Source organism: Brevibacillus sp. MS2.2, assembly GCF_013284345.1.
Taxonomy (GTDB): domain Bacteria; phylum Bacillota; class Bacilli; order Brevibacillales; family Brevibacillaceae; genus Brevibacillus; species Brevibacillus brevis_C.
Genome location: NZ_JABSUZ010000024.1, coordinates 1 through 57,671 on the forward strand (window position 1 = coordinate 1; position 57,671 = coordinate 57,671).

A 57,671-nucleotide genomic window follows, 5' to 3' on the forward strand; every position below is an offset into this window, starting at 1 on the left:
CGTAGCTTTCCTCGCGAAACAGAACGGTCACCGAATTTGACTCCGCCATTACTTGCTGCCATTTCTCTATCTTGTCACGACTGCCTCGCCAGTCAAACACTTGCTGGTGTCCAACAGACAAATCACGGATCGTCAGCTGAGGCTTTCGATTTCCGTTCCATTCGTTTACAGACAATTCTCCCAATACGTGAAAACGTGCCTTGGGCGTTACTCTCTTTGTTACATGTGCCCAGTTGAAGCCAATTGCATCCAAAGAGGTACCCGCTTTGTTCAAGGTACACTTCAAATGATTGTCATCGCGCCCAATAGTACGCATCCCTTGCGTTTCTACTTCTTCTAACAAAACGAGCGGTGTTGGATTCCCCATTCCATATGGGGCGAGCTTTTCGAGTTGCTCCGCCGCGGTCAAGCTGATCTCTTCCATGCTCATCGCAACGTCCACTTTGGTCATCGGCGTGAAGTCTTCCGCGGACAACCACTCTCCAGCGAGCTCGTTTAACTTTTGGCGTAAGAAGTCGAGATTTTCTACAGGCAAGGTCATCCCCGCTGCCATTGTATGACCGCCATAGTGCGGTAGCCACTCCTTGCAAGCAGTCAGACCTTCATACATATCAAAACCTGCAATGCTTCGTGCCGAGCCTTTTGCTGTTCCTTTTTCCGGATCAATGCCAAGCACAATCGTTGGACGGTAAAAAAGCTCGACCAATCGGGAAGCTACGATCCCTACCACACCCACGTTCCAGCCTTCTTTAGCTAGAACGAGAACATTGTTCTGGTCAGGCGGATACAGCTCATTCACCATCTGTACAGCTTCCTCAGTCATCGCTGCGACAATTTCCTGACGTTCGCGGTTTAAGTCGTCCAGCGCCTGGGCACATTTCTCTGCTTCGTCCATATCCGAAGTCGTCAGCAATTTCACAGCAGATTCAGCCGTCTCCAGCCTTCCACTCGCATTCAGACGCGGTCCTAGCGCAAAGCCTACATGTCCCGCAGACAGCTCGGTATCGGCCAACCCACAAACTCGGATTAAGGCTTGCAGACCAAGATTCCTTGTATGATTTAAGCGCTTTAATCCTGCTCGAGCAAGAATGCGATTTTCATCTACCAACGGCACCAAATCCGCTATCGTCCCCAATGCAGCCAAATCAGCTAAATGCAATGGCGGTTCTTTCAGCAAGGCATGCCCCACTTTAAAGGCGACCCCCACTCCCGCCAACATATCAAACGGGTACGAACAGCCGGGCTTCTTGGGGTTAATCACAGCAAATGCCTCCGGGATGATTGCCGGAGGTTCGTGATGGTCGGTTACAATGACGTCAAGACCCAACTGATTCGCGTACGCTACCTGCTCCACTGCACTGATCCCTGTATCGACAGTGATGATCAGCTTATAGCCGCTATGATGCAGATGCGCCAATGCGTCTTTATGTAACCCATACCCTTCTGTAAAACGGTTGGGAATATAGTAGTCAAAAACAGCGCCGAGTTGGCGCAGTAGATGTACCATTAGCGATGTGGAGCTAACCCCATCGGCGTCGTAATCGCCGTATATGCAAATCGGTTCTTGCCTTTGAATGGCTTGTTGAATGCGATGCACGCTTTGTTCCATTCCATCCAGCAAGAAAGGGTCATGAAACAATTCTGGGCCGGCTTGTAAAAAGTCACGAGCCTTTTGTGATGTGTCAATGCCACGTATCACCAGTAGCTTGGATACGAGCGGAGTAAGCTGGCAATCTGCGGCAATACTAGCAGCAAGCTGCTCATCATAGGTGGCCAGTTTCCAGCGTGTTTTCGCTTTCAGCATGGGCTTTCCTCCAATCCTCATTCATTATAGAGGATGGAGCCCAAGCCTGACAATAGTGAGGCTTTCTCCGGTAAAAAAAGGAGAAAACCGCGGGAATATCCCCGCGGCTTTCGGATTAGCTTTCGTTTGGAGCAGTTGAAAAGCGCTTCTTGTTCATTTCTCTCTTTTTCAAAGAAACCCAGATTTGCGCAGCGATAAAGATCGAAGAGTAGGAACCACTGAGCAATCCGAAAATCAGTACGAGGGAGAAGTTGCGAATCCCTTCGCTTCCCAAGAACACAATCGCAACGGCTGTCGCCAAAACGGTTACCACGGTAAAGACAGAGCGGCGCATGGTCTGCCACAAGCTCACGTTTACCAGGTGTTCCAGGTCTTCAATTGTCTTGGTCTTCATCACGCGTTCATTTTCACGGATACGGTCAAAAATAACAATCGTATCGTTCAACGAATAACCAACGATCGTCAAAATCGCTGCGATAAAGGTCAAGTCAACCTCGAGTCGAAACACGGAAAACAACGCGATCGGGATAAATACGTCATGCAAGAGAGCAATCGCACACGCGACCCCGATCAAGAACTGGAAGCGGAACGCTACGTAGATGGCAATCCCAAGTGCAGCGAACAAAATTGCCAGACCCGCATTGCGTACCAATTCTTGTGCAATAATCGGATCAACTGTAGACTCTTGCTTGGTTACCTGATCACCATACTTGGCTATCAATGCCTGTTCAATCTCCGTCAGCTTTTCTGGCGGAATGGTTTCTTCAAAGCGTGTATAAGCCTGTTTTTCCCCATAGGCTGTCACATTCGTAAAATGCGTCTCCGGTAGCTTTTCCCGGACGATTGCATCAATATCAGTAGTCGAGAAGTCTTTCCCGATATACATATCCAGACGTGTACCTGCCTTAAAATCAACCCCGAGATTCAACCCAAAAGTGAACATGGACAGCAGGCCCAATGCAAGAATAATCCATGAAATCACAAAAAACTTCTTACGGTTTTTTACAATGTTGTACTTATCAGCGTACTCTAGTGCTCTATAACTCACCAATTTCACTCTCCTTTACCCCGAACCAAGACGGCTTCTTGAATAGGTTCGTACGGATCAACAAGCCGAGGAGGAAGCGAGAGGCAAAAACGTTTGTAAAAATACTTACGATCGTTGTCAGCATCGAGATAATCGCAAAGCCTTGGATAGAGCTAGTCCCGAAGAAATACAATACCACAGCTGCGATCAAAGCCGTAACCTGCGCATCCAAAATGGTGACCAAGGAACGTCGTTCACCTGCACGGAATGCAGATAGAATCGTCTTACCGGAACGGATCTCTTCCTGAATACGTTCATAGGTAATAATATTCGCGTCCACGGCCATCCCGATTCCCAAAATGAAACCAGCAATCCCTGGCAGTGTAAGCGTCGCATCCATCCAATCCAAGAAGAGCAGGGAGAGATAGATAAAAGCTGCCAATGTAATATTCGCGACCAGACCTGGCAAACGATAAACCACCAGCATGAACAGGAAGATAAAGGCTCCACCAATATATCCTGCATACAAGGTTTTTTCCAAGGACATCGCACCAAGTGTAGCCCCTACAGATGTTACCTGTTTCTCAATCAGTTTGGCCGGCATTGCACCGGAGTTAAGTAAGTCAGCCAACTCTTGCGCCGATTCTTGCGTGTAGTTACCGGTAATTTGTGCACTACCACCGGAAATGACAGACTGAATCGTTGGGTTGGTCTGCATTGTATCATCTAGGAAGATTCCCATTGGTTTACCAAGATTTGCACGAGTCACGTCTTCTAGAAGTTTTGGTTCTTTAAATTTGACGGTAACCAACGGTCTTTTCAGTTCGTCGTAACCAACTGCTGCTCCCCCTGGCGCCAAATCGCTACCTCTCATCAACGTCTTGCCTTGTACGTCACGGAACGTAAGTACGGCTGGCTTGCCGATCAACTCGCGAAGCTTTTCCTGATCAGCATCATGGGAAGCAATCTTTACGCGGATTCGGTCCGGCAGCTCGACGTTTACCTCTGGTTCAGTAACGCCACCGATATTCACCCGTTTTTCAACCATTTGTGCTGTTGCAGCCAATAATGTTGTATCGACCTTTTGTCCTTCATTCAGGGGCTCTACCTGATACAAAATCTCAAAGCCACCCTTTAGATCCAATCCTAGTGTGATATTGCTTGCTACTTGTCCAGTCGTGGTAAACAAACCGCCCAACAAGCCCACCACAACCAGGAACAAAACAAGTCTGCTCCATTTAATCATGTAATACCCCTCTTTCCTAGCCGTGCCTCGTCGTCGACACGAAAACCAATATGCCCATTATAGCGAAGTAAGAAAAAACGTGTCAATTGATGCTGGAAAAGCGAACCATGGTAACCAACCCCTTATCTTGCATCGCGCGTTTTTACCTATACGATTTAGATAAGAAGAAGTTTCACTAAGAATTTTTGTACATTTGAATCATGAGGTAATTCATATACTTGTTTGGCTTCAAGGACAAAATGTCGTTGACAAGCTGGTGAATCGGCGGCATTTCCTTATAGCTGTTCGTGACGCATTCCCAAACGTCTTCAGGTGCCACATTGTCGTACCCCAAGAGAGCAAATTCCTCTGCCTTACTTGCACAAAGACTTGCGACTTGCCCATACCATTCCTGTTTTTGCGCTTGGTCCATCCCAATTTCCCCCTCAAAGTAGTCATGCCGACAGCGGCACGTCCATATTCTTTACTGAGTGAATTTATCCTTGCAAAGGAGCCTTCCATGAAACAATCCTTCTTTTACGGAACGGTCATCCTCATTATTGCTGGTGGCATCACCAAAGTGTTTGGTTTTGCTCACAGGATCGTGTTGTCGCGCATTATCGGAGCGGAAGGAATGGGGCTTTATCAAATGGTTGTGCCCCTTTTATACTTTCTGATTACTGTGACGACATTCGGACTTCCGGTTGCCATTGCAAAGCAAGTGGCAGAGACGGAAGCGGCTAATAATCCGCGGCTGACTCGCCGATTTCTATTACTAGCCTTGTCGGTCGCTGGCGGGATCAGCCTCTTCATCTGTGTCCTGCTCCTCTTGTTCTCTCAATGGATTTCTGGAATGCTCTTTGCGGACCCTCGTGCACACATTGTTCTGCTCGCAGCCATTCCGGTCATCCCGATTTCCGGCATTTCTCTTGTCCTGCGAGGGTACTTCCAAGGCAAGCAAAACATGATCCCTACTGCGGTTTCTCAGCTTATAGAGCAGGTCGTTCGAATGGCATTGGTCGTTGTTATGACGATGTCGTTTCTTTCGGCAGGCATTGAGTACGCCACAGCAGGTGCTGTCGCCAGCATTATTTTTGGAGAAGCCGCCGGACTCTTGTACATTCTCTGGCAGTATCGCAAAGGCAGCAAAAAAGCAGCAGCTCAGCTTCTGGATAAGCCCCTTCTCATGACGGTTTCAGCAAGCAAAAAGAGCTTGTCGCAACTCATCCATGTCGCACTCCCTGTCACGCTAAGCCGTATCATCGGCTCCATCGCTTACGTGCTAGAGCCGATGCTCGTACCGTACGCACTCGTCATCGCAGGTTTTACCACCTCGACTGCTACTGGTTTGTACGGGCAGTTTGCCGGAATGGCCGTCCCTTTGTTACTTTTTCCCACTTTTTTAACGTATTCCTTGTCCGTTTCCCTCGTTCCTGCCGTAGCGGAAGCGGCCTATCAAAAAAATGCCCCACTCGTGCATCGCCGCATTTATCAAGCCATGCGGATTACACTCGTCATCGGAGCACCTTGTACCGTCTTGCTCACCATTTTTGCAGAACCGTTATGTGTCCTGCTCTACGGCAATGAGTATCGGGAGGTTGGCGTGCTGCTAAAAGAGCTGGCACCGTTCTCCGTCTTCCTGTTTTTCCAAGCACCGCTTGCAGCCGCCTTGCAAGGCCTCGATTACGCTCAGGTCGTCTTTCGAAATACGCTGATTAGTGCCATCGTCAAAACTGTCGCCATGTTTTTTTTCACGGCACATCCAGCATTCGGCATTCACGGCGCTGTCATTGCTCTTAATATCGGCATTACACTTGGAACTTTATTACATTTTGCCAGTCTGATCAAAAAAATCGGTTTTACAGTAGACCTTCGGGAATTCGGCAAAATCGCGGTCGCTATGCTACTCATGGGTTATTCCGGTTCCTACATTGCCAAGCACTGGTTTACGGACGTATCAATTGGACAGCTATTGACTGCAAGTACCTTCATTAGCACCCTGCTGTACTTTGTCCTGCTCGTCGCCATGCGCGTCTTGGGCAAGCAAGACGTGCGTCGTATTCCGTGGATCGGCGAACAACTCGCCGTGTTCTTCCCTCGCCGCTAGCGCTTATTGCAGCGGCTTGTCTTTTTTGTCCAAATACATGATGCCACGTTCGTCAATGCTGCAAAAAGAAACCTCTCGAATGTCTTTGATTCCGTATTTCCGGATTTCTCGTTTCAGCCAAAGCTGGTTTTGTCCGATCTTGTTCAGTGCCTCCGTCCTCACCTTGCCATCGAGAATCAGTGGAATGGGCAGACCTTTGTACGAGACAGGACCGACTTGCGGCTTTTTCATCAACGAGAGATCTTCCCTCGTAACTTTGTCTTTTTGCTCCTTTAAAAACACACTCATCTGTCCGGTTGGCTCCAACAACGCAAATTCAACATCGGCAATGTTTTTTACGTCTTTTTGCCGCAGATGTACCATCAAGTCATCCATGTTCAAGCGATTGCGACGCATCGCCTGCTCCCTGATTTGCCCATTTTCTATAATCAAATCGGCAGAGCCGTCCACAGTATCGCGGAATTTCTTGCTCTTCAATGACACATAAGCGAAAGCGACTTCCAATAAGGCAATCAACAGCATCGGCAAGTAAAACCGAAGGGCGGGCTTATCGACATCCTCAATCGCCAGTGCAGCCATTTCTGCAAGCATGATCGAGATGACTACATCAAAAACGGACAGCTTTCCCAATTCCCGCTTTCCCATCAACCGCACTAAGATCAAGAGGAAAAAATACGAGAAAAGGGTGCGAAGTAACACCATTGTAAGATTATCCACTTGCGCTGCCCCCCAAAGAACATTTGATACTAGTGTTCAACAGGGGGCAGGGAAAGTATTAGCACCAATTACAGCCACTTTCGCTTGCGGAAAATGTGGAGCATGGCAAACGTCATGGCTAGCATAATCACGAGTGCCACGATCAGCATATACGGTTCGGCTTCTTCACCCAGCCATGCAAAAGTATTCATCCCGAATAGTCCGGTGATAAATGTCAACGGAAGGATGATCGTAGAGATGATCGTAAGAACCCGCATCGTCTCCGTTGTTTTGGCGCTAATGATGGTGTAGTACGTATCCAACGCACCGTTAACCAGATCACGGAAGGTTTCCGTCGAATCCGAAATCCGCTCCAAGTGGTCTGTTAGGTCGGTGTAGAACGGAACGTTTTCCTCGGAAATATCGAAGGAGTAGCGGCCGTTGACGTTCGCGAAAATTCTTTTTTGCGGCATGATCACACGCCTGATTAAAATAATCGTTCGCTTCAACGCCAGGAACTCTTCGGTAATTTCCTCCATCTGATGTTCATAAATCTCGTCCTCCAGCTCGTCAATCCGCACACTAATCCGATCAATAATGGGAAAATATTCATCGGTAATCCCGTCTACAATGGCATACAGCAAATAGTCAGGACCTCTGTTCAAGTAAGAAATGTTGCGGTGACACATGGCAGCGATCCGACCGATGGTATTCATCGGGGACTTGTGGATCGTCACGATGTAGTTAGGGCCGAGAAAAACGTTCAGTTCTACCGTTGTGATCTCGTCATCGCTTTCTTCATTGTAACGCAGGGCGTGAAAAACGAAGAAATAGTAGTCATCGTACTTGTCTACCTTGGCACGTGGACTGACGTGCAGGCAGTCCTCAATTGCCAACGGGTGAAAGTCGAAAATCTTGGCAATATAGGGCAGTTCATTGTTTCCCACATCATACAGATCGATCCAGAGAAGATCCTCTGGTGATTTCAGCCATTGATCCTTCGTTGCCAGATCAACGTCGTGAAACATCTTCTGTTCAGAGTGGTTATAAAAGTACGTTTTGATCAATCTTCCTCACCCCCGTCTCGTTCCCCATCCATCATACGAAAATTCCTATCAATGTTCAACGCGAAGATGAATACGTGAGCCAAGCCTCTCATATAGATGTACAAACACTTCCAATAAGGGGGTACATACCGTGCGAAGTGCATCCACCTCTGTACTGACAGGTCTATTGTATACGACATGTCTTGTTTTAATTGGAGCGTTACTCGCGACCTTGCTCCTTAGCTTCACCTCGATACGAGAAGGCACGCTGCCCTATTTTACGTACGTAATCAATGCCATCGCCCTTTTGATCGGGGGATTCGTTACTGGACGTCGTTGTGGCGGCAAGGGCTGGTACTATGGCGGACTTACCGGACTCACTTACTTCCTTTTCATCCTCTTGATCGGCTTCCTCGGCTTTGACGCCCCGATGCAATGGGGGACCTTCCTGTTCTTGTTCGGCGCTTTTGGCGTGGCTGCGTTAGGTGGGATTCTCGGCGTGAATTCGGCCAATTCCAACAACAAACATAAAGGCAGTAAACCTAAAGTTATCAAGCCTCGTCGCTAAAACAAGACAGAAAAAAGCAGGTGGATCACCCACCTGCTTTTCGCATGTATTATTTGGATTCTTCTTTTGCTTCTTCGATCTTTGCTGGTTCACTCTTTGCAGGTTCGTTGCTGGAAGAAACTACGCTGTTGATCGCACCACGATCGAACGTAACGTTTACGTTGTGAGCAATACGCAAAGTGATAGTATCATCAGACAGGTCTTGGATCGTTCCATGCACTCCACCGATTGTTACGATCTTGTCGCCTTTTTTCAGAGCACCAAGCATAGCGTTGCGTTGTTTCGCCTTCTTTTGTTGCGGACGAATCAGCAAGAAGTAAAAAATCGCAAACATGATGATAATCGGTAAAAACTGAGTCAAGCCTTCCATGAAAAAAATCCCCCTCGATTAAAAAGATCTATCTTCACCCAATCCATATTGAGCGAAAAACTGGTCGCGGAAATCTTGCAAGCGGTCTTCGGCAATCGCCTGACGCACCTGTTCCATTAACTTCACCAAGAAGTGCAGGTTATGGTAGGTAGTTAATCGGATTCCAAAGGTTTCCTCCGACTTGACCAGGTGTCGGATGTAAGCACGTGTGTAATTTTTGCAGGTGTAGCAATCGCAATTTGGATCAAGTGGGGTAAAGTCTCGCGCGTATTTTGCATTGCGGATGACCAATCTTCCCTGGCTTGTCATGCATGTCCCATTGCGGGCAATTCGTGTCGGCAACACACAATCAAACATGTCGATGCCACGGATTGCTCCCTCGATAAGAGCATCTGGCGAACCAACCCCCATCAAATAGCGGGCTTTGCTTGTCGGAAGCAGTGGAACGGTATGCTCCAGCACTTCGTACATCAAAGGAAACGGTTCTCCCACGCTCAAACCGCCGATCGCGTATCCTGGGAAATCCATGGAAACGAGATCGCGAGCACTTTGTGCGCGTAAATCGTTGAACATACCACCCTGAACGATTCCAAACAACGCTTGTTCGTTTGGACGAGTATGCGCCTTCAGACAACGCTCTGCCCAGCGGGTTGTTCGCTCCATTGATTTTTTTACGTAATCGTACTCCGCAGGATAAGGAGCACACTCATCGAATGCCATAAAAATATCAGCACCCAACGCGTTTTGAATCTGTGTAGCCTCTTCAGGACCAATAAACAGCTTTTCGCCGTTTAGGTGGGAACGGAAGGATACTCCTTCCTCCGTGATCTTGCGGAGGTTACTAAGGCTAAACACTTGAAAACCGCCGGAATCAGTCAGAATCGCACGGTCCCAATTCATAAAGCCGTGCAGTCCGCCTGCCTCCCGAACAATTTCATGCCCTGGACGTAGAAACAAATGGTAGGTATTACTGAGGATGATGCCCGCGCCAAGCGCTTTTAACTCCTCGGGGCTCATCGTCTTTACTGTCGCTTGTGTACCGACAGGCATAAAGACAGGGGTGTCAATCGTCCCATGAGGGGTATGTAGCTTACCGAGACGTGCACCAGTTTGTTTGCATGTTTTGATTAACTCGTAGCGTACAGCCAACTCTTTGCACTCCTCAAGCTATGTATGTAAGTCTTACCTATTATAGAAAAACTTCTGGATGAAGTAAACCCACCTGACTAATAAGTATACACTTATACAGGTGGGTTGTTCACATTTTTATAAAATAAACATCGCATCGCCAAAACTGAAGAAGCGATACTCCTCTTCCACAGCCGTTTTGTAGGCACGCATCACATTCTCTTTCCCAGCCAAAGCACTGACTAGCATGACAAGCGTAGACTTCGGCAAATGGAAGTTTGTCAGGAGCCCGTCCAGGATGGAAAACGTGTAACCCGGGTAAATGAAAATATCCGTCCAACCAGAGGTTGCGACCAGCTTTCCTCCATTCGCGCGTCCTACTGTCTCCAATGTGCGGCAGGATGTCGTCCCGACAGCAATTACTCTTCTACCTTCTGCTTTTGCTTTGTTCACGAGCTCTGCTGTTTCCTCAGGAATCTCATAGTACTCCGCGTGCATGACATGTTCTTCTACGGAATCCGCTGATACAGGGCGAAAAGTCCCAAGTCCCACATGCAGTGTCACGTAAGCAAGCTGTACGCCTTTTGCAGCGATTTGCTCCAAGTATGGCTTCGTGAAATGGAGGCCGGCTGTCGGAGCTGCTGCTGAACCGCGCTCCTTCGCATAGACTGTCTGGTAACGTTCACTGTCCTCCAGTTGTGCGTGAATATACGGAGGCAAAGGCATCGAGCCTAATTGGTCGAGAATTTCATAAAAAATTCCCTCGTACAAAAAGCGCACGATTCGTCCACCAGTCTCTGTCACGTCTTCACAAACACAACGCAATAGACCGTTACCAAAAACCACTTCTGTCCCCGGCTTCATCCGCTTCCCGGGCTTCACCAGCGTTTCCCAGCGATCGTCACCAAGTGATTTCAACAAAAGGATTTCTATTTTCGCACCAGTGTCAGCCTTCTCTCCAATCAGTCTGGCAGGTAAAACGCGGCTGTCATTCATGACGAGTACGTCCCCTGCTTGGAGATGATCGATTAAATTGGTAAATTGCTGATGAACGATATTGCCTGTTTGTTTCTCTAACACGAGCAATCTCGATGAAGTTCGGTCTTCTAGCGGGTGCTGGGCAATCAAATGCTCCGGCAAATCAAAATCAAATTGTTGCACGTCCACGAAATCGTTACTCCTTTTTGCGGTAGATCTTGTGGCAAACGACTTACTTTTCGATTGTCACATCCTGGTAGTAGTGTTGCAAGATATCTTTGTAGTCATACCCTTCCTCTGCCATTGCACGAGCTCCGTATTGCGAAACACCAAGTCCATGCCCAAAGCCAGTGCCTCGGAAGATGAATTGCGAGCCATTGACCATTTCTACTTCAAACTTCGTGCTGCGCAGAGGGGAGCCACCTTGTTGAAATACAGAACGGAAAGCATCCGGTGAAGAAACGACAATCGACTTCCCGTTTGCTTCCATCGCGATCACACGTCCAGATGGACCGCGTTCTGTCACTTTCAGGCTCGTTACGTTTCCTGAAATGCGCGGAGCTTTGTTCTTGTCATGCGCGGCATTGATCATAGCTGCAACCTCTGTAGAGGTAAACGGACCACGCGTCCACGAATATGCATTTTCTTCTTTTACTTCTGAGAGGATCGTTACTTCTGCACCAGTAGGGAGTACGGACAACACACGATGCGTCGTTGTACTTGGACCTGAGCGCAAATTGGTATTCTCGGTCGAAATGACCGCGATTCTTTTTCCCTCTGAATTGCTCTGGCCTGTTTCAGTTACCAGATCATTTCTTACATAGCCAAGCGTTCCATCTGCTAAAGCCACGCGGTACCATACGCTCGCATTGTCCATTGGATAGGTGTCTTTACTCTCGACAGAGCGCAAATAAGGAACTGGATTGCCCCATACTTCTGTGCCGTCAGCAGTCATGCCGCCAGCATTGGAATAGAAAAGTGACTCGGCTGGTTTGCCTTGGTAGTAAATGATTTCGCCTTCTGTCTCGTCGACGGCCTTCCGTACATCATCAGACTCTTTTGTATAGCCATAGTACGCCTGTTCGAAAACCGTGTCTGATACATTGGCAACTCCATACTTATTTCCTTGCCATACAGCACGAGTTCTCGACAGGACTGCCTGTGTTTTCAATGCTTCCATCGGCCAGCCCGGAGCCATTTCAGAGCCAACGACTCCATACAGATACTCTTCCATAGGAAGCTCATTTACTAGCGTCAAGTGACCATTGTATTCCGATAGCTCCATCTCACCGCGATAGGTGCGCTGCTCTCGCTCCACAACGCCAATCACCGATTCATCGCCTGCTTTATTCGCTTCGACAGTCAGCTTTACTTGAGGAGAGAATACATACTTCCAAATCACTTCATCCGGTGATCCGTATACATCCTGCTTCAATATAACATAAGATTGACTGTCTGGCTCCTGATAGGAGAAAGAAGGAATTGCGGCGTTTGCTCTTCGTTTCAATTCTTTCACAGCTTCTGGACTAACCTCGTCGCCGATCCATACCGCATATTTGACTTTATCCCCATCTGATACCATCACGGGATAAGCAGGAATACCCGCTGCTTCAAATGACGCTTGCCATTGTTCTGCTTCCTGTAAGCTTTTGAATTTACCCGCTTCGAGTCGATGTGGACCTTTTACCAGCGGATTCTGCCCGATTGCTTGGGCAACCGTTTTTGCCTGATTGGCAGCAGCCTGATACGTGTCATACGTCCCGCTTACGACCTGATAGACGGTCTGGCCGTTGCGCTTTGCCACCTGGATGGAGCCCTCGTATTTTCGTTGGCTCATTTGCTGTGCAATCTGCTGTGCGCGATTCCAGTCACCAGTTTCGGCAACGATCAAATGATATTCATCAACCCGGTAACGAGTTGCATCTCCTTTTAATTCGGGTAAATCTGTCTTGCCCTCGGGTCCATTGAGTACGACTTCCATTCCATTTTCAGCCGTCAGCGTAACGGAAGGAACTACTCCCCGATAGCCTTGTCCTGTATCCACAAATAGCGCAACTCTAATATCGTCGCCGGCTGCCTGCGCTGGTACTTGTCCTCCTACGAGAACTACTGATAGCAGGCCCACCGAAAGGACTTTCCCCATCCATTTCTTTCTCATGTCGTCCATTGTCCTTTCTCCACCTGATTTTCAACAAAAATTGGCATGTCTTCCCATGTTTTTCGACAATCACAAGCTGATCTCCTGCCTTTTTCGTAAAATGGGACCAAACGCCCGCACGCAAAAAAACCACCGGAACGATGAGCTCCGATGGCCTTCACACTTGCCTATTTAAACAGTCGGAATAAATACATGCCAAGAGACAAAACGATGCTAATCACAATACAAGTCACAATCGGAAAGTAGAACTTGACGTTTTCCTTTTCTACCACGATATCTCCCGGCAAACGCCCCAGCGGCAAAAATCTGCCTCCTACCTGCCACAAAAGACCGATTACGATTAAAGCAGCACCACCAATAATAAGTAGCTTGGCTACAGGATTCACGATTTCATCTCCCGACCAAAGTGTTGGTACGCACTCGGGGTGAGAACACGCCCCCGCGGCGTCCGCTGCATGAAGCCAATCTGCATGAGATATGGTTCGCAAACATCTTCTACCGTTTGTGACTCTTCTCCGATTGTTGCTGCGATCGTATCCAGTCCAACCGGACCACCGTCAAAGCGATCAATAATCGCTAGCAATAGTTTATGGTCGATATGATCGAGACCGCAGGCATCGACTTGCAATCTTTCCAGCGCTTCTTTGGCAATCTCTGTCGTAATGACGCCTTCGCCTTTTACTTGGGCAAAATCGCGAACTCGCTTCAGCAAACGATTTGATACCCGGGGTGTTCCCCGTGAACGTCTGGCAATCTCCTCTGCTCCGCCTTCTCGAATGACAACCTGCAGGATGTCGGCTGCTCGTGAAACGATGAAGGTCAGTTCCGGAACTGTATAAAACTCCAGGCGATTTACAACCCCAAAGCGATCTCGAAGCGGCGCGGACAGCATGCCAGCTCGCGTCGTGGCCCCGACCAATGTAAATGGCGGCAAATCCAAACGAACACTGCGGGCACTTGGCCCTTTACCGATAATGATGTCCAGCGCAAAATCCTCCATCGCCGGATACAAAACTTCCTCTACGCTTCGGTTGAGCCTGTGAATCTCGTCGATAAACAGGACATCCCCTTCTTGCAAATTCGTCAAAATCGCCGCCAAATCACCCGGCCGCTCAATTGCTGGACCAGAAGTCGTGCGGATATTCACACCTAGCTCATTTGCGATAATTTGCGAAAGGGTCGTCTTCCCCAGACCAGGCGGACCGTACAGCAATACGTGATCCAACGACTCTTTCCGCATTTTCGCTGCTTCAATAAAAATTTTCAGGTTTTCCTTCACGTGCTGTTGACCGATGTACTCGTTTAAATAGCGAGGACGGAGGCTCAGCTCCGCCGCATCTTCTTCCCAATTCATATGCGTCGTGATGATCCGAGAATCCAAAATCCTACCCCCTCATGAGCAACGCAAGCCCTTGTTTGATGAGCTTTTCTACACCATCGCCCTCTTTTGATTTCTCAGACAGCGTGTTTCTGATTTTTTGCAGTTCACCATCAGAGTAACCCAGTGCGGTCAATGCATCGAGTGCTTCGTTCAGTGCAGACACAGCTTGCTCGCCTGCTGTCAAATCACCCGCTGCAACAGTCAAAATCGCAGATGGTGTGTACCCTACCAATTTATCCTTCAAATCGAGGATAATGCGCTGGGCAGTCTTTTTCCCAATCCCCGGAAATTTCGTCAAATAGGTAACATTCTCCTGTTGAACCGCCATCACCAGCTGCTCGGGAGTCGCCGCAGCCAAAATCGCCAATCCGCCCTTTGGACCGATTCCGCTAACATCAAGCAGCTTGCGGAACAAATCGCGTTCGTCACGGGTAGCAAAACCGTACAGCAGAATAGCATCTTCCCGTACGTGGTGGTGGGTAAACAATTTGGTTTTGCTGCCTTCATATCGAACGAATTGGTACGGATTTGGACAGAACAGTCGATAACCAATTCCGCCGGTTTCGATAACTATGTATTCCGAATCGAGATAACTAAGTGTACCTTCTACAAAATCAATCATTTCTTGACCCCTTCCGAAATGGAAATGAACGCGCGAAACTGTGCGTGCGTAATAGCAATGCCCAATGCGTCCGCCACGTCGTCAGGCTTTGGTACTTCTTTTAACCGCAATAGGAGCTTCGTCATTTCCTGTATTTGCTTCTTCTCTGCTCCCCCGTATCCAGTCACGGCTTGCTTGACCTGCATCGGGGTATATTCATAGACCGGCACACCAGCCAGCTCTGCCGCAAGTATAATAACCCCTCGCGCTTGACCAACTGTAAAGGCCGTCGTCACGTTTTTATTAAAGAAAAGTTTTTCGACGGACATTTCATCGGGACGATATGTTTCCAAAAGGCTCTGCATTGCCTCAAAAATCTGTTTTAATCTAAGTGGCACTGGCAATCCTGCTTCTGTCTGAATGCTTCCGTATTGGACGGGACGCAATTGGCTGCCCTCTTTATCCACAACCCCGAAGCCAACAATCGCAATACCAGGGTCAATTCCTAAAATGCGCATAGTCCACTCTCCGTGAGCAAAGATTCTACTCTCTACTGTAACACAAAGCACAAAAAAAGCGAACGTGCATTTCCATATAAAAACCCGCTCCCTATTATAAGGAACGGGTTATACGGCGTCTGTTAGTGTTTGTTCATTCCGAGTGACTCCGACACATCATGCTGCATGTGGGCATAGTCGTCTACGCCACTCTGCATGTGCTCTTTGATCTTGTTGATCTGTTGGTAATTGAGCTTGTTGTGCCCCTGATTCAACTGAACGTACAAACGCTGATGGAACTGGTCTTTGTAGCTACCTCTAGGCATGGTAGACATAGTCTAAAGACTCCTCCTTCGATCACCGTATGAAATCAGTATGGCGTAAGCGCAATGGCGTTATGATACCAAGATTTACGCCACATGAGCCAGACATTTTATTGAAACGATAAGCAGTGGAGGTGTTGGTTGTTGCGAAGCAAAGTCCTTATTTTTTGTATATGCTTAATCGTAATCGCACTGTCAATGCCGTACTCTGTGTTTGCCAAAGTCAAGAATGACATCACGGTCACCGTTTCAGTGTCACCCGAGTCCTCCTTCCAAACGACCATGTCCTTCCGTGATCAAAAGCAATTTACGAAGCGGCTATTGGGTTCTGCCACCAAAGTCGCCTCTTACAACCCTCACTGGATACGCGCTACATTGACTGTAAAAAAACGAACGTATGTATATGATCACGATGGCCAGCTTTATGAGAAAAAAATGCCTCGTCGTTATATATTGGCAAACGATGTTCGCCAGCGGATTGAAGAAATGGTCAAGTCCGTTGAAGCTATCCATTTTGCACAAGCCATTCCCTGGGAACAGGTGAAAAAAACGTTGAAACGGATGGAATTCGGTACCGTAATTGATTTAGAGACAGGACAACGATTTGATGTCCAACGCCGAGCAGGTAGTCGCCATGCTGATGTTCAACCGTTGACACGCAAGGATACACAAATCATGAAGAACATTTACCAGGGAAAATGGTCGTGGAAGCGAAGAGCCATTCTGGTTGAGGTAGACGGTACTTATTTTGCAGCATCCATGCACGGAATGCCGCATGGCGCTGGTGCGATTAAAGGAAATGAATTCCCGGGGCATTTTTGCATCCACTTTTTCGGCAGCTCCACCCATCGACGAACAGAGCCCGATCCCAGTCACAGCATGATGATTCTCAAGGCCTCCGGAGCACTTGCGACTACAATAAAAGGGGCGTCTCCTGAAGAACTCGTCGGCTATTTCCTCACCGCTCTGCATGAGCATGACACCCATGCGATGCGAATGACAACCGACGGATTCTCACTTCCTGAAGGGCTGACCACGATCGAATCTGTGCGATCGTCAGAAATCGTCATCCCGTCAGACGAACGCGGTCCCTTCCTGATAGAGGTTCCTGTTCGGCTCTCATACATCGCCCGGGAAGGCGGGAATTTTCGACAGACATGGACGTTTCTTTTGCACCGGGAAGTGCCGGGGGAACGTTGGCGAATCATTGCGGTTGAACTAAATCCTTAGCAATGGAAACAAAAATCCCTTTCCAGTCCAATACGTGCTTGTTACACGAAAGGCTCGAAAGGGATTTCTTTTGGTTCACCCGTTTTCATTGGCCACTCCATTGGTATTCGCCATAGGTGGACAATACGCTGTTATACTCTGCCAAATTCCGAATGCGAATCCCACGTTTCAGATTCTCCCATTCCTCTTTTGGCAGACTCGCTTCCATTTTCGCAGTATCGATTCGATAAAACGTTTGCACGACATCTTGCTCAGCAGGCAGACCATGAAAGAGAGTAAGCATGCCGTCCGCTGCTATTCCGATATGTCCATTCTCCTTGCACGCTGGCGCTATATCCTGCTCGCGTTTCATCAAGATCATCTTGACAGGTTCTGCTTGTACAATTTCCCATCCATGATAGTTACCCATGACGTCTGCCAGTTGCTCGGTATGAACAGACACATGTTCTTCCTCTCGCACCCCACACAAATAGTGGCGAGCTAAAACCAGTTCGTACGAATTACCTGCTACTACATCCGCTTTGCCTGTATAGTTTAGGAAACGAGCAAGGCCCGAATCATTTTCGTCCTTTCCTACTAACAGGATACCGACTACAACGCCTGTGGCTAAAGCTGCACCCCATGTCGCATAGACCATCCATGTTTTCTTCTCAGTCACATTGAACCCCTTCTTTATATAGGCTTTTCTTCCTATCATTGCCACAAAGAAAAATGGACATACACGACTAATGGGGGATTGATCTTATATTTTTTTATTTTTGTCAATACAAAAAATTAATATACTATTTCATCTAGCTATCTATCCAGGGTCTGAATCTAATGATAAACTATTTTTGCTTGGCATTATTGTAAACTTATGGAGGTCATTTCAAACATGAAAAAAACGAACAAAAAAATGCTGACTGCTTTTCTCCTCAGCACTTCTTTGGTTGTTGGCGCACTCTCTTTTCCTCTTACTCCTGTAAGCGCGCAAACAGGTTCTGTCCTCAAGCTCCGCCTGTTGGAAACGACAGATATCCACACCAACATCGTTAACTATGACTACTATCAAGACAAAAACACAGACGAGTTTGGCCTAGCAAAAACAGCCACATTGGTCAAAAAAGCAAGAGAAGAAGTGAAAAACAGCATCCTGATCGACAACGGTGACTTGTTGCAAGGAAACCCATTGGGCGACTACGTAGCAAAAATTGACCCGTTGAAAGCTGGAGATACTCACCCTGCTTACAAAGCAATGAACCTGATGGACTATGATGTTGCCAATATCGGTAACCACGAGTTCAACTTTGGTTTGGAGTTCTTGGACACCAGCTTGAAGGGTGCGAAATTCCCTTACATAAACTCCAACGTCTATGTAGACGACAAGGACAAAAACCCGAACAATGATAAAAACATGTACACTCCTTACGAAATTCTGGAGCGTACTTTTAAAGATGAGAACGGCAAAGATGTAAAACTCAAAGTAGGCGTAATCGGTTTTGTTCCGCCACAAATTATGCAATGGGACAAGGCTAACCTGGAAGGAAAAGTAATCGCGAAGGACATCGTGGAAACCGCCAATAAATTCGTTCCTGAAATGAAGAAAAAAGGTGCAGACATCATCATCGCGGTTCCTCACTCCGGAATTGGCCCGATAGAGGGTGGTCCTCAATTGGAGAACGCAAGCTACCAGCTGAGTAAAGTCGATGGTATCGACGCGATCCTGTTCGGACATTCCCACTCCGTATTCCCTGGTCCTGGATTCGATAAAATTCCAGGCGTTGATGCAGAAAAAGGAACGATCAACGGTAAACCAGCCGTTATGCCTGGCTTCTGGGGTAATCACCTCGGCGTGATCGACCTGACGCTGAAACAAGAAAAAGGCAAATGGACAGTGGCTGAGTCCGCTACAAAAGTAGTTCCGATCTATGACAAAGCGAACAAAGCATCCTTGGCTGATGCAGACAAAGCAATCGTAGATGCAGTAAAAGAAGATCACGATAAAACAGTTGAATGGGTTCGTTCTGCTGTAGGGAAAACATCTTCCCCGATCTTCAGCTACTTTGCACTTGTACAAGATGACCCATCTATCCAAATCGTAACCAATGCACAAAAATGGTTCGTAGAGAAAAACGTGAAGGGTACAGAATACGAAGGCATTCCAGTTCTGTCTGCTGGTGCACCATTTAAAGCAGGCGGCCGTAACGGAGTAAGCTACTACTCCAATATCCCAGCTGGTACAATCGCCATCAAAAACGTATCTGACCTGTACATCTACCCGAACACATTGAAAGCAGTTCTGGTCGATGGAGCTACGGTGAAAGAATGGTTGGAACGCTCCGCTGGACAGTTCAACCAAATCGATGCGAAGAAAACCGATGAGCAACCACTCATCAACGAGTCTTTCCCAACGTACAACTTTGATGTAATCGATGGTGTTACTTATCAAATCGATGTTACACAGCCATCCAAATACGCTGTAGATGGAAAAGTAGCAAACAAAGATGCAAACCGTGTGAAAAACCTGTCTTATAACGGCAAACCAGTAAAACCTGAAGACAAATTCATCGTTGTAACCAACAACTACCGTGCAAGCGGCGGCGGTGCGTTCCCAGGTCTGGATGGCAAAAACATCATAATCGATTCTCCAGATGAAAACCGTCAAATCGTAATCGACTACATCCTGAACCAAAAAAATATCGACCCAGCAGCAGACAACAACTGGTCTTTTGCTCCAGTAGATGCGAAGCTGAATGTTACATTCACTTCTTCACCTGACGCGAAACCATTTGCTGAAAAATTGTCCAATATCAAGTTCATCAACGTATTGGAATCTGGGTTTGCGAAATTCTCTATTGATCTGTCCAAGCCTGCTTCCAAGTAAGCTTGTCACAACACAAACATCCCTCTTTCGAGAGGGATGTTTTGTTTTATCCAACTATCCGACAAAATGGTATTGACCCCACGGAGAGCGCTGGAAAATTCGTTCTCCATCGTTTAAAAAGCGTTGGCGATTCGCCATCAATTTGCCTTCCATTTGGATCAGCTGCATGACGCCCTTCATGTGGTAGCCTGGACGCTGACTATACAAGCCCGTTACCTCCCGCAAGAAATTATCCGGATAGCGAAGCAATTGATGAACAGCCCAAATCTGGGTATCAGATAAATAGTTGACGTTACTATAGGCTTCCATCGCTTCCACAAAGGAATCCATGCGGTACTCTTGCATCAATAGCATCCGCGACATCAATTGCACCAGGTCAACAAGCTGAAGATCATGACCTACTGTGTCAAGGTCAATCAAATAGCAATTGCCTCGCTCCGTAAGCAAAAAGTTATGACTCGCCACGTCTCTATGCGCGAGTGTCCCCTTCTCCATGGCTAAAAACATTTCTGGCGTCAAAGGCAGCTTGTAGGCAGATTGCAGCAGCTCCTTGCCATCTCGAAGAACGTGATCTGCCTGGTGCGAAATGAGTTGCTCCAGTTTTGTCTGGGGTCCTTTTTGTTCAACTGACCACATCAACCGCTCAAAGTATTCCAAGCGGCTCTCCCATTTATCTAAAAGAGCCGGTTTTCCTTCATACGCATACGTATGCGCAATAGGAAAACCTTGAGCTGCAACATGAAAACGTGCTAATGTTTCCGCTGTTTTTTTGACATCGAAAAGAGAAGCGTTATCTGCTTCATGCCCATCAATCATTTTCATGATGGTGTAATAACGATTTTCAAATGTAAAAATTTTGGACCCTTCCTGACTCGCCACATACTGCACGGTATGATGAAAGCCCTTCTCATGCAGTGCATCCGCTAACTCTGTCACCCACACAGCTTTTTCGACCTGCTTATATCCTTTGAGTATCCAGTGGCCCCGGTCTGTTTTTAACAGGTTGACATTTCGCTTCGGCTTCGCCCCGTAAATTTGACAGCGAAAAGCCTTTTCAATGGTGGATAAGATTCCCTTGTTCATCCCATACCCTCTCAGTAAGAAGAGGATTCTTCATGCCCATCTCCCCAGTTCGGCCAAACCCCTTGTTCAGGCATGGAAGCCATACACGGGGAAGGTGGGAACATCATGTTATTGTGAATCCCCTGTGGAGAACGATTGTACTTGCCTTTTCGTCCTCTGTACTCCGGGACTTCAGAAGAACACTCACATGATGATGACTCCACTGGTTCCGGGCACACAGGCTTCTTCGCTCGTGGCCGCTTTAATGGCATGGGCGGAAATGGTGGTGGGCATGGATAAGGAAACGGCATCGGTCTAATCGGTGGTGGGCAAGGCGGAAATGGATTGATTGGTCGAAATTGTTCTGGACTCACAATCGGTCGATTTGGTACAAACGGGCTAAACCACGGTGGGCAAGGCGGAAATGGCGGGAATGGTGGCATGAACGTCGGTGGGAATGGCGGGAATGGACGCACCTGTGGCATTGGCCTGCGCTGTTGCTCTGGACTTACCCTCGTCGATGGCTTCAGCTTCTGTTGCGGGCTCACTTTTGATGGCGGCTTGAGCTGCTGTTGTGGGCTCACCTTTGAAGGTGGCTTGAGCTGCTGTTGTGGGCTCACCTTTGAAGGCGGCTTCTGCGGCCGCAACGGACTCACCCTTGGGGGTGGATAGTTTGGTTGCATCGGTTGCAACGGACTTACCCGTGGCGGTGGATAGTTCGGCTGCATCGGTTGCAACGGACTTACCCGTGGCGGTGGATAGTTCGGCTGCATCGGTTGCAACGGACTTACCCGTGGCGGTGGATAGTTTGGTTGCATCGGTTGCAATGGACTTACCCGCGGCGGTGGATAGTTTGGTTGCATCGGTTGCAATGGACTTACCCGTGGCGGCGGATAATTCGGCTGTGGGCAAGGAGGGCATCCATATGCTGGCGGTCGTGTAGGCTGTAATGGCAAGACCTGAGTCGGTGGTCTATATGGAATGCTGGGCACATTTGGATTCGGCGGCATTGCTGGTGGATAAATATACGGACTCACTCTGGTTGGAGGTGGAGTCGGCATGAGTGGACGTATAGGAACAGGCGGAACCGGAGGCAGCACATTTGGCTTCCCTGAAATGTTCGGTGGTTTATACGGTGTTGGCTTCTCAATCGGTTTTTCGATTGGTTTTTCAATCGGCTTCTCGATTGGTTTTTCGATCGGCTCCGTTGGTTTTGGAATAGGCTGTGTTGGTGGTGGAGGTGGTAATGTTGGTGGTGCCGTTGGCCTGACTACCTCTGGTGAAACAGAAGGGACTGGTGGTCTTGGCATTTCTTTGGGAGGTCTAGGCATCTCCTTGGGTGGCCTCGTAGGAATGGGAGACGGCGGTAGAGTAGGTCTGGTCTCCTCCGTGGACTCAATTTGTACCTCTCCTGATTCTTCCGGCTCAATTGGCCGCCTTTCGATTTGTTGCGGTACCTCCATCTCTTCCTCTTCCGTAATCGGTCTTTCTTTCACATAAGGGGCCGCCTCACTCATTGGATGGGGGGGCGTCGTTCTTTGCGGTGGTCGGACAGGAACTTGTTTCGCCGGAATCTTGATTCTCGCTCCAGGATAAATTGTATCGGGAGTTTTTAATTGACTATTAAGGCGTAACAGTTCTTTGTAATCGACGCCATATTTTTTGGCGATCTTCCACATCGTATCGCCTTTTTGGACGATGTGTATTCTCAATGTTTTTCTCCTCCCTTGCACCAAACTCCCTAACATCGTATGCAGTCATGGGCGTTTTGCTCCTTGACGCCACTCCTTTGTTGGAAGGGAGCAGAAAAAGAAAAAACCAATCCCTCTAGGAATTGGTCTGATGCATATAAAATGGATACGTCCCGAGCTGACGAACTTGACAACCAATGGCTTCAATCTCCGCAAACGCTCCTGGCAACAAGACGTCGTCCATCTTCTGTTCAATGTCGATGACAAAATAATAGCTTCCGAGTGCTTTCTTCGTCGGACGTGATTCGATGCGAGACAAGTTGACCTTTCTCCAAGCAAAAGCAGCCAGTACTTGATACAATGCTCCCGGAAAATCTTCTGGCAGCGTGACTAGTATCGTGGTCTTTTCCTTGCGGGAAACCGGTAGATCCAGACTTTCCTGACCAACGAGAACAAAGCGCGTGTAGTTATTCGAATAATCTTGAATTTGTTCACGCGCAAACTCCAATGGATAAATCTCTACATTCAATCGAGTACCAACAGCAGCCCACGGCTCTTCTGGATGCTCACTCACCATTTTTGCAGCCAATGCCGTACTGTTTACCGTTTCGATCGCTGCTTCTGGCAAATTCTCACGCAAAAAGTTATGACTTTGTGCAATCGCTTGAGGATGTGACAGCACTCTCGTAATCGCTGACAATGGCAATGGTTGCTCTCTTTTTGCCACCAACAGGTTTTGCGTAATGGGCAGTGCGAGTTCCGCCAAAATAGGCAAATCTACTTCGTGAATGAGCCAATCCAGTGTAGAATTGACTGTGCCTTCAATGGAGTTTTCCATCGGTACGACACCGTATGCCACTTCCTTTTTGGAAACAGCGTTTAGTACTTCAATAATACTTGGGTACGGAACGAAAGACAGCTTTTGCCCGAGCGACAATATCCGCCCTGCTTCTTCGGTAAACGTTCCACGCGGTCCTAGAAAAGCAAGTTTCTTCTCCATGGCTACTCCTATCCACTATGGTCTATCTCTGATGGATTTCTACCTGTACGCCATTTTCGTCCGGTTGCAAGATCATCACGCGGTACGAGATGTCGTGCCCTTTCATCACTCTGTCCACGAATGCACGCAGCTTCTCTAATTCTTCATCCGAAGAGAAAAAGCAGAGGATCGTAGGTCCAGCGCCGCTTAAAGCAGCTCCCAGTGCTCCGTGTTCAGTCGCTTTGTCCAGGATTTCGTTCAAGCCAGGCACAAGCTTTGCTCGATACGGCTGATGCAACCGATCCGACATTGCCCGTCCCATCAGGTCTAGTCTGCCTTGTGCCAGTGCAGCAACTAGCAAACTACTATGACCCACATTATATACAACATCCTCTCTGCTGTACACCTGTGGCAAGACGTTCCGCGCTTTTTCTGTCGCGAGCATAAATTCTGGGATCACGACGAGTGTTTGCAATCCCGCCGGAGCGGAAAACCGCACATAAGGAATGGGGTCTCCTTGTACTTCAGGCATCGTCGCAACAATGATACCGCCAAACATCGAAGCACCCGCATTATCTGGATGCCCTTCCAGACGCGTTGCCTTTTCAAACAGTTGCTCACGAGTAAATGGTTCGCCAGCGAGATGATTCGCTGCTACGAGTGCACCTACAATCGCAGCAGCACTACTCCCCAAGCCCCTCGTCAGAGGAGCGTCACTGGAAGCACGGATCGAGAGCTCAGGAATGGCGAGACCCGCTTCCTGAAACACTCTCGCCGCAACCTTGTACAGAAGATTGTTTTTGTCCGTCGGTGTTCCTTGTAGCTCCTTGCCCATCATCTCTACTGTCGTATGATCACTGATTTCCATTTCTACGACAGAATACAGTTGGAAAGCCATTCCCAGCGCATCGAATCCCGGTCCCAGATTCGCTGTCGTTGCCGGTATGGTTACTTTTACACGTTGCCCATTCATGATACAAATTCTCTCCCACTTTGACGAACCAGCTCCATAACAGCTTCATGTGTCGCTGGAACAGAGCGTGGCTCTTCCCCTACCAGCTTCAAAGCGATATTTGGATCTTTTAGTCCGTTTCCAGTCAGCACGCATACGATCTGGCTGCCGGGTTGAAGCTTTCCAGCCTTATGCAGCTTGATAATGCCAGCCAGCGACGCTGCCGAAGCAGGCTCACAAAACACACCTTCACTCTTCGCAAGCAAATGATAGGCATGCAAAATTTCTTCGTCCGTTACGCTATCGACGAGACCGCTTGATTTCGAAATAGCATTCAAAGCGCCATCCTTGCTCGCCGGGTTGCCAATGCGAATTGCTGTCGCAATCGTTTCAGGGTTGGCTACTGGTTCGCCATGAACTAACGGAGCTGCTCCCGCTGCCTGGAATCCGTACATCTTAGGCAAGCGACTCGATTTTTTGGCTGCAAAATATTCCTCGAAGCCCTTCCAATATGCTGTAATGTTACCTGCATTGCCAACTGGAATGGCCAAAATGTCAGGTGCGTCCGTCAGCGCATCGCACACTTCAAATGCCGCGGTCTTTTGTCCCTCAATTCGGTAAGGGTTCACGGAATTCACCAGTGTAATTGGCTCTTTCGCCGTGATTTCGCGAACGATATCCAGCGCTTCATCAAAATTACCGTCAATCGCGATGACTTCTGCACCATAGGCGATAGCCTGCGCCAGCTTACCCAGTGCGATATTGCCGTTTGGGATCAGGACGATGCAACGTAATCCTGAGCGTGCCGCATACGCCGCAGCTGCTGCTGATGTATTCCCCGTCGAAGCGCACATGATCGTGCTGCTTCCCTCTTCTACCGCTTTGGCTACAGCCATGACCATGCCTCTATCTTTGAAAGAGCCGGTCGGATTGAGCCCCTCGTACTTGACGTACAGCTCCACCCCCAATTGTTTGGATAGGTTCGGGGCATGGATCAGGGGCGTGTTTCCTTCATGCAAGCTGACCAGCGGAGTTTTTTCTGTGATCGGGAGAAATTCCCGGTAGCGTGCAAGGATTCCAGACTGTCGATCAGATGCCATTATTTGTCTCCCCCTTCTACACGGTAGCAGCTCTGCACAGTTGATACGATATCCATCTGCTCCATGTAAGCCAGTACCGCATCCATATCACTTTTTGAGGACAGGTGTGTAATCATGATAATCTCCGCTTCACCGTTGTTAAACGGTTGCTGGATGACCTGCTCAAGAGAAATATTTTTGTCTGCCAACAGCTGTGTAATTTGAGCAAGAACACCGCGTTTATCTGCAACGACGATGCGCAGGAAGTATTTCGAGAATTTTTCGCTGTCTTCTTTCAATACTTTTTCTTTGTATGGAGCAACCATTCCGCGTCCATTCACTCCTAGCTTTCTGTTTTTGACGACAGTGACCAGGTCTGACACAACGGCGGTAGCAGTCGGCAATTCACCTGCGCCCGGCCCGTAAAACATGGTCTCCCCTACCGCTTCCCCATGTACGTACACGGCATTAAAGACGCCATTTACGGAAGCGAGTGGATGAGATTTTGGAACCAGAGTCGGCTGCACACTTACCTCAATCGCCTCTTCGTCACGGCGAGCCAGTCCGAGCAGCTTGATTTCATAGCCCAGTTGTTTGCCATAGGCGATATCTTCCTTACTCACGGAACTGATTCCTTTTACGTCCACATCTTCGAGCTTCATCGGTACACGGAAGCCCAGTGTTGCCAGAATTGCCATTTTGCGGGCGGCATCAAAGCCTTCTACATCGGAGGTAGGGTCCTGCTCCGCATAGCCCAGTGCTTGCGCTTCTTTCAATACCTCGCTATATTCTGCGCCCTCTTGACTCATTTTGGTCATGATGTAATTGGTCGTCCCGTTGACGATCCCCATCATTTTCGCGATACGGTCTGAGGAGAACCCTTCTACTAACGCGCGCAAGATCGGTATGCCACCTGCCACGCTTGCCTCGTAGAAGACGTCACAGCCCTTTTCTTGCGCCTTCTCTAAAATTTCGGCCCCGTGCAACGCCATCAGATCCTTGTTGGCAGTTACTACGTGCTTGCCTCGTTCGAGTGCACCCAAAATGTATTCCTTTGCAGGGTGAATTCCACCAATTACTTCTACGATGACTTCAATTTCCGGATCATCCAAAAGACTAGCAGGGTCAGTGGTCAGCGCACCCACCATGGATGAAATATTCCGAGATTTTTCCGCATCCTGAACAAGAATACGAGAAATCTCAATACTGAGGCCGGTTTGCTTTTGCAAATCCTCTTGATGTGCTTGAATAATGCGTACGACACCAGTCCCGACTGTCCCAAATCCCATTAATCCCAATTTAATGCTCTGCTTCTCCATGTCTCTCCCCTGCCTTTTCTTTGATTGTGTTTTGCTTAGCCTCTACCGACGATCATCGCTTTGCGAACGCCCGGGATCAGCTGCAAGTTATCCAAAAACTCCGTGCTAGATACGCGAAGATTAGCCATATCGACTGACATAGATATGGTAGCAATCCCTTGAAGTGGAATCGTCTGATTGATGGTCAACACGTTTCCACCTTGATCGGCCACATATGTGAGCACTTTGGACAAGTAACCTGACATGTGATCCAAAGAGAACGTAAACGTCATAATTTTTTCGCTCATCATCGCATTGAACGGAAAAACGCCATCTTTGTACTTATAAAAAGCACTGCGGCTCAATCCCACCCGTTCAACCGCTTCATTTACGGTATCCACTTCGCCGGATTCCAGCATCTTCTTGGCTTCAATCGTTTTGGCAATCGATTCTGGCAGGATGTCAGATCGAATCAAGTAGAATTTTTCTTCCTTTTTCATGCGTTGTGTCCTCCTGAGAAAAACAGTTGTTTCTTCATAGAGGACATTATAACGGATAGCATGTAATGTGACAATCCTTATCCGTCACTTTTTTTCATCGGATCATATTTGGTTTACTTTGATTACATGAGGGGGAGCTTCTTCGCGCACAATAATGCGTATCGTATGGAGGAGGTGAAAGGCAAATGGCCGGACGTGGAAAGTCAGATAAATCGGAGCGCCGTAACAATCACCCAGCGGGTAAGCCAAGCAGTCTCGAACAGTTTGGCAATGACATGCGGGGCAAAAAGATGGCACAATCCCCCAACGTGATTGAAGATCCAAGCGGAAACGGATAAACAAGCACAAAAAAACCCGGGACACCATCATCCCGGGTTTTCCTGATTCGATTAGTATGCCAAAGAGGACAGACCGTTGATATGAGTCAAGTAGCGAACGTTACTCGCTTCTTTCATCAAGGTTGCTGGCAGGCCTTTCAGCTTCAGTTGGCTTGCACCAATTGTTCCGATCGCGTCTTTGCGGCCCAGGCTACCCAATGTACCGGAGAATACCGGTTTGAAGGTATCCATTTTGGTGCCGTTGAAGTGCGCGAAGAGATTGTGTCCCACTACTTCGCCCATTTGCCATGCCAGTTGCGCAGTTGGAGGGAATGGACGGCCCTCTGGCCCCATTACGACCGCACTGTCACCTGCGAGGAATACATCAGGGTGAGAAGTGGATTGCAGGAATTCGGTAACAGTTGCACGTCCGCGGTTTACTTCCACGCCGCACTCCGCTACTACGCGATTTCCTTGTACGCCACCTGTCCATACCATTGTCTTGGTTTCAATGGTACCGCCATCTTTCAGGCAAACCGTGGTTTCTTTCATTTCCGTTACAGGTACGCCTGTCAGGAACTGAACGCCGCGTTTTTCCAAGCTCGTTTTCGCACGCTCAACCAGGTCAGGAGCAAAACCAGCCAAAATGGATGGACCTGCTTCTACGCAGTAGATGGATACGTCTGCAAAGTCTACGCCGTGTTTGTGGCACAGATTTGGCAACATATCAGCGAATTCCCCAACCAGCTCGATACCTGTCAGACCGCCACCACCTACAACGAAGGTAGCATCTGCTTTATTTTTGCTCGTCTTGTATTCAATCACGCGCTCTTCGAGGTGTGCACGCAGACGATTTGCTTCTTCTACAGACTTCAGTGTAAAGCTGTACTCTTGCAGACCCGGGATTCCGAAGAATGCGGTTTCACTACCCAGCGCAATTACCAAAGCATCGTATTTGATGGACTCGCCGCTCGCCAATGTTACGCGTTGGGAATCGAGGCCAATATTTTCTACCGAATCTACTACGAGGTTAATCTCTTTGCCACGCAGCAATCTTTCCAGAGGGAGCGCCACGTTTTGTTCAGACAGGTTTCCTACTGCCAAGCGGTGCAGTTCCGTAATGATTTGGTGAGTAGGAAAACGGTTTACCACCGTGATCGACGCTTCTTCAGCCGTCATGTATTTACGTGCGGTCAATGCGCTGAGCAAACCGCCATAACCGCCGCCTAGAATCAGAATATGCTTCGCCATGCCCAATCCTCCGTCCTTGTCTTACATTCCATAATAAAAAAACTAGCGTTTTTGTTGTTGACGTTCTGCTGATACTTCCAGGAATGCTTGTGCGAAACGCAATGTTTTTTGTACTTGCGGATCCTTGAGCATTTTGAGAATACCGAACAAACCGATAGTAGACTCTTCTACATGAACACGGTCATTGGCTTCAATGGCTGCTTGCGCAATACCTTTCGCTTTATCAGAGATCGGTTTTACGAACTCTTCCATTCCGCCTTTGATGTCGTCGATCAACACATGATCATTGGCTACTGTTTGTACCAAATCATATGTTTTGGTCAAAAGAGTAGTCAGTTCTGCCAATTTAGGCAGGTTCGCCACCAATACGTTCAGTGACTCTTGAATTTCTGGTTTCATCAACTGATCGAGTACATCTTGTTGCTGCGCTGGTGCCAGAGTTGCAGTGCTTGCTACTTCAGCAGCAGCTTGAGCTTGTTGCGTAGTTGTTTGAGACATAAAAAAAACGTCCTCCTTTGCTTTGGAATAGAGGCCTTTCATTCTCGATGCCTGTTCATACGAGTAACGGCCGCTATTCTCCCTGAAAATCCGGTAAAAAATTGTTTGTAACATTTTTCACAAAGTAAAGCAGACAACGGATTCGAATAATCAAAAGTGAATGATTTCACATGTATTTATTCAGGAAAGCGTACACAACAAATCATGAAGTGAACAGGCTCGATTTAGAACTCTATGTACTCTACTATATACCTTCTTCGCAGGAACATCAAAGGAAAAAAACCGCTTCCTTAGGAAGAAGCGGCAGTTGAGAGCTTTTTATAGTATTCTTTGATGAGTTCATGGTGCTTTTCATTGATATCCGTAAAGATTAATTCAATGATTGATTCCTTGTCTTGGAACGTTTTTTCCACGATTTTCGCCATCATGACGATCTCCTGCGCTTGCTTCGGTATCTTGAAAGACAAGTGGAGAAAATCGCCCTTCGACACATAACCGTCCGTTCCCAAAACAAGACGGGTAGGAGAGAATTTTAGCAACACTGCCTCGCCTTTTTCTTCGATCGGTCTGGCTCCCATCACCTTGTAAGGGACAGAAATACCGAGATCTGGGGAGATGGGATCCTGCTTGCGCTTTTGTGTAATTTCTACCCCTACACTAATCGGAATCATCCCTAAAAGCTTGATCGGCCAAAGCGTTTGCTCCGAAACTACTTCCAAATCAATGGTATTCACTGCCGCATCCGTCTCCCAACGAATGCGTACAGTTGATCCGAGAAGCTCTGCTTTTGTTTCAGGCTTCATCTCGTAGGAAACTACGAGATAACTGCCCTTTGCATGTTCAACCAAAACTTGGACAGGTGTCTTCACCTGCTTGGAGATGATTAGCGGTAGCGACGCACCGCGTTGGAGTCGTTTATCCCCCAAAAATGGGTTCAGTGATGGGATATCAATCATGGTTTTTGTCACTCCACAAAGTCAAACTCTAATTTGCCGATCCGAACGGTATCCCCGTCTTTTGCTCCCAGCTTACGCAGAGCATCATCTACACCCATGCTGCGCATTTGTCTTGCAAAACGCTGGGCTGCATCATAGCTGTTCAGATTGGTCATGCGTACGAGCTTCTCGATCTTTTCACCGCTGACGACGAATACTTCGTTATCACGCGTAATCTCGAATGCCTCTGGTTCTTTTTCTGCTCGGAACACCACGCGCTCTTCCACTTCCGCAACTTCCTCGACAGCAGGCTTGTCCGGAATCGTCGCCAAGGTATCCCCGATCGCATACATCAATTCTTGCACGCCTTGACGGGTTGCAGCAGAAATCTCGTACACCTTCACATCTGGAGCCTTTTCCTTGAAAATACGCAGGTTTTCCTCTGCTTCTGGCAGTTCCATTTTGTTTGCGACTACAATTTGTGGACGATCTTCGAGCTTCAGGTTATACATCGTCAGCTCTCGGTTGATCTGCAAATAATCCTCGTATGGATCGCGTCCATCTACCGCTGCCATGTCAATCACATGGACGATCAAGCGTGTCCGCTCTACGTGACGCAGGAATTGGTGACCAAGACCCACACCTTCATGCGCACCTTCAATCAATCCTGGCAAGTCAGCCATAACGAAACTCTGCTCGCCCAAGTCCACAACACCCAGATTCGGTGTCAGCGTGGTAAAGTGGTACGCCGCAATTTTTGGCTTCGCCGCTGTCACACTGGACAGCAACGTGGATTTTCCTACACTCGGATAACCAACCAAGCCCACATCTGCAATCAGCTTGAGCTCCATGACAATGTAACGCTCTTGACCTGGCTCTCCGTTCTCCGAGATGTGTGGGGCTGGATTCGAAGAGTTGGCAAAACGAATATTGCCTCGTCCTCCGCGTCCGCCTTTTGCGATCACAGCACGTTGACCCTGCTCCACCAGATCGGCAATCACTTCTTTGGTATCATCATCAATGACAGTTGTTCCCGGTGGAACGCGCACGACCATATCTTCCGCGCCTGCTCCGTGCTGAGATTTGTTGCGGCCATGCTCTCCGCGAGGGGCTTTGAAATGTCGTTGATAGCGAAAATCTACCAGTGTACGCAGACCTTCATCCACGACAAATACGACATCTCCCCCTTGACCGCCATCTCCACCCGCTGGACCACCCAGCGGTACGTACTTCTCCCGGCGAAAGGAGACGGCTCCATTACCACCGTCCCCGCCTTTTACATATACTTTTACCTGATCGACAAACATGGTGTCACCTCTTTCATTCCGCGAATGGGACCACCAAATTCAGGACCCATTCTTCTTCCGTATGTATCCACTCGGTGACCTCCACCGTACTCTGTTCGCTTTTACGTATCAGCTTTTCCAATTCTTCCATTCCGGATGCACGAAGTACACCGGCCAGGTCAAAACGAAAATGAACGCCACGCTCATCCATCTGCAAGCTTACCTGCATACTGGCTGCTTCGTACCCGCTCTGGTCTACATGATCGTTCACTGTGCATAATATCTCTGACACCAACTGAAACAAGTCTTGCTCGTCCAAAACTACTCGCGTGAGATCCACATGATTGCACACGTCTACTTCTAAAAGCAATTCATTGTTCAGTGCGTTAAATGTCAAGAAGAAGACGGACAACAAGGAGCTATTCAATCGGGCAACCATCGATTCCTGCATCGCCATCTGTGCGATGCGCTTCAAATGGGCCTCTCCTTGTTCAGTACGGTTCAAATGCAAATAGCCGAGCAGAACCTGAACGTGGTTCAACCAGTCATGCCGCTGCCTGTTCAGAACGGTCAGCAGTTGGTCTGTCTGATGCGTAAACAGCCTCCGCTCGTCCCCCATCACATTCACCCAAGTCGATAAGAATATCTTTCCCATCTATTGTACCATAAAAAAGAGCCGGACAAAAAGAAAACCCAGCTATATCGCTGGGTTTTTCTTAACAAATATTTACGCTTCGGAAGCAACTGGCTCGATCACAACTTGTTTGCGATCACGGCCCAGACGCTTGAAACGAACAACACCATCTGCAGTTGCAAACAGAGTGTCGTCTCCGCCTTTCATTACGTTCGCACCTGGGTAAATCTTTGTTCCGCGTTGACGAACGAGAATGTTACCAGCAGTAACGAATTGCCCGTCGCCACGTTTCACGCCCAGACGTTTGGAAATGGAATCGCGACCGTTCTTTGTGGAACCTACCCCTTTTTTCGATGCGAAAAACTGAAGGTCCAAGTTAAACAGCATGTTCATATCAGACACCTCCCTGCCATTTACGATCATTTACTTTTACGTATTTACCGTAATTCGCCTCAACTGACAAAAGAGCAATAACCATGCTCTCTGCCAAAAGCTGTTGTTTCTCGCGTGTAGCCTCATCATCCGAAGAAGACAGACTCCACTTCAAGAACCCACCGCCTTCTTGTGCGACAGCGACATCAGGAGTGATGCCGGTCAAAGGTTGGATGGCGTTTAATATACCAAAGCTGATGCCTGATACAGCAGAACAAACGATGTCTGCCCCATAGGCACCCGCATTGGCATGTCCGGAAATACTAATTTCATGGATACCGTGCTGCGCACGGCTCACGATCACTTCAATCATAACAAGTCACCAATTAAGCGTTGATCTTCTCGATCACAACTTTGGTGAATGGTTGACGGTGACCTTGCTTGCGACGGTAGTTTTTCTTGGCTTTGTATTTGTACACGATAATCTTTGCAGATTTACCGTGTTTTTCTACTTTACCAGTTACCGTTGCACCAGCTACTGTAGGAGCTCCTGCAGTAACTTTGCCGTCTTTGCTTACGAAGAGAACTTTGTCAAAAGTAACAACGTCTCCTTCGTTGCCAGCCAATTTCTCGATGAAGAGAACTGCTCCCTCTTCAACTTTGTATTGCTTTCCACCGGTTTCGATAATTGCGTACACTGTGTGCACCTCCTATACTCAGACTCGCCTTTACAGGTGCGTCGACGAGCGACGGCTTATGTACCTGATTCGTGCGGTTACAGTATGCACGAGGCATATCTGCATGACAACCATTAGGTTATCATAGCTATAATAGCCCAGTCAAGTTATTTCGATTGTAACCGTTCCGCCTCTTCCCGATTTCCGACGTATCCAATGCGAAACTCGTCCGGGTTCATAGAAGGGATAAGCCGCTTATAGACATGTACAGGCCATGCAACTGCTTCTGCTTTTTCCCACTCCTCTATCATGTCCAACAATCTTGGCGGCAGATCCACGAGAACTGCCTCCGCATCTTGGCTCTTTGCCAATGCGGTGACTTCGGCGTACAAGCGCTGGAACAGCTCGTCTACTCGCCAAACTCTCCCTCGGCCCTTGCAAGCCTCACATGGCTCCGTCAGCCGCTCCGTCAGGCTCGCACGCACTCTTTTTCGTGTCATCTCGACTAATCCAAGTGACGTCATCCCGAGAACAGTAGAAGGCACAGGGTCCTTCGTCAGCTCTTGTTTCAAACGTGAGATCACGCGCTCCTTATTGCTCTGCTCTTTCATGTCGATGAAATCAATGATCACAATTCCACCGATATCTCTCAACCGCAGCTGTCGGGCAATTTCAGTTACCGCCTCCAGATTGGTCGCCGTCACTGCCTGCTCCCGCTGTTGCCCTCCCCCACCTGTGAATGAACCGGTATTGACATCGATGACCGTCATCGCTTCAGTCCTGTCGATGACCAAAAACCCTCCACTCTTGAGCGGCACATGTCGATCACGAGCACGAATCAGTTCCGCCTCGACACCCAAGAAATCAAAGAGCGGCTGTTTGCCCTGATACCAGCGAAGCTTCTCTTGTACTTCCGGAGCAAAAGCTGCCAACGCCGCTTTTACCTGCTGATGAGTCGCCGCACCTTCTACCAACACCTCATCCATTCCATTTGCCAAGCCATCTCGGAGCGCCGCCTCGATCAACTCTGCATCCTGAAAAATCCGCCCGCTCGAGCGCAGTCCCTCCGCTGTTCGCAGCATGTCCTGCCAGCGATTACGCAAATAGACCAGTTCGCTAATGAGTGTCTGTTCTTCTGCTTCCGCTGCTTCCGTGCGCAGAATACAGCCTTCTCCTTGCGCTACTGTCGAAGAGATCACCTGATGCAGTCGTTTTCGTTTGGTATCATCAGTTATTTTACGCGAAAGCGATATGCTATCTTCAGTCGGAAGGTATACCAGATAACGCCCCTGCAAGCTGATCCGCATCGTGATTTTTGGCGCCTTCATTTCCATCGCTTCTTTACTCACTTGAACCAATACCTTTTGCCCTACGTGAACACGTTCCGCAATACTTGGTTTCGCTGCTCCACCCGATTCCACACAGACCGTGTCATCTACATACAAATAAGCATTCTGACCTGTACCAATATCAACAAAGGCGGATTGGATACCTGGCTTCACATCCGCGACCCGTCCTTGATAAATGTCACCAACGCCTGCGTGTGCTCCCACATCCTGTGTACGCCATTCCTGCAATTTCCCGTCTTCCATAAATGCGATGTGGATGCTGCCACCTTGTGCACTGATCGCTACTTGCTTCACTGCCTTCACTCCTTATTCCCCGTGCAAACATTGCCCAAAAGAAGGATAACCGGGCTCATAGGAAGTAATCTAACATAGCTGCCAAGTCAAGGTAAAGGAGATAATCCATGATTCATACGGGTGATTTAAAAATTAGAGCCTTATCCCCCAATGATTCCACTCACTTAGTCAAATGGCTTTCTGACGAGTGCGTTTTGGCCTATTATGAAGGTCGTGATCGGCCACATGACGAGAAGCTCGTGCAGCAAAGCTTTTTTCCGGAAGAAGACGGTGAAACTCGCTGCCTGATCTTGTACGCGGACAAACCGATTGGCTATGCGCAATTTTATCCGCTCGATCCCCCGGAAAAACAACTGTATGGGTATGCAAAAGACGATGTCGTTTACGGCATGGACCAGTTCATCGGAGAGCCTGCTTACTGGAATCGCGGTATCGGCACTCAGCTCGTTACAGCCATCCTCCACTATCTCCACACGGAAAAACGAGCACAAAAGGTAGCGATTGACCCGCAAGCCTGGAATGAACGAGCTTTACGTTGCTACGAAAAATGTGGCTTTCGAAAAATAAAAGAGCTTCCTCTGCACGAATGGCACGAAGGAAGCATGCGTGATTGCTGGCTGATGGAATGGGTCGCTCTTGCTGACTAAGGACTAAAAGCTATAGGAGCTTGCCCACTGCGGCGTCGTGCTTTTGCTCAAACAGAAGGGCATGCAATAGCTGTTCTTCTGCCAAAAGACCCGCCCCTTGCACGTAGAAAAGATGGGAGCATCCCCGCCGCAGCTTGTGTGAGACAGCCAGTACCGTCTCCTCAGGATGCACGCGTATCGCTTGAACGGCAGCTTCCTCTTGCTGCCGGTCGTATTTTTCCACAAGAAAACGAAAAAATTGATAAGGAAATCGCATAAATGCCTGAATGTTCAACGTCAATAAATAAATCCCGATCACTGCTAAGTTGTACTTCAGCTCCAAGCTGGACATCCCCACCATGATGCCCGCAAACAGCGTACTCCCCGTCATTGATATCATCGTCGCCTGCCTATACGACATAAACCAGCATAGAACAGCCAACAAGATTCTCCCGCCATCCAACGGCCAGATTGGCAACAAGTTAAACAGCGCAATCGTCAAATTACTAACCAAGAAAAAGCGGGCCCACTCTTCCGTCCATATCCCCATAAACCAAAATAAGTACGAAGCAGCCATCATCACCATATTCAAGAAGGGCCCAGCAAGTGCCACGACAATCTCATCCATAGGGTCCGTGGCGTACGAGTCTTCCATCGTCGCTACTCCACCAAAAGGCAGAAGCTGCACTTCCTTTACGGTCCATCCGAGCTCACGCGCCATCGCTACATGCCCCAATTCATGGATCAGCACGATGACAAACAAGGTAATGACCTCCAAAAAATGGCCTGTCACCACGGACAAGCCAATCACCGCCCAAAATAGCAGGTGAATGCGAAACCGAATGTCAAGCCAGCCTCCCCTATTCAAACGGTATCACTTCCAGGGGATTGACAAATTGCTCATTCACTTTCGCTCCTAGATACAGATGACGGGATGTCTGGTCCATTACTCGTGCGGTTCCAATGACTTGACCAGGTGTAAGGACCTCGTCCTTCGTCACCCCTATGCTATCGAGATTTCCCAACCATATTTCCCGTCCTTGGGTCAGACGAACAATCACTGTCGTCCCATAATCAGGCTTTTCACCGACAAACGCGACCCAGCCAGCTTCTCCGATTGTGATTTGATCGTTCATTCCCGTATGCAGGATCACATTTGCACTCTCTGGATCATAGGATTTTACGACTTTCCAGCTACTGGGGAGCTTCCACACAGCATTTGTGTCCTTTGTTGTGCTCGTGGCTGGCACGGCAGGGGGATTGGTAGGTATCGATGGAAGCATCGTTGGAATCGGACCAAATCTCGCTTCATACCAGTCCGCTACTCCTGAAAAATTAAAGTCCCGTGTCATGACTTCCCTCGCGGAGCTTTTCCAAGAGGCAGGGATCAGCGTAGTTTGAAACAAAACATAAGCAGTACCAATCAATAAGACAGATGCTAAAATTTGCACGCCCCACTTTTCATGGGACGGTGGCTGGTCCATGATATCATTCTCTCGCGGCGAGTAACTGAATGGGTTTGGCGTTTCTTCGATGGGATCTTTCCAATCATCGACGTAGGGAGTATAGCTGTCTCGTGACTGTGTTCGGATTCTTTCCAAACGCTCCCTCCGTCTTTCTTTTACACGATCTACTCTTTCAAACATGTCCATCCCTCCGCAGGCCAAGCCTTTAGTATCATCCTATGACTTGTCTACCTGCTTTATGACGACCTGGCCCTCTCCAACGCCCCAGCTTATCGGTTGAAAACACGCAAAAAAGACAGTCTCCCCATTGAGAGACTGCCTTTGAATCTGTCAATTTTACAGTTTAGTTACGCTAGCAGCTTGTGGTCCACGGCTACCTTGAACGATTTCGAACTCAACCTTTTGACCTTCGTCAAGAGATTTGAAACCTTCTGACTGGATTGCGCTGTAGTGTACGAATACGTCGTCGCCACCCTCAACTTGGATGAAGCCGTATCCTTTTTCTGCGTTAAACCATTTTACGATACCTTGTTGCATGAAACAAAACCTCCCTGAACATTACGCCCCACGAGGCGAAAGAGTGTAGCGTTAACCTCTTTTTTACAGATAAGCCTTTTGCGTCAAGGAAAAAAAGTCATACGAATTGCGATTGACAATTGGTGACGTCACTCACAATACGTACGACTCCATACCAATCAATCAAACACTATAACTTGTAAAAATGGTTAACTTAGGATGATTTTAGCATAAGTATTTGCATTTGTCACGCATTTCATGAGTGCTCAAAAAGTCTTCTATTCAGCACCGAGAAAGTGGCGAGAACCTGAAGACTTTTGAACAAACTCCTTTAATCAAAACGCAACTTATCCTTACGCATCCCAATATTGAGAACCACACCGATGATCAGGAAGTTGGTTACGAGTGAGCTCCCTCCGTAGCTAATGAATGGGAGTGGAATACCCGTAATCGGCATCAATTGAATCGTCATCCCGATGTTCTCGAAGATCTGGAAGGTAAGCATCCCTACGACACCCGCGACAACGTAAGAGCCGAACGGATCTTTTGCCTCCATCGCGATGCGGATCATTCGGTAAATCAAGACGAAAAACAGAATCATCAGCAAGCCCGCTCCGACAAAGCCCAGCTTCTCTGCAATGACGGTAAAGATAAAATCACTTTCTCCTACCGGCACCCATCCAAAGCTCGCTTGCGTCGGCGTATCAATCCCTTTTCCGAACAATTGCCCTGAGCCGATGGCAATCAATGCTTGCTTAAGCTGGAACCCTCGTCCCATTGGTTCAAGATCCGGGTTCATCCAAAAGACGATCCGATCCCATTGATACGGCTTGATAATCTTGAAAAAGATATCCTGCTTGTATTGATACAACAGCGTCATGGCGGCAAAAAAGCTGCCAGCCAGCCCGCCCACATACAATACATGCTTCATCCGTATACCACCAACGATGAGCATAGTGGCAAGCATACCCGTATAAACCATGGCCGTACCCAAATCGGGCTGAATCAAAATTAAAAGCAATGGTACACCAACCAGAGCCATTACCGGAATCAGCTTATAAAAATAGTAAAACCGATCCGGATCCGTTGCCCTCTTGGACAAGAAGCGGGCCACCGTTATGATCGTGAACAGCTTCATCGGTTCAGAAGGCTGAAACAACACAGGACCAAGGTCATACCAGCTCGTCGTATTGTTAATGGGCTTCGTTTGAAATACCCCGATCAAAAGAATCAGACCGAGCGCATATAAGACATAAGCCATGTTGTGGAATAGACGATAGTCAAATAGCAATGTCACACCTAGTACAATAAATCCGATGACATACCAAAGGACCTGCTGATGCGCCTTATCTACACCTGCCGCAGAACCGGAAATCCCCAAATAGCTGAAGACACCCAGCCCTGCCAAAATCAAAATGATGGTCCAGTCAATTGTTTTTAAATGACGTTTTTCCAGGTCCATCCGTTTCCTCCTAGAAAACGTGACTCCCCTCTATAAAAGAAGGGAGCCAAGTATTACCTATTTTAATCCAAAGAATTTACGCATTTTGTGGAACACGCCCGCTTTTTCTTCCAATGGTTGTAATGGAACAGCTTCACCCAAAAGGCGACGAGCAACATTCCGATACGCGATGGAAGCACGCGATTCGTGATTCATTACAGCCGGCTCACCTTGGTTCGCGGATTTAATGATATGATCATCATCCGGCACTACACCAATTAAGTCAATGGCTAACAAATCCAAAATGTCTTCTACATCCAGCATGTCGCCATTTTTCACCATATGGGAGCGAACGCGATTAATAACCAGCTTCGGCATTCCGATTTTTTCTCGCTCTAATAGGCCAATAATCCTATCAGCATCACGCACAGCGGCTTTTTCAGGTGTAGTCACGACGATTGCTTGATCAGCCCCTGCCACTGCATTGCGGAAGCCTTGCTCAATACCCGCAGGGCAATCGATGATGACATAATCATATTCCCGCTTCAACTGCGTAATGATTTCCTCCATCTGCTCAGGAGTTACTGCTGATTTGTCCTTGGTCTGAGCAGCCGGGAGTAATGCCAGATTGTCAAACCGCTTGTCTTTGATCAGAGCTTGCGGCAGTCGGCATGCGCCTTCTGCAACATCTACCAGATCATAAATAATTCGGTTCTCAAGTCCCATGACTACATCCAAATTGCGCAGGCCAATATCGGTATCTACCATGCAAACTTTTTGTCCCAACAATGCGAGCGCCGTTCCCAAATTGGCGGAAGTGGTCGTCTTACCCACGCCGCCTTTACCGGAAGTTACGACAATTCCAATCCCCACGTCCGTTCCTCCTCTTCCCCTCAACCCTCACGCTTTTTCTCACCCAAATCAGGGCGGATTCGCGACAAGTAGTTCATTTTCGCTACCAGCATGATCTCATTTTCCAGATAGGCAAATTCTGTGCCTCCGGAATTATTCGTCCATTCCTCACCCGGTTTGCTGATCACATCTGCAATCCGCAACTGGGTAGGACTCATGACTGCAGCCGCAATAATTACCTGTGAGTCACCGGAAATACCTGCGTGCGCGTACCCTCTGAGATGACCCAGCACGTAGATGCTTCCTGTACTGCGAACCGTCCCCCCGGGATTGACATCTCCCAATAAGAGCAAATCACCGTCAAACTCCAGTACTTGCCCAGAGCGTACCGTATTTACCTGTATGGAAAAATGGGTTTTCAGGCGTTCAGCCATAGCTTCTTCCCGCGTGATCAAATCAGATTCGATTGTATGGATCACCAGGTTGCCCTTCGTTCGAATAATTTGAGTCAACTGCTCTTGTTGCTCGGGTGAGCAGTATCGTTTCCCCAATTTTATAGATACCCGAATGAGTGGCCCCGACAAAATCTGTTGGTGGCTATGCTCTATTTTTTCACGCATATCGGCCAGCAGTTCGTCGAAGGAACAGGTATCATCCATAAAGAAGACGAGCCCCTCTTTAGTCCCTTTGATCGTGACCTTGCTTTTCACAGTCGTCACCGGTTTCACCTCGACCGATACCATTCGCCATGCAGAAAGATTTTTCCTGCTCTGTATGAAAAAATTGCCGAATCGGGTCAGATGGTGGCAGTTTGCAAGGGCTTGACTCCATTATTCTCTTGGGCTTGATTGCCCTGGACAACCATTGCGGTTACTTCGCGGACGGTGGATTTGGCTTCGGAACCCCACCAGTAAGGACACCAGGATTCAGTTCATTGTAGGCTTCGAGCAATCGACGCGAGATCGGACCAGTCGCATCAGAACTGGATGTACCGTCTCTCAAACTGTTCGGCGCAATAACGACGAAGACCAGTTGGGGATTTTCATAAGGCGCAAAGCCGACAACCAGTGCATTTTCCGCTGGCTGCGACGTTTGTGCCGTACCAGACTTGGCTGCCACTGTGAAAGGTAACCCATTGAAACGTTGAACGGTACCACCTGGCTGAGTAACCATCCGCATCCCTTCTCTTACCACCTGGATATACTTCGGATCGATATCAACCCGGTTGAGCACTTGTGGTTCAATAACTGAGAGCGTTTGTCCTGGTTTCTTCGGGTCGGTAGTTCCTTTACGAATTTCTTTTACAAGATGTGGGCGTACCCGATATCCTCCATTCGCAATGGTCGATACGTATTGCCCCAGCTGCATCGGCGTGAACAGATCGTATTGACCAATCATCACGTCCGCCAAGTTTCCGTAGTAAAGGTTCTGGTTTTCCCAACCGGTATGTTCATTCGGCAGATCCACACCTGTTTTCACACCAAGACCAAACTGGGCATTGTAGTAATCATAGACAGAGAACTGCTTCTCCCAGCCATCTTTCCCTTTTCTTGCTAAGCGAATCGCCATTTCGTACATATACGTATTGTTCGACACCTGCAAGGCACGACGAGCGTTAACAGGGCCATGACCACTTGCCTTCCAGTTGCGTTTATACGTGTTACCGACTTTCAAGCCGCCTCGGTCATAGATGACTTCGTTCGGTGTAGTCAGCCCCTCCTGAAGCGCAATCATGACAGACAGTGGCTTGTAGGTAGAAGCAGGTGGATACGGCGTATAAATGAATCGGTTTGATTCATTCGGCAAAATAAGCGAGGCGTAATTCTCGTTGAATTTCTTACGGTCGTAATACAGATTCAAATCGTAATCTGGATAACTCGCCATCGCCAATATTTCGCCCGTATTTGGATTCATCACCAATACGTGCGCGTCTTTAAATTCTTTTGGCGTAGAAGGGCGCTTCTTGAATGCTTCAACCTCTTCTTTCAAGATGGCCTCTACCTTACTTTGATAACGCCAGTCCATAGCCAAAACGAGATCGTTTCCTGGCTCGGGGGCTTGACGCATCTGCTTCTCTACCGTCTCTGAATTTTTGTTCACGTGTACTTCCATAATCCCGTTTTTGCCGCGCAAATAACGTTCATAGGAGCTCTCCAGACCGGTAACACCGACACGGTCGATAGCGTTGTAGCCTTGTGCCTGATATTCTTTCAAGCTCTCAGGACGAATGGCATTGATGTACCCGAGAAAGTGAGTACCAAATGCCGAACCATCCGGATCTTCGAAAATTTGGCGAACAGGCTCCAGCTCCACACTAATTCCCGGCAGTTCGGTACGTCGTTCCTCGATTTGGAACATTTCCTGCTCCGTGATGTTGACCTTGACACGTCTCGGAATGTAGCTAGCCATCTGCGGTGAACGCATCTCCTGCAACAAAGAGAGCTTGTGCCATTGAAATTGGCGTTGCTGCTCTGTCAACGGCAGTTTGATATCCATGTCGAACAACGAGGCATAGCGCAGCAAATCCATGTCGGACTTTTCTGCTAAGCCGTCAGGGGTTGGCAAAACTCCGATCTGATCCTTCACTTTTTTGGCGAGGTCATTGCGATCTTCCTTGTCCAATTTGAGAGTGAGGGTCATATTGGCGTTTATCGCCATTTTTAACAGCTCGAAGTCCGTAGTGTTCGCTTCCGTAATAGCGGGTGTAGCCGGTTTGGCAGCATTCAGTTTCTTAATAAGGTCTGCTCGATCCTTGTCATCAAAAGGAGAACGAACGCGCATCCCGAGATACACCGCAGTTTTTACCAGCTCAAAGTCCGACATCTGATCAACGGTCTCTACTTTCGGAACGGCTTTTAACTTCGCCGAAACCTTTGCCTTGAGATCGTTTGTTTCTTGCGCATTGAAAGCAACAGGCAAAGTTGATCTCAGTTCAATCGTCTTCTTTAACAGTTCCTTATCCGTACCAATTTTGCCGCCATCGGGAATGAGGATTTTTGCCAGACGATCCGCGACTTTCTCTTCATCAATGTCCTGCCCTTGTTCTTCAACGTATTGAACGGTATACACTGGCTTATTCGAAACGAGTACTTCGCCATTTTTATCCAAGATACGGCCTCGAGGAGCAGAAATCGGCAGTTCACGAATACTGAACTTTTCCAATTCATGCTTGTACTGTTCGCCTTCCACCAACTGCACAAAGGCTAGCCGTAAAATAATGGCAGCGAAGAACAAAAATACAATCACAAACAATATATTGAGCCGAATAGGTATGTCTGATTTCGGTTCTTTGACTTCTTCCACGAACTCTCCTCTCCTTTGCCCTTACTGCATGTGCATTTCCTTTTTCGCCAGAATCTTGTTGCATACATTCTTGATCGGAAAGTATACCAGTAAGCCAAAAGCGAGATTAAACAGCACACTAGGCAAAATTTGATGTGTCAAAATCCATTGAACATCGAAGGGGGCAGCGGAAAACAAGCGGAACAAGGAATACAAAAGCCACTCATGTCCGAACAAAATCAGGAAGCTGGTAATGAAAACCATCCCGAATCCTCTCTGGAACAAAAGAACGATCATCCCTGCAAAGTAGCTGGCCACCATCATGGACATGGTATAGATTCCAATTAGTTGCCCAAACAAGACATCTTGTAAAAATCCGAAGGCGATCCCGTAATACAATCCCTCTCGCCTGCCGAGATACATCGAAATAAAGATACAGCAGACAAGCGCAAACCGGGGGACTATCATCCAAGACAGACCCCCAGTACCAGGTGAAAATACTTGCATCACAGTTCCTTCCAGTACAAACATGACCACGACGCCCAGCGTCAATAAAAATCGCGCCATTACTGACCACCCCCGCTAGCAGGTGAAGCCGGAGGCACAGTTGTCTGCGTTTGTGTCTGGCCGGCTGGCTGTTGCGGGATCAATTCGCCATTGGGAGCGATTGTAAAATCTCGTTCCACAACCATGACTTCATTCAATTGTGAAAAATCAGCGCTTGGCTGGATGTAGGCGGTTTGAGTCAAGCCGTAATCATCTGGCTCTACGCGAACAATATAGCCGATCGGCAAATTAGGAGGTACGACGCCTCCCAAACCTGACGAAATAACTTGCTGATCTTTTTTAATGGCCTGTCCCCAAGGGATTTTACGCATGACGAGTAATCTCTTTTGCGGATCGTATTCCTCGATGACACCACTAATCTGACGGTATACTGGCTTGCCTCCGACCAGTTCCTGCGTCAAAATCCCCGCAGAAATATGGTCCCGCCGTTCATAGCTCGTCAACAATTCAACTGTAGATGAAAAGTTGGCAACACTCTGTACGCGCCCAATCATTCCTTTGGCAGTGATGACCGCCATATCCTTTTTGATGCCACTTTTCAAACCTTGGTCGATGGTAACAACGTTGTTCCAGGTATCAGGGTTTCTTGCTACGACTTCTGCAAAATGAAGCCTGTAAGATTTGAGTGAATCTTTTGCCCCCACCATTTCTCGAAGGCGCTCATTATCTGCCTTGAGTGTGTGCAATTCGGCACTTAGACGGGCATATTGATCCAAACTAGCCTTGAGTGCCTTGTTTTCTTCATATACGCCGTACGCGTCTTCAATTTCCTGAAAAAAGCCAGAAACAGCCTGGGCAGGGCGATAGAAAAAGCCCTGCACCACGCTGAAGGTATCTTTGAAGAACATTTCTGGCCAGGTCAGGCTAACCCGTTCACGAGAAGTGAAGCCCACGACGGAGATAAGCAGGACCAAGCCTACAAGTACAATGATAAGCCGCTTATTCCCGAAAAACGACATGCCCTACCCTCCGTTTATTTACCCCGTTTTAGTCGGGAAGAGGTGATGCCTTGCTTGGATTTGAACAGGTGAATGTTCTCCAATGCACGACCTGTTCCAATCGCTACGCAATCCAGTGCGTTTTCTGCGACATGCACGGGCATACCCGTTTCCTTACTTAACAGGCGATCCATGTTACGCAAGAGCGCACCGCCGCCTGTGAGTACAATTCCACGATCCATGATGTCCGCCGCAAGCTCAGGCGGGCTTTTTTCGAGTGTTACCTTAACCGATTCCACTATAGCAGAAATGGTTTCCGCCAATGCTTCGGCAATCTCTGTGCTGCTTACCGAGAGCGTTTTTGGCAATCCGGTTACAAGGTCACGACCGCGAATGTCAACGTTTTCGACCTCATCAGGAGCAATCGCAGAGCCTATCTCCAGCTTCAATGTTTCTGCTGTCCGTTCCCCGATCATCAAGTTGTAACGGCGCTTGATGTACTGAATAATCGCCTCGTCCATCTCATCCCCGGCCACTCGAATGGAGCGGGATGTAACAATCCCCCCGAGAGAAATGATAGCGACTTCTGTTGTACCACCACCAATATCTACGACCATACTTCCAGTCGGTTCCCACACTGGCAGGTCTGCACCGATCGCTGCTGCAAACGGCTCCTCAATCGTATAGGCTTCCTTCGCCCCAGCCTGCTTTGTAGCGTCTTCGACTGCACGCTTTTCCACCGCAGTAATTCCCGAAGGTACACAGACCATTACGTTTGGACGACGCGTAAACAGCCCTTGATTTTTTTGAGCTTGATTGATGAAATAGCGCATCATTGTCGCAGTTGTATCAAAGTCAGCGATAACCCCGTCTTTCATAGGGCGAACCGCTACGATATTACCCGGCGTACGACCGATCATACTTTTCGCAGCATTCCCTACTGCTTCAATGGAATTGTTATTAGTACGAATCGCTACAACAGAAGGTTCACGCACCACAATTCCTTTACCCTTCACAAAAACAAGTGTATTGGCAGTGCCGAGGTCAATCCCCAAGTCACGTGTAAATCCACCAAACATAAAAAAACTCCTTCCAAATATTTATCCAAATGACAAGCATAAGAGAACCTCTATCGAGGCCTCTCCAAGATAGAGCGACCGCGTTTTTGTGGAAGGTTTCATGCGCACAAGAATTCCTAAACGTATCGATGATAAATCTTGCACGTAAAAACATGTTACAAGTACCCTTGCTCTTTGAGACTAACGTACTTGCCTTCCCCGATAATAACATGATCCAACAATGAAATCCCCACCAGTTCACCAGCGTCACGCAATGTATGCGTAATCGCGATGTCTTCCCTGCTAGGTGTCGGATCACCGCTCGGATGGTTATGTAGGCATATCACCGATGCGCTGCTACGACGGATCGCTTCTTTAAAGACTTCTCTCGGGTGTACGATGGAAGCGTCCAGACTGCCTACAAAAATCGTCTGCTTGCCAATCACATGGTTCTTGGTATTCAGAAAGAGACAGACAAAATGTTCCTGTGTCAAATGAGCAAGCTCTGGCGACATCAAATCAGCTACGTCCCGTGGTAAACGGATAGAAGCCCTATACTCTCGAGGCACTCCCATCAATCTACGCCCAAGCTCAAACGCAGCATGTAATTCAATCGCTTTGACTGGACCAATTCCTTTTAGCTCTGTTAACTCAGCATGAGAGGCTTGGGCTAAACCACGCAGGTCTCCAAACCTGGCTAACAAGCGCTGAGCCAGCTGATGAGCCGTCTCTTGTTCCCTGCCTGTCCGCAGTAAAATGGCAAGAAGTTCAGTATCAGACAGATGGACCGCTCCTTCGCGAAGCAGTCGTTCACGTGGACGGTCATAGTAAGGGACGTTTTTCAACAGCATTTTGTTACAGGTATTTGTTGCCATTTTATATCCGCCTCCAGCCATATTCACATTATCGAAAACGGCTGACATGGAGAGGTTCATGAGGCTTATGGCCGTCGCCGCTTGCTTCAAGCATGACAACTTTACAATATCGGTTTCCCAAAACGTGTCAAAAGAGTAGACGTCAGGCCTAACGGAAGACCTACAACAGTGAAATAGTCTCCGGTTATTCCTTCCACGAGCGTGGCTCCAATACCCTGAATGGCGTATGAGCCCGCTTTATCCATCGGCTCACCTGTCGCAATGTACGACTTGATTTCTTGCTCTGTTAAAGCTCGAATTCTTACGTGTGTTAGACTATGTGAGACTTCCGCACGGACTGTCTCCACATCTATCAAGGCGACTCCACTATAAACGGTGTGCTCTTGCCCCTGAAGCATGGACAACATACGAAATGCGTCCATTACATCAACAGGCTTGCCCAGAATTTGGCCATCAAGAACGACTACCGTATCAGATCCTAAAACGACGCCTTCCGTCAAGCGAGAAGCCACTTCCTTGGCCTTGCGCAAAGACAATTCTTCTACTACTTCACTCGCAGATAAATGCTCTGCTGTCGTCTCATCTACATCACTGGTGATGACGGTAAATGATAAGCCTAAAGTTTGCAGAAGCTCCCTTCGACGCGGCGAAGATGAAGCCAGAATGAGAGGAACATTTTTTTTCGTCATTTTTCAACCTACTTTATTCGTCGATGTATCCAAAATGCGAGGGCTAAGCCTCCGATACTGGCTAGATTTAGTTTTACCTGAAAGTTCAGTTCGTACTTCAAAATTTCTAAATCTGCCGCAGGTGACCAAGTAATCTCTTTGCTCTTGGTCAAAAAAGGTAGCCAGGGACTTAAAATCTCCCCGATAATGCTGCCAAACAAAAGTCCACTCACCAACAGAAACACGAGAGTAAGCGTTTCTTTCCCCATTTTCCCAACTCCCTTTTTATAAGGGATTCTCTTTTTGCCAAACATAAGTTTAGCAAATGGGGAGAAGCGAAACAATCCCTGATTGCTCTTGGTAGTTACTGTATAGAAAGAAAAGGCCTCCTGCAAGAAAACCTTGCGGAAGACCATATAAACATTCATTTATGTGGAGGAACGCGCATTTTGAATCCAGCTCGCGTAGCTCTCGAAAAAGGCAAGGACACCCGCCTGTACTTGCCACGCATAGGATTCGGCGCTTTCCACCTTTTTGCCAGCGCTAGCTTCTGCCATTTTGTCTCTGGCTGCAAGCGCTTGATTTACCCCATTTACCATCCCATCTAGCAATGGCTTCCAGGCTTCTTTGGCTTCCATTTTCCGGCTTTCCTCCAGAAATTGGCGGTGAATTTCTTTTAATTCTGCTGTTTCTTTTGCCGTTGGCGATAGTTGGCCTGTCGTAATAATCAGCCCTGATTGTGCTGAAAGTTTTTGGACGAGTTTGACTCCGTGGGTGAAAAAGGCATTCACGTTAGGGTCACCGGATGCGTTAGCGGCTTTTCCGACAGGGACAGTCCCTTCAAAAGCGGGAAAGGAAAATTCTTTGACGTATATATCCATCCCTTTGTTTTTCAAGCTGGTGGCAAAGCCTAGCACAGCATCCCTTGTGGGTGCCGCGGCTGCGAACATGTACTGCTTGCTTGCGTCCTTATAAAGCAAATGAGGAATCCCCGCTTTCTCCAGTGGTTCTACAGCTGTTTGCGGCGATGCATCCGGCTGGAATACTCCTGCCTGTGCAACGTACATGTTTACGGCTGGCAGTTGTAGAGCTATCGCTTTTTGACCCACTGCGTTACCATTCGTCGGCGTCTCTTGCGTTGGCTGGCTTTCATGAGGCAAAACAGGACCTTCCACGCCATTTTTCCCAGCCGCTTGTTCAGTTCCTGCACCTGGCGCGGTAAGTGTCTGGACCGTATCACTCAGAACATTGCCGTACGACTCGGAAAATTCTTTTTGGGAAAAGACCGTCAAAACAAGAAATCCGAACAAGAGTCCAATTGCTATAGCCCCACTTGTTGTTAAAGTCGTACGCCAAAAGGGTCCCTTTGGCCATAATGCTGCGAGCCGACTCCCTGTACTACTCCTGTACCCCTTCTCCTCGGTATCGTCGAAGGCATAATCGGATTCATAGGTATCGTTTGGCTCCTGATCGAAATCAATGTTCGGCTTCGTTTCTTTCGCGGCAGCTCCACGCAGTTGCATCATGCGTTCCCATGCTTCGTTGCCCTTCTCTTTAAACGGGTCAGTAAACGGCAAGGGAGGCGCTTGAATACGAACTCGAGGCGTGTCATCCTTTGGGGTGCGCTTTCTACTTGCTTCCTTTGGGATATCGTCCCGCTTTTCATCCCAGAACCTTCCGTTCATTTTGACCGTCACACGATTTTTATTTTGTCCGCTCATACGCTTGCCCTCCTAGTCACAGGCTCTTTGTACTAGCATACGTTTTGCTCGGACGGGTTATGACTTCTATCTAGTGATTCTATTAAATTTGTTTCTACTACTTATTCCACATGCAATATCAGTAGGCTTCGTTCATATACAAAACGACTGCTATGCCAATCGTCACAAAAGGCGCAAACGGTACTTCGCATTTTATACTTACTTTTCGTATCAGTAACAAGATGAGAGAGACCAGCAAGGCTGCCATGCTCGCAATTGTCAAAACAACTACGAAATCGCGGACCCCAAGTCCATAGCAAACAAGAGCGAACAGCTTCACATCTCCCATCCCAAGCGCAAGCGGCCTGTGCCAGCTGATCCACCCAAAAACCAGTAAACTAAGAATTGCAAAGAGTCCTGCCATCAGCCATTCCATCGGCGAAGAGAGAACATACTCCATAATAGAAATCAGTACAAACCCTGCACCTAATGCAAGATTGGGTATTCGTCTATGACGAAAATCTACCCACGAGAGGTAAAGGCAGAGCCCGAATAATATCACTGCGTTTGCCATTCTTCTTCCCCCAGTCGAAAACTGTTCTTAAGAATACCTTTCATTCCTGGGATAAAAAAACTGCCCAGAATGTCCTGGACAGCCTCTCGATTAATGAACTTGTTTTACGGATTCCAAGTGAACAAAAGGCCAGCGTGGACGAGACCGCCGCCAAACCCATACAACAGAATCGTATCCCCTGCCTTTACTCTGCCTTCCTTGATCCCCAAGGCGAGCGACAATGGAATGGTAGCTGCTGATGTGTTGCCGTAGTGTGTCAGACTGTATAATGTCTTTTCGAGAGGGAACTGGCTCTTCTCGCAAATGGATTCGATCATACGCAAATTGGCACTGTGCGGGATGAACCAGTCGACATCTTCGAGCGTTTTGCCTGCCCGGCTCACAACCTCCTGCATCCCTTTTGGAACAGTTGTTACTGCCCACTTGTACACTTCTCTCCCGTTTTGGACCATGCATCCATTCCCGCTCAATTCTCGTCCGTCCATATGCGCTGACAAGCCTGATCGGTACACATGAATCCCGCCGTCCCCCTTTGAGCCTAAATAGGCGGACAAAAAACCAGGAGCTGTAGAGTCTTGTTCAACCAACACTGCACCCGCTCCGTCCCCGAACAGGATGCACGTCGTACGATCTGTATAGTCGGTTACTTTTGTTAACGTTTCTGCGCCTACTACCAACACTTTGCGATGCAAGCCAGAGCTGATGAGCGCATTTGCCGTATGGAGCGCATACGTAAATCCTGCACAGGTAGCGGAGAGGTCCATGGCTCCCGCCTGCTCGACTTGAAAATGCGCCTGGATTTGACTCGCGACGCTTGGAAATGGATAGTCTGGCGTACTGGTTGCGACCAAAATCATATCGACATCGCGGACATCCTTCCCATAATTTGCAATCATATCGTGGATTGCAGCGATGGCCAGATCACTGGTAAATTCATCTTCCCTTGCCATACGGCGCTCGTGAATACCTGTTCGTTGTAAAATCCACTCATTCGATGTATCCACTAGCTTTTCCATATCTGTATTGGTAAGAACGCGACTCGGCACATACGTACCGATGGCGGTAATTCGCGACTTGAAGGGGCTTGTATTTGTCATCATCCGATCATCACCTTTCGTTTTTATGATCTGATTATAACACTTGATATTAGTATCTGGTACTAATATTTAAAAATAAAAGTCTATGTTGAGTAGTCATAGTGGAGGAGAAGAAAAAGCACAGGTCTCTTCGACTCTGACACGCCAGCAAAGGGGATTCACTGGACGTCTCCACTTAAAAAAGGGGACCGTCGAGCCAAAGCCACCCTACGGGCGGAAGTTTCTCAAGGAAGAAGTGTTCGACGAGCGTGGTCTCCTTTTTTAAGTTCCGACTGGGTAGGCATTGTCAAGGTCTACGAGCCCTGTGCTTTTTCTTCTCACCAGCGTTGTTGGTTTATCGAGACCTTACAAAACTATAAAAAGACTTGAAACCCGTAGGTTCCAAGTCTTCATACGTCTCTATCCGTTACTTCTCTAGCTTTTCAGCCAGCCAGTAAGCGGATTTCCAAATGTCTCCTGCACCCATTGTCAACACGAGGTCTCCCTCTTGCAATCCTTTGAAGACATGCTCCTGCATTTGTTCCTTCGTCGGAATGTACTGCGCACGCGGGTGGCTGTTGGTGCGGATTTTTTGCACCAGCACCTCGGAGGTAACTCCTTCAATCTTTTCTTCTCCCGCTGGGGAGTAGATATCCGTGATGATCACTTCGTCTGCTTCTGCAAAGGCACGGCTGAATTCATCCATGAGGAAATACGTGCGTGTGTATCGTTGTGGCTGAAACACAGCGATTACACGTCTACCCGACGCCCTTGCCCCGCTTAGTGTGGCGATAATTTCCGTTGGATGATGCGCGTAGTCGTCTACGACCAGGACGCCTCGTACATCTCCGATAATTTGGAATCTGCGCTTGGCACCGCTAAAAGTAGACAGTGCCTGTGCAATTTTTTCAAAGGAAAGGCCAATATCCAGGCAAACAATGATCGCAGCCAGCGCATTTGCAATATTATGCTTGCCTGGGACTACGAGACACAATTCACCCAATCGTTCATCCTTGTGATAAATCTGGCACGTGCTGCAACGATCTCCACATTCAATCGAAGTGGCAGAAAACTGTGCTTGCGCCACAAAATTCGGATCGACTGCATACGTCACGACCGTTTTTTCGACGGACGGCATGACTTCACGTACATGTGGATCATCGATACACAGGATCGCTTTTCCATTCGGTTTGAGATGGCTTAAGAACTGGACATACGCCTGTTTCAAATTGTTGAAGTCGCCATCGAAATGCTCCAGATGATCTGCTTCGATGCTCGTCACAATTTCATACATCGGTCTGTATTCCAAAAAGGAACCGTCGCTCTCGTCTGCCTCGGCAATGACATAATCACTGGTACCTGCCTTTGCGTTGGTACCAGCACTCATCAATTCACCACCGATGATAAAAGTCGGGTCTACACCGCACTCTTCCAGCACGTGAGAGATCATCGATGTCGTGGTCGTCTTGCCGTGTGCTCCGGCAACTGCTACTCCTGTGCGCTCATTCAATATGCGAGCAAGCATTTGGGAACGGTGCATGACCGGAATTCCTAATGCTTGACCTGCGATCACCTCAGGATTGTCTTTGGAAATACTGGTGGAGTATACGATGCTGTCTGCTCCCTCCACGTGGGCAGCATTATGGCCAATATGAATGACCGCCCCTCTTGCTTCCAGCTTTTTCGCCAAATCATTCATGGCGACATCGGAGCCGGTTACCTTGTATCCAAGGTCGATCAAGACGCGGGCAATGGCACTCATGCCATAACCGCCGATGCCCACAAAGTGGACGTGTTGGGCCTGATCCACCCTATTCACCTGCCTCTTCTACTATAGTGGGAAAGAATGCGCGTACTTGGGCGATGAAGTAGAGCGAACCGCAGACGACCAACCAGTCATCCGCCTTCGCCGATTGCTTCTCCCGCATCCAAGAAAGGAGAAACGTCCGCCAGTCTGGGACTGCATCGAGAAACTCTTGCTCCCAGCCACCGGCTAAAAACGACTCTTGTAAGCTATTGGCTTCGGCTGCACGCGGGAAGTCAAAGGTTGTCACATGCAGCTTTCTGATTTTTGACTTTACTGGTGCGAGCGACTCTGCCATTTTGGCAAGCGGCTTATCTGCCAATCCAGAAAAGAGCAAATGCAACTGTACTCCGTCCGGCAACAACCGATCCAGACTGCTTACAAGCGCCTCCATTCCTTCCTGATTGTGTGCCCCATCCAAGATAACCATTGGTCTTGGAGAGATGACTTCTAGACGACCAGGCCAACGCGTTTGTTGCAAACCGCGAGATATTTCTTCTTCCTCCAGCAAGAAAGAGAAGTAATTTCGCAGGATATCGATGGTCATTAAAGCAACGGCTGCATTGGTTGTTTGGTGAATGCCATTCATGGTAAGACGGTAGGATGCTTCCGTACGACGGTGAATGCTTTTGTAACGAAACTGCTGTTCACCCAGTTGCTCCTCTACCTGCTCCGCCTGGAAATGTTCACCAATATGATATAGCGTACTCTTCGTTTGTCTTGTGCGCTCCTCAAAAATCGCAAGAAGTTCCGGCCTAACCTCACCTGTGACTACTGGAACACCCGATTTGATAATCCCCGCTTTTTCCCGGGCAATATCTTCCAAGCTTTCTCCCAACACTTGTGTATGATCCATGCCGATATTCGTGATGACCGAAACAAGCGGAAGGACGACGTTCGTCGAATCCAATCGCCCGCCTAGTCCTGTTTCCCATACGACTACCGCTGGTCTCGCCACTCTTGAAAAATAAAGAATGGCGATCAGCGTAATCACTTCAAATTCGGTAGGGGAACCGAACTCTGTTTCTTGTTCGCAGCGTTGCACCCATACCTTGACTTCATTCACCAACTGCAATAGATCTTCTTCCGCGATCATGCTGCCGTTGTAACGGATGCGCTCACGGAAATCAACCAAATAAGGGGAGGTAAATGTACCCACACTATATCCAGCTTCCATCAGCATTTGCGTCAGGAATGCGCAGGTTGAACCTTTTCCATTGGTACCAGCTACATGAATGAATGGGATTCTCCGCTCAGGATGTCCTACTTGCTCCAAAACCCACTGCATCCTCTCAAGCCCCGGCCGTTGACCGAACCTGAGCAATCCATGCAGCCAGTCGAGCGCTTGCGTATATTCTACAAACCCTTCTTCTGCATGCATACCACAATGCTCCATTCTCAAAAATATGCGATGGTATGGCGGATCATTCGCCCTTCAATTCGGCAAGTCGTGCAATCACTTTATCCCGCTTATCCATGTAGTCTGCCATTTTCGCTTTTTCCTCTGCGACTACTTTTTCAGGTGCCTTGGCCATAAATCCAGCATTGTTGAGCTTTTTCTCAATGCGCTCCACTTCGCCGTTGAGTGTCGCCACTTCTTTTTCCAGACGCTTTAGCTCTTGCTCGATATCGATCAAGCCTGCCAGTGGAAGGAACAATTCAGCTCCCGTGATCACAGCAGACATCGCTTTATCAGGCGTAGCCAGATCCAGGCTGATTTCCAGACGCTCAGGGTTGCAGAAACGAGTGAGGTAGTGCTCACCGCGTGTCAGACGCTCAGCGGACAATGCATCGCTTGGCTTGATCAAGAGCTCAATTTTCTTGGACATCGGTACGTTTACTTCTGCACGGATGTTGCGTACGCTGCGGATGATATCCATCAACTGGTTCATTTCGCTTTCTGCTTCAGCATAAATCCATTGCTCGTTAACGGTTGGCCAAGGTGCTACTGTAATGCTCTCGCCTTGGTGAGGCAATGCCTGCCAAATTTCCTCCGTCATGAACGGCATGAACGGATGCAACAGCTTGAGCGTTTGATCCAGAACCGTTACCAGAACGGATTGGGTTGTTTTCTTCGCCGCTTCATCGGTACCATACAGCGGCAGCTTCGCCATCTCGATATACCAGTCACACAGGTCATCCCAAATGAAGTTGTACAGCACACGGCCTGTTTCCCCAAATTCAAATGCATCAGACAGACGGGTTACATCTGCGATTGTCGCTTGCAGGCGGGAGAGAATCCATTTGTCTGGTGTAGACAGCTCACCGCTCAAATCGATTTCCTCGTATTTGAAGTCAGCCAGGTTCATCAAGGCAAAACGGGACGCATTCCAAATCTTGTTCGCGAAGTTGCGGTTTGCCTCCACCTTTTCCCAATAGAATCGTTGGTCATTCCCTGGTGAGTTCCCTGTCGCCAGTGTGTATCGCAGTGCATCCGCTCCGTACTTCTCAATCACTTCCATCGGATCGACGCCGTTTCCGAGTGATTTGGACATTTTGCGGCCCTCGGAGTCGCGAATAATGCCGTGGATCAAGACGGATTCAAACGGACTTTTTCCGGTAAATTCAAGACCTGAGAACATCATACGAGCAACCCAGAAGAAGATGATATCGTAACCTGTTACCAGGACGTTCGTTGGATAGAAGTACTTCATGTCCTCAGATTCTTCCGGCCAGCCTAGTGTGGAGAACGGCCATAGACCAGAGGAGAACCATGTATCGAGAACGTCGTTGTCCTGCTCCAGCTTGTGGCTATGGCAGCTTGGGCACTCAGTCACATCTGTGCGAGATACAATCGTTTCGTTACAATCTCCGCAATACCATGCAGGAATTCGGTGACCCCACCAAAGCTGACGGGAGATGCACCAGTCGCGGATGTTTTCAATCCAACGCAGGTAATTCGTCTTGAAGCGCTCTGGGACGAATTTCACGCTCTCAGGGCTGTTTGCATTAGCCAGTGCTTCGTCAGCCAAAGGCTGCATTTTTACGAACCATTGGGTAGAAAGGTATGGTTCTACAACTGCATCGCTGCGCTCACTATGTCCAACCTGATGAATATGCTCCTCAACCTTGAACATAACACCTTGCTCGGTTAAATCTTTGATGATTTGCTTGCGGCATGCAAAGCGATCCAAGCCTTTATAGATACCAGCCAGCTCGTTCATCGTGCCCGTCTCATCCATGACAACGATTTGTGGCAACTGATGACGAAGACCCAATTCAAAGTCATTCGGATCGTGTGCTGGCGTAATTTTCACAGCGCCAGAGCCAAACTCAGGATCAACGTAGTCATCTGCGACGATTGGAATTTCGCGTCCTACGATTGGCAAAATAACGGTTTTGCCGATCATGTCCTTGTAACGTTCATCTTCCGGATGTACCGCTACAGCCGTATCACCGAGCATTGTTTCAGGACGGGTTGTAGCTACTTCGATATAACCAGTGCCGTCTGCCAATGGGTAACGCATGTGATGCAGCGCACCTTTTACTTCCTTGTAGATCACTTCAATATCGGACAGAGCTGTGCGGGCAGCAGGGTCCCAGTTAATAATGCGGTTGCCACGATAGATCAAGCCTTTTTCGTACAGACGAACAAATACTTCGCGTACAGCTTGGGACAAGCCTTCATCCATCGTAAAACGCTCGCGGGAGTAATCCAGGGCAAGACCGAGCTTTTCCCACTGCTCACGAATATGCGAAGCGTAGATGTGCTTCCACTCCCATACCTTTTCCACGAATTTTTCGCGGCCCAGATCATGGCGAGAGACACCTTCCTCACGCAAGGTAGCTTCTACGCGCGCTTGAGTTGCAATACCAGCGTGGTCCATACCTGGCAAGAACAAGGTGCTGTAGCCTTGCATACGCTTGGTACGCGTAATGATATCTTGCAAAGTCGTATCGAGCGCATGGCCCAAGTGCAATTTACCAGTTACGTTTGGCGGTGGAATGACAATCGTAAACGGACGTTTATTCGGGTCACGTTCTGCCTTGAAAAATTGTTTCTCGATCCAATACGGATACCATTTGTTCTCTGCTGCTTTTGGATCATAGTTTTTCGGCAGCAATTGGTCGATGTCGGTTGTTGGCTGTGTAGACATGTACGACTCCTCCTATTAGCATGACTTGCTTTGCAAAAAATAAAAAAACCCTTCATCGCAAAGGACGAAAGGATTATTTTCGCGGTACCACCTTTGTTAACACACGATAAACGTCAAGCTTATGGTGTGTTCACTCTGACAAGATAACGGTTGCGAACCGGTCTCGGCTAGGCACATGCTTTCACCGAAAAAACTCCTGGGCGACCTTCAGCCATTCAAATCCTTAGAGAATCTCGCAGCAACTGATTCTCCTCTCTGCTAAGGCGTTCTGACTTACTCTTCCCACTCATTGTTCCTATCGTATGTAGTTGTCGTATGATTAGCTTTCACTATTATATACAATCACGCTGTTTGGCGTCAAACCCGTGTTTCGCCCACTTTTCCAACTGCAATGCCTAGTGCTTCGGTAAAACCGAGCACGCCCAAAATATCGAGAATTTCTTCTCGGACATTAACGATTTCTACCTGTTTGCCCATGGCCAACAGTTCTTTCGTGGTAAAAAACAGGCTTCCAATACCGGAAGAATCTACAAAGGAGACACCTTGAAAATCGACGGTAACGGATTGATTTCGCCCTCCATACTGCTGGAGCAATTCACCTACTCGATCTCCTACAGCCATGTCCAACTCTCCGACGAAAAACAATGTAGCCTGTCCGTTCGCCTCTGTTGCGCGGTAGTCCATGCTCAAACTCCTCTCAATAGGTATCGGTACACCCAATCTGCTCGTCCTTTTACTATATTACCCATTTTCATTCACTTGCAAACATTTGGCTTTTTGGAAATGGTTGCTTAACGTGAAAGGATACATTCTAAAATAAGCTTGGTGCCTGCCAGCGAGCTGCTCAAATAAACACGATCACAGTATTGCAGGATCACGTGAAAACCGGCCCCAAGCGAGTGGCGCGTAGAAAATCCTTGTTGTAGGGTAGCTCGCGGAATATCCTCGAGTAAAA

General features: G+C 48.2%; 59 protein-coding genes and 2 other annotated features (1 of these 61 running past the window's edge). Of the genes, 6 read left to right on the forward strand and 53 right to left on the reverse strand.

The annotated features are described in order from the left end of the window. From recJ to HP568_RS19925, 4 genes are all read right to left on the reverse strand, one after another. On the reverse strand, positions 1 to 1,804 hold a 1,804-nt coding region (gene recJ, locus HP568_RS19910; protein WP_173630036.1), incomplete at its 3' end, for a single-stranded-DNA-specific exonuclease RecJ. A gap of 115 nt (positions 1,805 to 1,919) precedes the next feature. Further along, complete coding sequence (secF, locus tag HP568_RS19915) at positions 1,920 to 2,852, reverse strand: protein translocase subunit SecF (RefSeq protein WP_048032142.1); 933 nt, start codon at positions 2,850 to 2,852, stop codon at positions 1,920 to 1,922. Further along, the gene (gene secD, locus HP568_RS19920) at positions 2,842 to 4,077 is read right to left on the reverse strand and encodes a protein translocase subunit SecD (protein WP_048032141.1); all 1,236 of its coding nucleotides are present in this window, start codon (positions 4,075 to 4,077) and stop codon (positions 2,842 to 2,844) included. The genes secF and secD overlap by 11 nt, the downstream gene beginning before the upstream one ends. Before the next feature lie 175 nt (positions 4,078 to 4,252). Then, on the reverse strand, positions 4,253 to 4,489 hold the full coding sequence (locus HP568_RS19925) for a post-transcriptional regulator (RefSeq protein ID WP_048032140.1): 237 nt from the start codon (positions 4,487 to 4,489) through the stop codon (positions 4,253 to 4,255). Between the two features lie 87 nt (positions 4,490 to 4,576). On the opposite strand from HP568_RS19925, the gene spoVB reads away from it, so the two are divergent. After that, a complete protein-coding gene (gene spoVB, locus HP568_RS19930) occupies positions 4,577 to 6,163 on the forward strand; it encodes a stage V sporulation protein B (protein ID WP_048032139.1) in 1,587 nt (528 codons plus the stop codon). A gap of 3 nt (positions 6,164 to 6,166) precedes the next feature. Here spoVB and HP568_RS19935 read toward each other — a convergent pair whose 3' ends face one another. Both HP568_RS19935 and corA read right to left on the reverse strand, forming a co-directional pair. Further along, complete coding sequence (locus HP568_RS19935) at positions 6,167 to 6,880, reverse strand: DUF421 domain-containing protein (RefSeq protein ID WP_048032138.1); 714 nt, start codon at positions 6,878 to 6,880, stop codon at positions 6,167 to 6,169. A gap of 68 nt (positions 6,881 to 6,948) precedes the next feature. Beyond that, positions 6,949 to 7,926, reverse strand: coding sequence for a magnesium/cobalt transporter CorA (gene corA / locus HP568_RS19940; RefSeq protein WP_007717563.1), 978 nt, complete (start codon positions 7,924 to 7,926; stop codon positions 6,949 to 6,951). Between the two features lie 130 nt (positions 7,927 to 8,056). On the opposite strand from corA, the gene HP568_RS19945 reads away from it, so the two are divergent. Further along, positions 8,057 to 8,473, forward strand: a complete 417-nt coding sequence (locus HP568_RS19945) for a TIGR04086 family membrane protein (protein WP_048032137.1) — start codon at positions 8,057 to 8,059, stop codon at positions 8,471 to 8,473. Between the two features lie 49 nt (positions 8,474 to 8,522). Here the strand turns inward: HP568_RS19945 and yajC are convergent, their stop codons facing one another. The 9 genes from yajC to HP568_RS19990 form a co-directional block, all read right to left on the reverse strand. Continuing rightward, positions 8,523 to 8,843 carry a preprotein translocase subunit YajC gene (yajC, locus tag HP568_RS19950; RefSeq protein WP_048032136.1) on the reverse strand — a complete coding sequence of 107 codons (321 nt, stop codon included), beginning with the start codon at positions 8,841 to 8,843 and terminating at the stop codon, positions 8,523 to 8,525. An 18-nt stretch (positions 8,844 to 8,861) separates the two neighbouring features. Further along, the gene (tgt, locus tag HP568_RS19955) at positions 8,862 to 9,992 is read right to left on the reverse strand and encodes a tRNA guanosine(34) transglycosylase Tgt (protein ID WP_173618908.1); all 1,131 of its coding nucleotides are present in this window, start codon (positions 9,990 to 9,992) and stop codon (positions 8,862 to 8,864) included. A gap of 117 nt (positions 9,993 to 10,109) precedes the next feature. Beyond that, a complete protein-coding gene (gene queA / locus HP568_RS19960) occupies positions 10,110 to 11,138 on the reverse strand; it encodes a tRNA preQ1(34) S-adenosylmethionine ribosyltransferase-isomerase QueA (protein ID WP_173630037.1) in 1,029 nt (342 codons plus the stop codon). Between the two features lie 43 nt (positions 11,139 to 11,181). Beyond that, positions 11,182 to 13,116 (reverse strand): SpoIID/LytB domain-containing protein, encoded by a 1,935-nt coding sequence (locus HP568_RS19965; RefSeq protein ID WP_173630038.1) that lies wholly within the window; start codon positions 13,114 to 13,116, stop codon positions 11,182 to 11,184. Between the two features lie 158 nt (positions 13,117 to 13,274). Next, the gene (locus HP568_RS19970; RefSeq protein WP_012685583.1) at positions 13,275 to 13,493 is read right to left on the reverse strand and encodes a DUF2905 domain-containing protein; all 219 of its coding nucleotides are present in this window, start codon (positions 13,491 to 13,493) and stop codon (positions 13,275 to 13,277) included. Continuing rightward, on the reverse strand, positions 13,490 to 14,488 hold the full coding sequence (gene ruvB / locus HP568_RS19975) for a Holliday junction branch migration DNA helicase RuvB (RefSeq protein ID WP_048032132.1): 999 nt from the start codon (positions 14,486 to 14,488) through the stop codon (positions 13,490 to 13,492). Before ruvB ends, HP568_RS19970 begins: the two co-directional genes overlap by 4 nt. A 4-nt stretch (positions 14,489 to 14,492) precedes the next feature. Continuing rightward, positions 14,493 to 15,110 (reverse strand): Holliday junction branch migration protein RuvA, encoded by a 618-nt coding sequence (gene ruvA / locus HP568_RS19980; protein WP_048032131.1) that lies wholly within the window; start codon positions 15,108 to 15,110, stop codon positions 14,493 to 14,495. Continuing rightward, positions 15,107 to 15,607, reverse strand: a complete 501-nt coding sequence (gene ruvC / locus HP568_RS19985; RefSeq protein ID WP_012685580.1) for a crossover junction endodeoxyribonuclease RuvC — start codon at positions 15,605 to 15,607, stop codon at positions 15,107 to 15,109. Before ruvC ends, ruvA begins: the two co-directional genes overlap by 4 nt. Positions 15,608 to 15,729: 122 nt before the next feature. Further along, positions 15,730 to 15,921, reverse strand: a complete 192-nt coding sequence (locus HP568_RS19990; RefSeq protein ID WP_048032130.1) for a hypothetical protein — start codon at positions 15,919 to 15,921, stop codon at positions 15,730 to 15,732. 129 nt (positions 15,922 to 16,050) lie between these two features. Between HP568_RS19990 and HP568_RS19995 the strand changes: the two genes are divergently transcribed. Further along, positions 16,051 to 17,139, forward strand: a complete 1,089-nt coding sequence (locus HP568_RS19995) for a hypothetical protein (protein ID WP_048032129.1) — start codon at positions 16,051 to 16,053, stop codon at positions 17,137 to 17,139. Positions 17,140 to 17,224: 85 nt separating this feature from the next. On the opposite strand, the gene HP568_RS20000 is transcribed toward HP568_RS19995, so the two are convergent. Beyond that, positions 17,225 to 17,797: a BofC C-terminal domain-containing protein gene (locus HP568_RS20000; RefSeq protein ID WP_048032128.1), complete on the reverse strand. Its 573-nt coding sequence runs from the start codon at positions 17,795 to 17,797 to the stop codon at positions 17,225 to 17,227. Positions 17,798 to 18,013: 216 nt separating this feature from the next. On the opposite strand from HP568_RS20000, the gene HP568_RS20005 reads away from it, so the two are divergent. Then, entirely contained in the window at positions 18,014 to 20,002 is a 1,989-nt protein-coding gene (locus HP568_RS20005; protein ID WP_048032127.1) for a bifunctional 2',3'-cyclic-nucleotide 2'-phosphodiesterase/3'-nucleotidase, read from the forward strand. A gap of 54 nt (positions 20,003 to 20,056) precedes the next feature. On the opposite strand, the gene HP568_RS20010 is transcribed toward HP568_RS20005, so the two are convergent. From HP568_RS20010 to HP568_RS20040, 7 genes are all read right to left on the reverse strand, one after another. After that, complete coding sequence (locus HP568_RS20010; RefSeq protein ID WP_173630039.1) at positions 20,057 to 21,085, reverse strand: phosphotransferase; 1,029 nt, start codon at positions 21,083 to 21,085, stop codon at positions 20,057 to 20,059. 11 nt (positions 21,086 to 21,096) lie between these two features. Beyond that, the gene (locus HP568_RS20015; protein WP_173630040.1) at positions 21,097 to 22,776 is read right to left on the reverse strand and encodes a LysM peptidoglycan-binding domain-containing protein; all 1,680 of its coding nucleotides are present in this window, start codon (positions 22,774 to 22,776) and stop codon (positions 21,097 to 21,099) included. Between the two features lie 115 nt (positions 22,777 to 22,891). Next, positions 22,892 to 23,755, reverse strand: a complete 864-nt coding sequence (gene pheA / locus HP568_RS20020; RefSeq protein ID WP_048032122.1) for a prephenate dehydratase — start codon at positions 23,753 to 23,755, stop codon at positions 22,892 to 22,894. Between the two features lie 22 nt (positions 23,756 to 23,777). Continuing rightward, positions 23,778 to 24,707, reverse strand: coding sequence for a homoserine kinase (gene thrB / locus HP568_RS20025; RefSeq protein WP_173630041.1), 930 nt, complete (start codon positions 24,705 to 24,707; stop codon positions 23,778 to 23,780). Further along, complete coding sequence (thrC, locus tag HP568_RS20030; RefSeq protein WP_048032120.1) at positions 24,704 to 25,786, reverse strand: threonine synthase; 1,083 nt, start codon at positions 25,784 to 25,786, stop codon at positions 24,704 to 24,706. Before thrC ends, thrB begins: the two co-directional genes overlap by 4 nt. Continuing rightward, a complete protein-coding gene (locus HP568_RS20035) occupies positions 25,786 to 27,084 on the reverse strand; it encodes a homoserine dehydrogenase (protein ID WP_048032119.1) in 1,299 nt (432 codons plus the stop codon). Before HP568_RS20035 ends, thrC begins: the two co-directional genes overlap by 1 nt. Before the next feature lie 35 nt (positions 27,085 to 27,119). Further along, complete coding sequence (locus HP568_RS20040; RefSeq protein ID WP_048032118.1) at positions 27,120 to 27,563, reverse strand: ACT domain-containing protein; 444 nt, start codon at positions 27,561 to 27,563, stop codon at positions 27,120 to 27,122. A gap of 185 nt (positions 27,564 to 27,748) precedes the next feature. Here HP568_RS20040 and HP568_RS20045 point away from each other — a divergent pair, with 185 nt between their 5' ends. Continuing rightward, positions 27,749 to 27,901 (forward strand): hypothetical protein, encoded by a 153-nt coding sequence (locus tag HP568_RS20045; protein WP_007728640.1) that lies wholly within the window; start codon positions 27,749 to 27,751, stop codon positions 27,899 to 27,901. A gap of 51 nt (positions 27,902 to 27,952) precedes the next feature. Here HP568_RS20045 and HP568_RS20050 read toward each other — a convergent pair whose 3' ends face one another. The 9 genes from HP568_RS20050 to HP568_RS20090 form a co-directional block, all read right to left on the reverse strand. Beyond that, positions 27,953 to 29,131, reverse strand: coding sequence for an NAD(P)/FAD-dependent oxidoreductase (locus HP568_RS20050; protein WP_048032117.1), 1,179 nt, complete (start codon positions 29,129 to 29,131; stop codon positions 27,953 to 27,955). Positions 29,132 to 29,173: 42 nt separating this feature from the next. Next, positions 29,174 to 29,629, reverse strand: coding sequence for a helical membrane plugin domain-containing protein (locus tag HP568_RS20055; protein ID WP_007728644.1), 456 nt, complete (start codon positions 29,627 to 29,629; stop codon positions 29,174 to 29,176). A 290-nt stretch (positions 29,630 to 29,919) separates the two neighbouring features. Next, positions 29,920 to 30,585 carry a PilZ domain-containing protein gene (locus tag HP568_RS20060; protein ID WP_048032116.1) on the reverse strand — a complete coding sequence of 222 codons (666 nt, stop codon included), beginning with the start codon at positions 30,583 to 30,585 and terminating at the stop codon, positions 29,920 to 29,922. Between the two features lie 8 nt (positions 30,586 to 30,593). Next, positions 30,594 to 31,871 carry a GTPase ObgE gene (gene obgE / locus HP568_RS20065; protein ID WP_048032115.1) on the reverse strand — a complete coding sequence of 426 codons (1,278 nt, stop codon included), beginning with the start codon at positions 31,869 to 31,871 and terminating at the stop codon, positions 30,594 to 30,596. A gap of 13 nt (positions 31,872 to 31,884) precedes the next feature. After that, on the reverse strand, positions 31,885 to 32,469 hold the full coding sequence (locus HP568_RS20070) for a Spo0B C-terminal domain-containing protein (protein WP_048032114.1): 585 nt from the start codon (positions 32,467 to 32,469) through the stop codon (positions 31,885 to 31,887). A 108-nt stretch (positions 32,470 to 32,577) separates the two neighbouring features. Next, positions 32,578 to 32,871, reverse strand: a complete 294-nt coding sequence (gene rpmA, locus HP568_RS20075) for a 50S ribosomal protein L27 (protein WP_005832382.1) — start codon at positions 32,869 to 32,871, stop codon at positions 32,578 to 32,580. Between the two features lie 7 nt (positions 32,872 to 32,878). Next, complete coding sequence (locus HP568_RS20080; protein WP_048032113.1) at positions 32,879 to 33,229, reverse strand: ribosomal-processing cysteine protease Prp; 351 nt, start codon at positions 33,227 to 33,229, stop codon at positions 32,879 to 32,881. Positions 33,230 to 33,242: 13 nt separating this feature from the next. Continuing rightward, on the reverse strand, positions 33,243 to 33,554 hold the full coding sequence (gene rplU, locus HP568_RS20085; protein ID WP_016739197.1) for a 50S ribosomal protein L21: 312 nt from the start codon (positions 33,552 to 33,554) through the stop codon (positions 33,243 to 33,245). A gap of 10 nt (positions 33,555 to 33,564) precedes the next feature. Beyond that, positions 33,565 to 33,643: a sequence feature (ribosomal protein L21 leader region), on the reverse strand. 57 nt (positions 33,644 to 33,700) lie between these two features. After that, positions 33,701 to 35,176, reverse strand: coding sequence for an Rne/Rng family ribonuclease (locus HP568_RS20090; protein WP_173630042.1), 1,476 nt, complete (start codon positions 35,174 to 35,176; stop codon positions 33,701 to 33,703). 107 nt (positions 35,177 to 35,283) lie between these two features. On the opposite strand from HP568_RS20090, the gene aac(6')-35 reads away from it, so the two are divergent. After that, the gene (aac(6')-35, locus tag HP568_RS20095) at positions 35,284 to 35,823 is read left to right on the forward strand and encodes an aminoglycoside 6'-N-acetyltransferase AAC(6')-35 (protein WP_173630043.1); all 540 of its coding nucleotides are present in this window, start codon (positions 35,284 to 35,286) and stop codon (positions 35,821 to 35,823) included. Between the two features lie 10 nt (positions 35,824 to 35,833). On the opposite strand, the gene HP568_RS20100 is transcribed toward aac(6')-35, so the two are convergent. The 21 genes from HP568_RS20100 to HP568_RS20200 all read right to left on the reverse strand — a co-directional run. Beyond that, complete coding sequence (locus HP568_RS20100; RefSeq protein ID WP_048032110.1) at positions 35,834 to 36,670, reverse strand: M50 family metallopeptidase; 837 nt, start codon at positions 36,668 to 36,670, stop codon at positions 35,834 to 35,836. After that, positions 36,663 to 37,448, reverse strand: coding sequence for a M23 family metallopeptidase (locus tag HP568_RS20105; protein ID WP_048032109.1), 786 nt, complete (start codon positions 37,446 to 37,448; stop codon positions 36,663 to 36,665). The genes HP568_RS20100 and HP568_RS20105 overlap by 8 nt, the downstream gene beginning before the upstream one ends. 156 nt (positions 37,449 to 37,604) lie before the next feature. Next, positions 37,605 to 37,805, reverse strand: coding sequence for a cold-shock protein (locus HP568_RS20110; RefSeq protein ID WP_005832370.1), 201 nt, complete (start codon positions 37,803 to 37,805; stop codon positions 37,605 to 37,607). 310 nt (positions 37,806 to 38,115) lie between these two features. Continuing rightward, positions 38,116 to 39,246: a rod shape-determining protein RodA gene (gene rodA, locus HP568_RS20115; protein WP_048032108.1), complete on the reverse strand. Its 1,131-nt coding sequence runs from the start codon at positions 39,244 to 39,246 to the stop codon at positions 38,116 to 38,118. A gap of 57 nt (positions 39,247 to 39,303) precedes the next feature. Then, a complete protein-coding gene (minD, locus tag HP568_RS20120) occupies positions 39,304 to 40,098 on the reverse strand; it encodes a septum site-determining protein MinD (RefSeq protein WP_048032107.1) in 795 nt (264 codons plus the stop codon). A 20-nt stretch (positions 40,099 to 40,118) separates the two neighbouring features. Beyond that, complete coding sequence (gene minC / locus HP568_RS20125; protein WP_017247539.1) at positions 40,119 to 40,820, reverse strand: septum site-determining protein MinC; 702 nt, start codon at positions 40,818 to 40,820, stop codon at positions 40,119 to 40,121. Between the two features lie 127 nt (positions 40,821 to 40,947). Continuing rightward, positions 40,948 to 43,380 (reverse strand): peptidoglycan D,D-transpeptidase FtsI family protein, encoded by a 2,433-nt coding sequence (locus tag HP568_RS20130; RefSeq protein ID WP_048032106.1) that lies wholly within the window; start codon positions 43,378 to 43,380, stop codon positions 40,948 to 40,950. Between the two features lie 21 nt (positions 43,381 to 43,401). Continuing rightward, positions 43,402 to 43,926 (reverse strand): rod shape-determining protein MreD, encoded by a 525-nt coding sequence (mreD, locus tag HP568_RS20135; RefSeq protein ID WP_048032105.1) that lies wholly within the window; start codon positions 43,924 to 43,926, stop codon positions 43,402 to 43,404. Further along, the gene (gene mreC / locus HP568_RS20140) at positions 43,926 to 44,885 is read right to left on the reverse strand and encodes a rod shape-determining protein MreC (RefSeq protein ID WP_173630044.1); all 960 of its coding nucleotides are present in this window, start codon (positions 44,883 to 44,885) and stop codon (positions 43,926 to 43,928) included. The genes mreD and mreC overlap by 1 nt, the downstream gene beginning before the upstream one ends. Before the next feature lie 14 nt (positions 44,886 to 44,899). Further along, positions 44,900 to 45,943, reverse strand: a complete 1,044-nt coding sequence (locus tag HP568_RS20145; RefSeq protein ID WP_016739188.1) for a rod shape-determining protein — start codon at positions 45,941 to 45,943, stop codon at positions 44,900 to 44,902. Positions 45,944 to 46,098: 155 nt separating this feature from the next. Continuing rightward, positions 46,099 to 46,797, reverse strand: a complete 699-nt coding sequence (gene radC, locus HP568_RS20150) for a RadC family protein (RefSeq protein ID WP_012685551.1) — start codon at positions 46,795 to 46,797, stop codon at positions 46,099 to 46,101. A gap of 101 nt (positions 46,798 to 46,898) precedes the next feature. After that, complete coding sequence (locus HP568_RS20155; RefSeq protein WP_173630045.1) at positions 46,899 to 47,486, reverse strand: Maf family protein; 588 nt, start codon at positions 47,484 to 47,486, stop codon at positions 46,899 to 46,901. A gap of 8 nt (positions 47,487 to 47,494) precedes the next feature. Continuing rightward, a complete protein-coding gene (locus tag HP568_RS20160; protein WP_007726664.1) occupies positions 47,495 to 47,734 on the reverse strand; it encodes a DUF4321 domain-containing protein in 240 nt (79 codons plus the stop codon). 159 nt (positions 47,735 to 47,893) lie between these two features. Then, entirely contained in the window at positions 47,894 to 49,186 is a 1,293-nt protein-coding gene (locus HP568_RS20165) for a hypothetical protein (RefSeq protein WP_173630046.1), read from the reverse strand. Positions 49,187 to 49,304: 118 nt separating this feature from the next. After that, entirely contained in the window at positions 49,305 to 49,739 is a 435-nt protein-coding gene (locus HP568_RS20170; protein WP_173630047.1) for a prepilin peptidase, read from the reverse strand. Between the two features lie 104 nt (positions 49,740 to 49,843). Further along, a complete protein-coding gene (locus tag HP568_RS20175) occupies positions 49,844 to 50,839 on the reverse strand; it encodes a ketoacyl-ACP synthase III (RefSeq protein WP_048032100.1) in 996 nt (331 codons plus the stop codon). Between the two features lie 403 nt (positions 50,840 to 51,242). Continuing rightward, positions 51,243 to 52,625, reverse strand: a complete 1,383-nt coding sequence (gene murC, locus HP568_RS20180) for a UDP-N-acetylmuramate--L-alanine ligase (protein WP_048032099.1) — start codon at positions 52,623 to 52,625, stop codon at positions 51,243 to 51,245. 1 nt (position 52,626) lies between these two features. Beyond that, positions 52,627 to 54,000: a bifunctional folylpolyglutamate synthase/dihydrofolate synthase gene (locus HP568_RS20185; RefSeq protein ID WP_173630061.1), complete on the reverse strand. Its 1,374-nt coding sequence runs from the start codon at positions 53,998 to 54,000 to the stop codon at positions 52,627 to 52,629. A 43-nt stretch (positions 54,001 to 54,043) separates the two neighbouring features. Further along, complete coding sequence (locus tag HP568_RS20190; protein ID WP_173630048.1) at positions 54,044 to 56,716, reverse strand: valine--tRNA ligase; 2,673 nt, start codon at positions 56,714 to 56,716, stop codon at positions 54,044 to 54,046. Between the two features lie 57 nt (positions 56,717 to 56,773). After that, positions 56,774 to 57,015 (reverse strand) — a binding site (T-box leader). Positions 57,016 to 57,073: 58 nt separating this feature from the next. Next, positions 57,074 to 57,400, reverse strand: a complete 327-nt coding sequence (locus HP568_RS20195; RefSeq protein ID WP_007726674.1) for an STAS domain-containing protein — start codon at positions 57,398 to 57,400, stop codon at positions 57,074 to 57,076. A gap of 107 nt (positions 57,401 to 57,507) precedes the next feature. Continuing rightward, a protein-coding gene (locus tag HP568_RS20200) for an ATP-binding protein (RefSeq protein WP_048032096.1) crosses the window boundary here: on the reverse strand, positions 57,508 to 57,671 show its end. The gene runs 1,075 nt beyond the window's last position; only the last 164 of its 1,239 coding nucleotides appear in the window; its start codon lies off the right edge, out of view; it ends in the stop codon at positions 57,508 to 57,510.

Coding starts and splice junctions, on each gene's coding strand:
- secD (WP_048032141.1), bottom strand. CDS start 4,077: ATGATTAAATGGAGCAGACTTGTTTTGTTCCTGGTTGTGGTGGGCTTG.
- HP568_RS19925 (WP_048032140.1), bottom strand. CDS start 4,489: ATGGACCAAGCGCAAAAACAGGAATGGTATGGGCAAGTCGCAAGTCTT.
- spoVB (WP_048032139.1), top strand. CDS start 4,577: ATGAAACAATCCTTCTTTTACGGAACGGTCATCCTCATTATTGCTGGT.
- yajC (WP_048032136.1), bottom strand. CDS start 8,843: ATGGAAGGCTTGACTCAGTTTTTACCGATTATCATCATGTTTGCGATT.
- HP568_RS19965 (WP_173630038.1), bottom strand. CDS start 13,116: ATGGACGACATGAGAAAGAAATGGATGGGGAAAGTCCTTTCGGTGGGC.
- ruvA (WP_048032131.1), bottom strand. CDS start 15,110: ATGATTGATTTTGTAGAAGGTACACTTAGTTATCTCGATTCGGAATAC.
- ruvC (WP_012685580.1), bottom strand. CDS start 15,607: ATGCGCATTTTAGGAATTGACCCTGGTATTGCGATTGTTGGCTTCGGG.
- HP568_RS19990 (WP_048032130.1), bottom strand. CDS start 15,921: ATGTCTACCATGCCTAGAGGTAGCTACAAAGACCAGTTCCATCAGCGT.
- HP568_RS20005 (WP_048032127.1), top strand. CDS start 18,014: ATGAAAAAAACGAACAAAAAAATGCTGACTGCTTTTCTCCTCAGCACT.
- HP568_RS20010 (WP_173630039.1), bottom strand. CDS start 21,085: ATGAACAAGGGAATCTTATCCACCATTGAAAAGGCTTTTCGCTGTCAA.
- pheA (WP_048032122.1), bottom strand. CDS start 23,755: ATGGAGAAGAAACTTGCTTTTCTAGGACCGCGTGGAACGTTTACCGAA.
- thrB (WP_173630041.1), bottom strand. CDS start 24,707: ATGAATGGGCAACGTGTAAAAGTAACCATACCGGCAACGACAGCGAAT.
- thrC (WP_048032120.1), bottom strand. CDS start 25,786: ATGGCATCTGATCGACAGTCTGGAATCCTTGCACGCTACCGGGAATTT.
- HP568_RS20035 (WP_048032119.1), bottom strand. CDS start 27,084: ATGGAGAAGCAGAGCATTAAATTGGGATTAATGGGATTTGGGACAGTC.
- HP568_RS20040 (WP_048032118.1), bottom strand. CDS start 27,563: ATGAAAAAGGAAGAAAAATTCTACTTGATTCGATCTGACATCCTGCCA.
- HP568_RS20045 (WP_007728640.1), top strand. CDS start 27,749: ATGGCCGGACGTGGAAAGTCAGATAAATCGGAGCGCCGTAACAATCAC.
- HP568_RS20050 (WP_048032117.1), bottom strand. CDS start 29,131: ATGGCGAAGCATATTCTGATTCTAGGCGGCGGTTATGGCGGTTTGCTC.
- HP568_RS20055 (WP_007728644.1), bottom strand. CDS start 29,629: ATGTCTCAAACAACTACGCAACAAGCTCAAGCTGCTGCTGAAGTAGCA.
- HP568_RS20060 (WP_048032116.1), bottom strand. CDS start 30,585: ATGATTGATATCCCATCACTGAACCCATTTTTGGGGGATAAACGACTC.
- obgE (WP_048032115.1), bottom strand. CDS start 31,871: ATGTTTGTCGATCAGGTAAAAGTATATGTAAAAGGCGGGGACGGTGGT.
- HP568_RS20070 (WP_048032114.1), bottom strand. CDS start 32,469: ATGGGGGACGAGCGGAGGCTGTTTACGCATCAGACAGACCAACTGCTG.
- rpmA (WP_005832382.1), bottom strand. CDS start 32,871: ATGCTGTTTAACTTGGACCTTCAGTTTTTCGCATCGAAAAAAGGGGTA.
- HP568_RS20080 (WP_048032113.1), bottom strand. CDS start 33,229: ATGATTGAAGTGATCGTGAGCCGTGCGCAGCACGGTATCCATGAAATT.
- HP568_RS20105 (WP_048032109.1), bottom strand. CDS start 37,448: ATGTTTGAAAGAGTAGATCGTGTAAAAGAAAGACGGAGGGAGCGTTTG.
- HP568_RS20110 (WP_005832370.1), bottom strand. CDS start 37,805: ATGCAACAAGGTATCGTAAAATGGTTTAACGCAGAAAAAGGATACGGC.
- rodA (WP_048032108.1), bottom strand. CDS start 39,246: ATGGACCTGGAAAAACGTCATTTAAAAACAATTGACTGGACCATCATT.
- minC (WP_017247539.1), bottom strand. CDS start 40,820: ATGGTATCGGTCGAGGTGAAACCGGTGACGACTGTGAAAAGCAAGGTC.
- mreD (WP_048032105.1), bottom strand. CDS start 43,926: ATGGCGCGATTTTTATTGACGCTGGGCGTCGTGGTCATGTTTGTACTG.
- mreC (WP_173630044.1), bottom strand. CDS start 44,885: ATGTCGTTTTTCGGGAATAAGCGGCTTATCATTGTACTTGTAGGCTTG.
- HP568_RS20145 (WP_016739188.1), bottom strand. CDS start 45,943: ATGTTTGGTGGATTTACACGTGACTTGGGGATTGACCTCGGCACTGCC.
- radC (WP_012685551.1), bottom strand. CDS start 46,797: ATGGCAACAAATACCTGTAACAAAATGCTGTTGAAAAACGTCCCTTAC.
- HP568_RS20155 (WP_173630045.1), bottom strand. CDS start 47,486: ATGACGAAAAAAAATGTTCCTCTCATTCTGGCTTCATCTTCGCCGCGT.
- HP568_RS20160 (WP_007726664.1), bottom strand. CDS start 47,734: ATGGGGAAAGAAACGCTTACTCTCGTGTTTCTGTTGGTGAGTGGACTT.
- HP568_RS20165 (WP_173630046.1), bottom strand. CDS start 49,186: ATGAGCGGACAAAATAAAAATCGTGTGACGGTCAAAATGAACGGAAGG.
- HP568_RS20170 (WP_173630047.1), bottom strand. CDS start 49,739: ATGGCAAACGCAGTGATATTATTCGGGCTCTGCCTTTACCTCTCGTGG.
- HP568_RS20175 (WP_048032100.1), bottom strand. CDS start 50,839: ATGATGACAAATACAAGCCCCTTCAAGTCGCGAATTACCGCCATCGGT.
- HP568_RS20185 (WP_173630061.1), bottom strand. CDS start 54,000: ATGCATGCAGAAGAAGGGTTTGTAGAATATACGCAAGCGCTCGACTGG.
- HP568_RS20190 (WP_173630048.1), bottom strand. CDS start 56,716: ATGTCTACACAGCCAACAACCGACATCGACCAATTGCTGCCGAAAAAC.
- HP568_RS20195 (WP_007726674.1), bottom strand. CDS start 57,400: ATGGACTACCGCGCAACAGAGGCGAACGGACAGGCTACATTGTTTTTC.